Origin of the sequence: Paractinoplanes brasiliensis (assembly GCF_004362215.1) — a bacterium.
GTDB lineage: Bacteria > Actinomycetota > Actinomycetes > Mycobacteriales > Micromonosporaceae > Actinoplanes > Actinoplanes brasiliensis.
The window spans coordinates 863,471-921,141 of the sequence record NZ_SNWR01000001.1; the positions used below are offsets into that span (position 1 = coordinate 863,471).

Consider the following 57,671-nt stretch of genomic DNA (forward strand, 5'->3'; position numbering starts at 1 on the left):
TCGAACTGTCTGTTTTCTTCGACGTCCGCCTGGCTTCGGAGTCTGCGACCTTCATCCTCCCCGAGCTGTCCATCGGGCTGACCACCACCGTCGGCGCGCAACGGCTGGCCCACCTGATGGGCCCGGCCCGGGCCCTGGAGATGATGCTGGAGGCGCGTCAGTACTCCGCGCCCGAGGCCCGGGGACGCGGACTCATCAGTGATGTCGTCCCGGCCGACCGGCTGCCGGCGGAGGCTCACGCGAGGGCCGCCCGGTACGCCCGCCGGTCCGGCCGCGCCCTGGCTGCCCAGAAACGCATCATCAACAACGCGTACGACGTCGGGCTGCGCCAGGGCCTGACGGCTGAGGGGGTGGCCCAGATGACCGGCGTGCCGACGCCGGGCACCCGGGCTCTGCTGACCAGGTGGCTGGAGATGCAGGCGCCCGACGGCGAATCGGTGTTCCTGACGCACCCCGAGCCGTGGGCCGACGGCACCGCGCTCGAACCGCACGTCACCGGACCGGGCCGGTGACAGTCAGCGTCCTCCGCCGACCGGCGCCGAGGCGAGATCGAGCCGGCCGAGACGCTCCTTCAACTCGGTCACCTCGGGTAGGCGCAGGTGAGCCGTCAGATCGAGAGCCTCCTGCCACGCCTGCCGTGCCCCGGCCGCATCCCCCATGGCCAGAGCGGTATCACCCAGATGGAGCAGACAGGAGACGGTGTTCATCCGCCATTCGGAGCGGCGGAAGATATCGGCGGCCTCGTCCCAGGTTCGGCGGGCGGCGGGAAGGTCACCTTTGGCCTGCAGGCACTTCGCCAGTATCTCGCGACAGAAACCCTGGCCGTGGATGCTGTCCAGGGCGTCGGCGATCGGCAACGCGTTGTTGATCAGATCCATGCTGACGTCGTAGTGGCCAAGGGACGTGTGCGCGTCGGCCAGGCATCCCAGGGCGAGGACCTGGCCCAGCAGTTCACCCTGGGCCTCCATCAGCTGCACCGCCCGCTCGAAGTGGCCGATCGCCTCCTGGTGCTTGCCCTGCAGGTCGGTCACCTGTCCAAGGTTACGGTAGACCAGCGCCTGGCCCTCACAATGTCCGATCGCGGTGAACAGCTGCAAAGAACGATCGAGCAGCTCAAGGGCGGATTCGTGGTTGCCGAGCAGCATCTCGGCCCCGGACAGGCTGCGGGCCATGAAGGCGCACCCCAGGTCGTCCCCGGCCGCGGTGGCCGCCTGCAGACAGGCTCGCGACGTGGCGGCCCAGTCGTGACACCAGCCCTCACGTTGATTGAAGAAGTGCAGGTTGACCGTCAATCGCCAGGCCGTGGCCGCATCGCCCGCCTCGATCAGACGCTGAACCATCGCCTTGAGCACCTGTCGCTCCGCGTTGAGCCAGCTCCCGGCCTCGATGCCGTCGCCCAGCCGGGCGGTGACCACGTCGGCCGCCGGCTCCGGGGGGTCCAGCATGATGGAGGGACCGAGGAGCCGGTCGGCCTCGTAGGCGCTCTGCCAGTAGTGCGCCGTGAGCCGCGCGAACGCCTCGGCCCGGCTGGCTTCGTCGTCGTGGCGATGGACCAGTTCCTGGGCGTAGGCCCGGATCAGATCGTGCATGGAGAACCGGCCCACCTTACGTTCGGCCAGCAGACCGGCCCGCACCAGTTCGCCGACGAGCAGCCGGGCCTCGCTCAGCGTGACCCCGGCCAGGCTGGCCATGGCCGGCACCGCCGTGTCCGGCCCGGGATGCAGGGAAAGCAGCCGGAACATACGGGCGGCCTGCGCTCCGAGCGTTCGGTACGACCACGAGAAGATCGCCCGGATGTCGTTGTCGATGTCATCCGTCGAGAATCCGTCGAGGCTCCCCTGGGCATCACGCAGTTCCCGGGCGATGTCGTTCAACTTGTGGTTCGGGTGGATCAGAGCGCGGGACGCGACCACCGCCAGGGCCAGCGGGAGCCGGCCGCAGCGCTCGATCACCTCGTCCACCGCCGCGGGTTCGGCCGACGTCCGGACCGCCCCGATACGCGAGGCGAGAAAACCGCGAGCGTCCTCGACGGAGAGCACGTCGAGGGTCATCAGGTGCGCCCCGTGGGCCGTGGCCAGTCCGGTGAGCCGCTTACGACTGGTCACCAGGGCCAGGCAGCCGGGCGAGCCCGGCAACAGCGGACGCACCTGTTCGACACTGTGCGCGTTGTCGAGCACGACGAGGATCCGGCGGCCGGACAGCACACTACGGTAGAGCCCGGACCGGGCATGGTGGCTGACGGGGATGTCGGCGTCGGGCACGCCGAGCGCGTTGAGAAAGCCCTGCAGAGCCTCCGCCGGGTGCAGCACGGACTGCTCGGGATCGAAGCCTTGCAGGTCGACGTAGAGCTGGCCGTCGGGATAGGCGTCGGTCAGCTGGTGGGCCAGGTGGATGGCCAGGCTGGTCTTGCCGATGCCGGGAATGCCGTCGATGGCCAGGACCGGCATCGAGGCCTGGGTCAGGATGTGCCCGTTGACCAGGCCGAGCGTACGACTCTGAGCCTCGTCGCGCCCGGTGAAGTGGGCGAGGTCGGCCGGCAGCTGGGCCGGCAGCACCGTGGTGAGACGCGGAGCCGGGCTCGGGGATGGCGGGGCCGGGGTTCCGGTGCCGCCGGGCGCCACCGGCGTGCCGACCTCCTGCCGGATTACCTGCTGGTACGCCTCCCGGAGCTCCTCCCCGGGATCGACCCCCAACTCGTCGGCGAGCCGGCGCCGGACGTTCTGGTAGTGCGCGATGGCCTCGGCCTGCTGACCGTCGGCCGACACGGCCAGCACGAGCTGAGCCTGCAAAGCCTCGTCCAGCGGGCGGTGCTCGGCCATCCGGCGCAGGACGGGAAGGACCGCCCGGGTCTTGTCCAGCCGCAACGCGAGGGCGGTCGCCTCCCGGGCCAGGTCGGCGCACTCGTGATCGATCGCGCTGAAGGTCAGCTGGTCGTTGGCGGCGAGCTCGGCCGCTCCGCCGCACGGACCGCGCCACAGGGCGAGGGCCGACTCGTAGGACGCCATGGCCGCCGGCCATCGAGCATCCGACGCGTCCAAGCGGGCCTGATCGGCCAGCATCCGCCATCGCGACAGGTCGAGATGGAACGGGTCGACCTGCATCCGGTAGCCGGCCGCGTCCCCCAGCAGCCAGCGCCCGGGCGAGCGAGCGGGCAGATCGGGCTCGAACAGGCGCCGCAGCGTGCCCACATAACGGTGCACGACGTTGACCGCACTCGCCGGCGGGCGTTCACCCCACAGCACCTCGACGATGGTGCTGATCCCGACCGGTTGACCGGCATTGGCCAGCAACAGGGCCAGGATCAACCGTTGCTGCCGGGCGCCGAGGTCGACCTCGACACCCGCCCGGAGGACCTGCACCGGTCCGAGCACGGCGAAACAGAACGACAGCTTGTCACCGATGGCCGGAGACACGTGACCAATCCCCCCACGTGCGCTAGGAATCGTGTCAGTCATGCGCGCCCTGGTGAGCGCTCCTTCGCCGGCATACGGAGGCCACTTCGCGGCTGCCCATCCGCAGCTAGCACTTAATCACCTAAAGTAACCAATTTAGCGGTTCCATTGATAGCACGATCGGTCGTCCTAGCACGACTGTACAGGGACGAAGCCAGCGGCACACAAGTGCACAACGCCCCTTACCGCATCAAAGGGCAACAGTCACGACCGGCAGTTTGATCGTGACTGCTGGCGATTCTCGGTGACAAGAACACAGATAGTAAGCAATCACCAGCGGCTCAGCGGTCAGGCGTACAGCATCGTCCACTGCTCGACCACCCGGAAACCGAGCGACTCGTACAACCGGAACGCCTCCTCCGACGGCTGCAGGTAGGCGGTCCGCGCCCCGCAGGCAGCCCCGTCGGCCACGACCCGCTCGGTCAAGGCCCGGCCGTACCCACGGCGACGATGCGACGACACCGTGGTGATGTTGAAAACACCCACGTGATCTCCGGTGTGGATGCCCAGCCCGATCGCGACCGGGACACCGTCCGCCTCGGCGAGGTAGCAGGTCGCCCACGGCGCCTCGAAGATGGCCTTGGGCATGACCATCGCGCTGATGGACTCGGCGAAGCCGAAGCCGGCCGAGAGAATCTCGAGATAGGCCGTCCGGTCGGCCCGGCCCGCCGGGCGGATCACGACGTCCGTCCCCCCGGAGGGCGCCGGACGGAAGTCCCCCAGGGGCCGGATCATCATCGGCTGGCTGACCGATGCGGTCAGTCCGTACTGTGCCGCCACTGCCCGGACCCCGGCCGTCGCTTCGCCGCGGACCCCGATCGACCACGGCACGCCCCGACCGGCCACCGAGGCGGCGAGGCGTCGGATCTCGGGCTCGTCCTGGACCCGCTCCAGGGTCAGCACACCGTTGAAGGTAGGCAGGGGCACGTTGCTGACCAGTAGATACGAGCCGTGGGCGCCCTTCTCGACCTGGCTCATAGGGTTGAGCGAGGTCAGCAGGGTGCCGGACCGGATATAAGCCTCCGCCGCGGCGTCGGCCTCGAGTTCCACTGAAAGGGCCATACGGCTGCCTCCGGATCTCTGAACATCTGGCGTCAGCCCTGACGACGCTCGGCGCCGGCCGAAGTTCATCGATCGGCCACCCGCCGTGTCAGCCGTGCAGAAGAGTCCAGGTCTCGGCGACTACGAAGCCCAGCGACTCGTACAACCGGAGCGCCGGAGGCGTCGGCTGGAGGAAGGCGGCTTGCGCCCCCCGGGCGGCGCCGTCGGCGACGACCCGCTCGGTCATCGCCTGGCCCAGACCTCGGCGCCGGTGCGACGGCACGGTGGCGATGTTGTAGACCCCGATGTGGTGGCCGACGAAAATGCCCAACCCGGTGGCAACCGGGCGGCCGTCCAACTCGGCCAGATAGCACGTCGCCCAGGGAACCTCGAACAGGGCCGGGGCCAGAATCGACGCGCCGAAGGCCTCGGGCACGCCGAAGCTGGCCGAGAACGTCCGGAGGTACGTGGGGCGATCGGCCGGGCCCGCCGCGCGGATCGCCTCGGCCGGCCACCCCGCACCGGACCGGGGCGGGCCGACCGGCGCCCGGATCATGAAGGGTTGAACAAGCGACTGGCTCCGGCCGTACTCCGTCGCGACCGACCGGATCATTTCTGAGAGGCTGCCGGCAACCGGTGGCGGGACCGGTCAGGCCCAGTCGTTCTCGCCGGGGAGCGGGATCACCTTGTGCGGATCCTGTTCGGCCACGATCGACGCGATCTTCTCGGGCGTCCACGGCGGCGGCATCGCGCCTGACGGGTCAGGGTCGTCGCCGTAGTCGAGGAAGAATTGCTCGGGTCCGGCCGGGGTGTAGAACACCAGCAGCGTCGCCGTTTCGTCAGTCAGATTCTTGAAAGCGTGCCGGGTGCCTCGCGGAATGTAGATGAAATCACCCGGGCCGGCGTCGAAATTTCCCGCGCCGTTGATGAAACGGAATTCGCCGGAAGCGATGTAGAAGGCTTCGTCCTCATCGCCGTGCGCGTGGGCGATGTTGCCGAAACCGGGGGCCACATACATTTCCAGCAAGGACATCCGGCCGCCGGTGCGATCACCCGTGACCTTGACCCGACCTTGCTCCATGCCGCCATTGAGCACCTTGTAGGTGCCCTCGTCCTTACCCACCCGGAAGCCGCGGGCGGCCGTCCAGATGGGATCGTCGGGCGACGGAACGGGTACTTGAACGTCCATGCCAATTACCGCCTTCATCGTCGAAAGGTTCGGTCAGAAAATACGCCGCCCCGGATCCGGGATCAACGTGATCAGAGAAACGCAATTGCCGTTCCGAGAAATGAATTCAGGCCCCCCGGACACGTATCCCGACACCCTTTCGGCACGGTCAGCCAACCGCTGACAGGCCGCCGGACATCGAGGCTGGAGCGCCGACGGTCAGATCAGCCAGGGCCAGCGTCCGCGAGGCCGCGGTCCGGGTCAAGGCGTGCGAGAACAGGTGAGCGGCGCGCACCGTGGGCTCGGGCAGGTTCCCGGCCAGCTCGGCGATGGCCGCGCGGACCTCGTCGGGGACGATGTGGCCACGGCGTAGCAGATGCCGGACGGCGATCTCGCCGAGCTCGTCCGCGGAATAGGGCGGCACGGTCCACTGCTGGCCGAAGGCCTCGTCGATCCCGGGGATCTCGCGGCGCAACGATGCCAGGATCGCGGACTCGGCCACGAGGACCACGACAGGGGCGGCCGGGTCGGCGCGGAGCCGGTCGACGAGCTCGGCGACGACCTCGAGGCCCGGGTCGCCGGGGTTCACGTCCACGATCAGCAGGCCACCAGCGGCGTCCGTGAGCGCCGTTGCCACCAGATCCTGGACCTGGCCGGCCCAGTGCGGAGCCAGGTCTCCCCCGGTCGCGGCCCGCACCTGGTGGCCGATCGGCACAAGGCCGACCTCGGCCAGGACCATGCCGTAGAGCCGGGCGAACTCGGACCGGCCGCTGCCCCGGGGCCCGGCGATGACGGCGTTCGCCGTACGGCCGTAGACCCGGCGGCGGGCGTGCAGACCGGCCACCTCGAGAACTGTGCCACCCATGGCCTCCCGCACCGGGTCGGCGCCGACCAGCCCGGCCACGCGTTGCCAGGACCGGGAGGCGGCGACGGCCGCCCGCGGATCGGCGGTGATGTCCGGGGCGGCCGTCTGATCCGCCGGCGCGTCAACCAGCGCCGCCAGCTCCGGCTCGACGTCGGCCGCGGTGAGCCGGTTCATCAGCGTCTCGGTCGAGGCCGGCGAGGCCGCCAGGCGGGAGGCCTGGTTGTTGATCATTGCTTCGAACAGCTTGCGGGCCACGCGGCCGTTGCCGAACGTCGCGTTCTTCGGGATGCGGGTGAAGTACGTGGTCAGCGCGTCCACCGCGTCGTCGGTCAGCTCGTAGTAGTGCTTGGTGCACAGGTTCGAGGTGATCGTGACCAGCTCGTCGACCGAGTAGTTGGGGAACTCCACCGTGCGGGTGAAGCGGGAGGCCAGACCGGGGTTGGAGTCGAGGAACTGCTCCATCAGCTCGGAGTAGCCGGCCACGATGACCACGAGCTCGTCGCGGTGGTCCTCCATCATCTTCATCAGCGCATCGATGGCTTCCTGTCCGAAGTCCGGCCCGGAGCCGCCGGACCCGGCCGACAGGGTGTACGCCTCGTCGATGAACAGCACGCCGCCCAGCGCCTTGGTCACCAGTTCGGTGGTCTTGATCGCGGTCGAGCCGATGTACTGCCCGACCAGGTCGGCCCGCGCCGCCTCGACCATGTGCCCCTTGCTCAGGATCCCCAGCTCGGCCAGCACCGAGCCGTAGAGCCGGGCCACCGTGGTCTTACCCGTGCCGGGCGGCCCCGCGAAGACCAGGTGCCGGCTCATCGGCGGCATCGGCAGGCCCCGCTGCTGCCGCACCTGCGCCATTTTCATCAGGTTGATGAGCGCGGTGACCTCCTGCTTGACGCCGCGCAGACCGATGAGGCTGTTGAGCTCGCGCAACGGGGCGCTCAGCTCCTCGACCGACGGCTCCTCGGGCGTCTCCGCCGGGGCCGCAGCGGGCTCGACCGGCCGGTCCACGGCGGTCGACTCGACAGTCAACTGAGCGTTGTCCGCGCGGCGGACGTCTTCGCGGCCACTGCCCCGCACGACACAGCGAACCAACGTCACCGGCTGAGCCGTCTCGACCGCGCAACCGTTGCCAGCGCTGTCGAGGATCTCGCAGTCGGTGAAGGCGCCCCGGCCGCCCTCGGCCACCCGGATGCCGTCCGCACCGGACCGCCGGATCCGCAGCCGGCTCGCGGTGGCCGCTCCGCCGTCGAGGACCAGCAGACCGTCGTCGGCGGCGTCGACGATCTCGGCGTCCGACACCTCCAGCACGGCGTCCTGGATCCGCAGCCCGCCGCCGCTCAGCGCGATGGAGCGCAGGTCGAGCAGGGCTCCCGTGCTCGCGGTGACGGCGATCGGGCCGGCGCTGGTCACGCGGAGCTCCCGCAGCACCGCTCGGGCCGCCCCGGTGACGGTCAGGATCGGCTCCTCGCCCCCCTCCAGGTGGACTCCGGCGCCGTCGACCACCGCTCCGTCCCGTACGACGATGCCCGCCCGGCCGGCCTGCCGGGCTCGTACGTCGCGCAGTGAGACAGTGCTCTCGCCCGCGATGACGGCAATCTGATCCCCGGCGTCGCGCAGGGTCACCCCGGTCAGGTGCGGGGCGGCCCCGTCCACGTTGAGCCCGAGCGGGGCGTCGCCGATCGTGCAGTCGGTCAGCTCCGGCCGGGCCCCGCCGCCCACGTGGACGCCGGTGTGGCCGGCGCCGGTGAAGGTGCACCCGGTCAAGCGGGGCCGGGCGCCGTCGGTGATGTGCACGGACTGCACCGCGGCGCCGGTGAAGGTCGAGTCGGCGATCTCGACGTCGGCCTCACCGCGGCAGAACAGATCCACGTTCCCGCTGCCGGAGACGCTCAGGCGCCGAAGCCGGGCCACCGCCTGCTGCTCCAGAACGACCGCCGGCTTGGCCGCGTCGCGGATCTCGCAGTCCTCCATGACCAATCGGGCCTCGCCGTTGGCGCACACGCCGTTGGCCCGGGTGCCGCGCACCGCGACCCTCCGCAGGGTCAGCGAACCCTTCTCGCTCACCACGACGCCGGAGGTGCCGACGTCGTGCACCAGGGTGTCCTCGGCCGTGCTGGCGGTGGCCGAGAGCACCACGATCCCGGCCCCGGACGGCGCGGTCACCTCGCAGCCGCGCAGCGCCAGCGATCCGTTGAGCCGGGCCAGCAGGGCCGTCCAGGCGGCGCCGGTGACCCGGCAGTCGTCCAGCGCCACCTCGCCCGCATAGACGTCGAGCGCAGCCAGCTTCGGGTCCTCGCTGACCAGCGTGATGCCCTGCAGCTGGACGCCCTCGCCCCGCACTACCAGGACGCTGCCCTCCCGGCAGCGGACCTCGACCGGGCCGCCCGGTGCCGCGCTGATGGTCACCCGCTTGTCGAGTTCGAGACGTTCGGCGTACTGCCCGGGATGCACCACGATCGTCGCGCCGGACTCCGCGCGAGCCACGGCCGCGCCGATCGTCGGGTAGGCGCCCGGCTCCTGCCTGCTCACGGTCAGAACCTGCCGGTTCATCGACGTTCTCCTTCCTGGTCGAGCCCGGGCAGCGCACGGAACCGGCGCTGTTCGGCCGGGGCCGCGCGCTTGGCCGGCGACTGCGACCAGCGCTCCAGACTGCGGTGCATGCCGGTCACGGCGAGCTCGTCCAGCGAGGCGAAATGCCGGTCGACCCGTCCCTCTTCGTCGATCTCGTTGGCGCCGATCTCGCGCAGCAGGATGCCGCCGCGCTGGTCCTCACGCGGCCGCCAGGTCTCGAGCACCTTGAAGCTGGTCCCCGGCAGGAAGAGCACCCGGTCCTCGATGCCCTCGGTCCCGTCGGGTTCGAGCAGTGCCGTCCGGCGCGCGGTCATCGACCAGATGAGCAGGTCGGTGTCGCCGTCCTGCCCCTCGTGGGGCTGGGTCAGCGTGTTGACCAGCGACCAGTCGGTGAGCAGCTTGCGCTCGCCGTACAACGCCCACTCCCGCTCGTCCGGGGTGACCCGGAAAATCGTGCTGCCGCGGAAAGACGGCAGGCGGGACAGGCCGGCCACCACGCACCGTGCGAACGGGACGTGTGGTCCGCCCGCGCCGGTGCGCAGGGCCGAGTCGACCCGCTCGCCGCGGCGGGTGAGATAGAGCCGTACGGCGACCGAGTCGGCCAGCAGGTTGGCGGCGGGGGTGCCGCCGGACTGCAGGCCGGGCTGCTCCGACATGATGCGCGAGACCGAGGACGCCATCCGGTCGAAGTCCTCGCTCAAGGTCCGGCGCAGCCAGTCCCGCTCCTGGTCCAGAGACCGCTTCGGCAGTACGGCGGTGGCCGCGGCCGCGGGCACCGGCTGCACCGAAACGACCTTGGCGGCGGGCGCCGGCGGCGGCTCCGCGGGGGCGTCCGGCGTTGGCGCCGGCTCGCTCCCGGCCGGGGCCGGCACGTCGATGTCGACCGGCACGACCATGCCGACCGGCATCACGACGGCCGGCGAAGCCGTCGTCACGTCCGGTAGCACCACGGGCTCGACCGACGGCGGCACGACATGCGGCGCCACGACGGGCTCCACCGACGGCGGCTCGACAGGCGGCACGGACGGCGACGCGACAGACGGCGCAACAGGTTCCACGGGTGGCAGCGCGACGGGCGGCACGGACGGTGGCGCGACGGACGGTGGCGCGACGGGCTCCATGGACCGCAGCACGGCTGGTGGCGCCGTGGGCGCACCGGCCGCGGCTGAGACCGGCCGGTGCGCCCGGGCCGCCGGCGCCGGTGCCGGGGCTGCCGGTGCCGGTGCCGGTGCCGGCTCGATCGTGGCGCGAGCCGAACGCGGCGCGACGACCGGCAGCGAGGCGGTGGGCCCGGTGAGGGCCTGCGTGGGGCCCGGTTCGCGGCGTTTCGGGGGCGCCTCGACCACCGACGTGACGGCCACGGCGGGCGGGGCCACCGGGGGCGACGCCACGGCCGGTAGCTTGAGATCGGCCAGGATCAGTGCGGTCGTCCGCTCGGAATCGCCGGCCGGCCCGGCGGCGTGGTCGATGGTCGCGTCGGCCCGGCCGCCGGTCCGCACCCCCAGGCTCACCATCGAGGCGGCCAGCAGGGTGCGGGGCGTCGGCCCCGGCAGCCGGTCGCCCAGGTCCAGGGCCAGCTCACGCATGCGCTCGGCGCGCTTGGCGTCCGAGTCGTCGAAGATCAGCGCGGCTCCCCGCGGGTCGAGCGCCGTCGCCCGGACCCGCTCCGCGCCGGCCGGCTCGTCGGTCGACCGCATCCAGAGGCCCGCCTCGACCACCTCGACCACCGCATCCGGCGCGTACCAGTAGACGCGCGGGCCTACCTCCTCCGTCCAGCGCAGCGGCGGCCGGTGGCTGAGCACCTCGGGCCGGCGGGCCCGGGTGTTCTCGTGGGCGCGCGGGGTGTAGCGGAGTTCGGTGGCGAACGGTGACCAGCCCAGCGTGCCGTCCGGCCGCACCGCGCGGACCTGCCACCGGCGCGGGGTGCCCGAAGGCACGCCGGTGTAGCAGGTCACCGGAGCCGCCAGCAGATCGGCCAGGGCCTGGCCCAACGTCTCGCCCTCGGGCCGCCGGACCTGACCGTACTCGACGAAGCGGGTCCGGGCCTGGAGGTCCGGATCGAGATCGCGCCAGAACCGGACGACGTCGTCGAGGGACAGCGGCGGCGTCCCGGGGCAGCCCAGCAGCACCGGCATCGTCTCGGGGTGGCAGGGCAGGTCCTCGACCAGCCGCCGGCGGTGCTCGGCCACCTGGCCCGGATAGCGCGTGTCGTGGACCCAGACCGCCCCGGGCAGAGGTTCGACCTCCCCGTTGGCGCTGGTCGGCCGGTTGTCGGTGACCGCCCGGTCCCAGGCCGGCACCGGGAACCGCTTAGCGTCCCAGCTCGGCGGCCGACCGGGCCGGAAACGAACCCAGCCGCTGTGCGCGATGGAGTGCACCAGCAGCGCCCCGCCGGCGCCGCGCACCAGGTCGCCGTCGGGCGCGATGACCGTACGGTTGAGCCGCTCCGACAGCCATTGCCCGGCCATCGCGGCCGAGGCCCGGTTGCGTCCGCAAGCCATCAGCCGGATGCCCCGGCGGTGCCGGGGCAGCGCACCCGCCATCGACTCCCAGGAGTCGATGGCCAGTCCGTCGCCGAGGTCGAGCACAACCACGTCGTTGTCCTCGTCCGCGTTCACCGACAGCGCGAGCGACTGCGCCTCGACGCTGATGGCGTCGGGAGCGTGCAACACAATCGCGTTGCCGACCGTGTGCTGGACGATCAGCGACTCGTCGTCGTCCCGGCGGCGTCGCGGCGGCCAGAGGGCGGGGGCCATGTCGTCCTATCCTTCTGCGATGACGGAAACGGCCTCGCGGCTGAGCGAGGGTCCTTTCCGCAGCGCGGCTAACAGTTCCCGCGGGAACGGGACCGGTTTCACTCCGTTGATCTTCAGGGCGGCCGCGGCCGCCGCATCCTTCACCAGGTACGCGACCCCGGCCGACGAGACGAAATAGAGCGGAACAGGTCCGGATTCCGGTGCGGGCACCCCGAATACGACCATCGCCGAGCCGACCGGGCCGTGCACGGTTCCACGGTCCGAGCCGCCGGCCGGGTCGGGGGCCGGTGGGACGTCGACGACCGCGCTGCGCACGGTGGTGGCCGAATCAGGCGCCTGGCGCAGGCACAGGGTCTGGCCCTGCAGGTCACGGACCCGAGCGTCGGCCAGGTCGGGCAGCCGGTCCAGCAGAGACCGGTCAGCTGACATCGGGGCGGCCAGCACGTCCGCGCTTTCCAGGACGACCGGCTCGGACCGGCTCCGCGCGGCGGCGAACAAGAACTCGGTACGGCTCATGACGGCCAGGCCGTCGGAGCGGAGAACGAAGTACTGCTCGGCCGGGCCGGGGCTGTGCCGGAACAGCGAGCCGATCGGATACGACCGGCCGCCGACCCGCGGGCCGGCGGCGCCGCGCCGCGGGATCTCGGCCGGAGCGAGTTCCGGGCCTGCCGGCAGGTGACTGAGCCAGCTGCCGGAGACGGGATAGGCGCCCGCCTGCGGTACGCCCAGGGCGACCAGGACGGCGTTGTCCGTCACCTGGAAACGGCGGCCCTGGGTCAGCAGATAGAACCGGTCACGCGGCCCGCGAACCACAGTGATCTCGTCCTCCGGGACTGGGCGGTGCGGAGCACGCGGGTCGAGGTCGATCCGGAAGCCCGGGGCGACCGGGGCGGTACCGCGTCCGGCGCCGGCGGTCGCCGGCGCGCAGACCAGCCACGGCCCGGCCTTGAAGGACTCCGGATCGGGGATGTCACGCGGTCCGTCGGCGATGCCGAGGGCCTCACCCCGGGGCACCCCGGCCAGCGATTTGCGCGACACCAGCTTCACCTTGGCCGAGGCGCCCTGCCACAGCAGCGCCGAGGGCAGATCGGTCGGGTGCAGCGTACCGTTGACATAGACGTAGCGGTTGCCGGACTCCTTCTCCACCAGCACCAGGCCCGGCTCGCGGAACGACTTGCTGCCGCCCGGGACGATCCAGCCGTAGACGCCGAAGCCGGCCACCACCAGTACCGCCAGCAGGATGCCGATCGTCAGCCCGGTCAGGGTCCGGCGGCCCGGCACCTCCCCTCCGGAAGGGTCGCCCAGCACGAGGGCCGAGTGCAGCCGGGTCATCATGAACTGGTGGGCGTGGACGTGATCGCGTTGAGTCTGCACGCCGGCTACCCGAACAGTCCGCGCGCCCAGCCGTAGAGGCCGAGCACCTGGGCCAGCACCGGCAGCACGGCCAGCGCGGTGACGATGTCGAAGAAGGTGGCGGTGTACTCCCAGAACGGGAGCATGCGGCGCGGCCACGGGCGCATCGCCGCCATCACCAGCGGCACCAGCAGCACGATCAGGCCTATCAGCAGCAGCGCGGGCCCGCCGTTCGAGGCCGTGGCGGCCCACCGGTCGAGGACCATCAGGCTGCCCGCTACGCCGGCCACCACCAGGGCCAGCCGTTGCCACAGACCGAGGAAAGTGCGCGCCCGTAGCAGCAGCGCCGTCGCGACGGCGGCGACCAGCGTCCAGCCCGACCAGTCAGGCGTCCGCAGGACGAAGAAGAACAGGAACGGAAGCAGCACGGCCGACGCGCCCAGCACTGCCACCAGATAGGTGTCGGCATCGTCGGTGCGGGACCGCAACTGGTCCGAGTTCTCGGGCTCGATGTCGTACTGCATCTCCGCGCCGGTCTTGGGCAGCTGCGGCCCCCGGAGCCCGGAGACCTTGACCGCAACCCGCGGCGCCAGCACGATGACCGCCAGCAAGGCGGCCGCGCCGACCGCGGCGGCCCGAGGCCCGGACACGGCCAGGCCCAGGTGGCTGCCGACCACGGCCGTCACGGCCAGGGCCAGCACGCCCAGCAGGAGCAGGGGCAGCAGCGGCAGATGACGCGCGACGGTGCGCTGCCCGACGACGAGGACGGTGACCACCAGGATCACCGCCACCGCGCCCGTCAGCACCTGGTAGGCCGTTCCGCGTACGGGGGTGATCGCGGCCACCACGGCGAACAACGCCGACCCGCCCGCGAAGAGCAGTCCGTACGCGCCGTCGTCGAGCTTGCGCCCGGCGACCACGGCCGCGGCGAGCAGGGCTACGGCGAGCGCGCAAGCCGGCCCGGCCTGGGCGATCGCCGGTCGGAGTTCGAGGACGACTCGGACGATCGCCGCCATCGCCACCAGGGACAACACCAGGAACAGGACCCGCCGGTACTCAGGCTGCCACCGGTCGGTGCGGCGGTTGATCACCGTCGCCACCCCGTCGGCCACGTCGTCGAAGTCCAGCTCGGGCAACGGGTCCTCGGCCCGGCGCAGGTGCAGTTCCTCGCCGTCGAGCCAGTCCAGCGTCTCGGGCGTGCCGCCGAGCTCGAAGGGCGCCTGACCCAGCCGCTGCAGCACCCAGCCACTGCCGGCCGCCATGTCGTCGGGGCTCGTGGTCACGACGTGGCCGGCCAGGACCGGCAGCAGTGACGCCACCGACGAGGTCACAGGCACGGCCAGGTCGGCTCGGCGCTCCGGTCCCACGACGGTGATGCGGCACTTGCCGGCGTGCACGACGGCACTCATTCTCGTGTTCCTCTCATCGGCCTGCGTCCGCGGACGCGTATCCCGTCTGCATCAGGCGCACACCACGGCGGGTCACCAGCTGGGCTCGCCCGGGCGGCAGGCGGCGCGGGGCGGCCTCGCCGAGGAACTTGCCCTCCTCCTTGGGATAGGAGAACAACGTCGCGGGCGTGCCGAGCTCCCACATCCGGCGGATGACGGAGTCCATCATGGCCCTGGCCGCGCCGGACGTGCTGCGGGCCAGGATCAGGTGGAATCCCACGTAGACACCCTGCGCCAGCAGCGGCAGCAGCGGTTCCAACGTCGACCCCATCCCGCTGCTGCGGGTCAGCAGGTCGTAGTCGTCGACCACGACGAACAGCTCCGGCCCCTCCCACCAGTCGCGGCGGCGCATCCGCTCGGACGAGATGTCCGCCCCCGGCAGCCGGCGGTTCAACGACACCGCGGCCTGACCGGCCAGCTCATGCAGCTTGTCCCCAGTGAAGGTCGCACCGACCTGGTAATCCTGGCCGATCGCGGTGTCCAGGTCGCGCCGGGAGTCGCCCAGCACGACCTTGGCCTGCTCGGGCGTGTACCGCTGCTGGATCCCCCGGAGCACCGCCCTCAGCATGGTGGTCTTGCCGGTCTCGTTGTCGCCGAACACCAGCAGGTGCGGGGTAACCATGAAGTCGTGCCAGACCGGGGCCAGGCGCTGCTCGTCCAGGCCGAGGCACAACCGCAGGTCGGGCTGCGGGTCCGGCAGCTCGGTCACGGGCAGCAGGGGTGGCAGCAGCCGCACCGGCGGCGCCGGCGGACCGGTCCAGAACGTGGCGACCTCCTCGGCCACCGCCTTGGTCGCCTCGGCGAGGTCGTCGACCGTGGCGAAGCCGTCGATCCGGGGCAGCGCGCTGAGGAAGTGCGACCCGTCGGCGGTCAGACCGCGGCCGGGCTGGTTGGGCACCGTGGCCGCCTTGCGCGAGCCGTACTCCGAGTCCATCGAGTCGCCCAGCCGCAGCTCCAGCTTGGTGCCGAGCAGGTCGCGCAGCCACGTGCGCATCTCCGACCAGCGGGTGGCGGTCACGACCAGGTGCACGCCGAACGACAGGCCGCGCGAGGCGATCTCCTGCACGCGGCTTTCAAGGTCGGCGAAGTCCTGCTTCAGGGTGTACCAGCCGTCGACCACGAGAAAGACGTGTCCGTGCCGGTCCTCGATCTCACCACGGGCCCGGGCGGCCAGGTAGGTGGTCATCGAGTCGATGCCGCGCGCCGAGAACTCGGCCTCACGGGCCTCCATGATCTGGCTGATCTCCTCCAGCGTGCGCACCACCCGGTCGCGTTCGAGCCGGGTGGCGACCGAGCCGACGTGCGGCAAGCCGGCGATCGAAGCCAGACCGCCACCACCGAAGTCGAGGCCGTAGAACTGCACCTCGGCCGGCGTGTTGGAAAGCGCGAGGGCCAGCACCAGCGAACGCACGAGGGTCGACTTGCCACTCTGCGGCGCGCCGGCCACGCCGACGTGACCGTCCGCGGCTGACAGATCCACCATCAGCAGCTCACGCAACTGGTCCTGCGGCTTGTCGACCACGCCGACCGGAACCCGCAGCCGGCCCCGCATCGCGGGGTCCTCGACCGACATACCACGCAGCGGATCGGGCACGACGCTGGGAAGCAGGGTGTCCAGGGTCGGGGCGACCGACAGGGGGGCCAGCCAGACCTGACGCGCGGGCGGCCCGGCGCCGGCCAGCCGGTCGAGCAGCACCTCGACCAGGCTCGGGGTCCCGGTGTCGGCCGGCTTCTCGTCGGCCGGCGCCACCTCGGCCGCGGCCACCGGCTCGACCGGTTCCGGCAACGGCAGGTGCCGGGTCGTGAAGGGGACCACGTCGGTCGCCACCACGTCGACGTCCTCGGCGGCCGGGGCGCTCGCACCGCGACCGGCGTAAGGCCCGGAGACGTACGCACCCTTGAACCGGACCAGGTTGGTGGTGTCCACCTTCAGATAGCCGTTGCCCGGCTCGGAGGGGAGCTCGTAGGCGGCGCCGACCCCGATGACGGCCCGCGACTCCATCGACGAGAAGGTGCGCAGGGCCAACCGGTACGACAGGTGGCCCTCGACGCGGTTGATCCGGCCCTCGTCGAGGCGCTGCGAGGCCAGCAGCAAATGAACGCCGAGCGAGCGGCCCAACCGTCCGATGGAGACGAACAGGTCCATGAACTCGGCCTTGCTCGACAGCAGCTCGGAGAACTCGTCCACGACGATGAGCAGCACCGGGAAGGGGACCAACGGGGCACCCGCGCCGCGGGCCTTCTCGTAGTCGAACAGCGACGCGTATCCGGCCGCCCGCAGCAGTTCCTGGCGCCGGGTCATCTCGCCGTTGAGCGCGTCCTGCATGCGGTCAACCAGGGGCAGCTCGTCGGCCAGGTTGGTGATGACGGCTGAGGTGTGCGGCAACCGGTCCATGCCCAGGAACGTGGCGCCGCCCTTGAAGTCGACCAGCACCAGGTTGAGGATGTCCGAGGAGTGGGTTGCGGCCAGCGCAACGACGAGCGTACGCAGCAATTCGCTCTTGCCCGAACCTGTGGCCCCGATCAGCAGGCCGTGGGGGCCCATGCCGCCTTGGGCCGACTCCTTCAGGTCGAGCTCGATCACCTCACCGTCCTCGGTCACCCCGATCGGCACCTGCAGGCGGTTGCGCTGAGGATGCCGGGACCGCCACAGGCCGGCCACGTCGAAGGTGTAGGCGTCGCGGATGCCGAGCAGCGTGGCCAGATCGAAATCGCTCTCGAGCGGCTCGTCGACGATGTCGAGGGTGCCGCTGGTCCGTTTGGGCGCAATGATCCGGGCCAGCGCGTCGGCCTGGGCCTCGGACAGGGCGTCGCGCACCGCCGTGCCGGTGGCATCGCCGGCTGGATAGCGCACGTCGGCGCCGTCGACCGTGAGCCGGAGCACCCGGGGACCGCCCGGCATGGCGCCAGTGATGTCGAGCAGCACGACGTTGCGGATGCCCGAGCCGAGCAGCCGGGAGCTGTCCGGCACGTCGGCCAGGTGGGCCACGATCACCAGGAACGGCTCGGTCGAGCTGGGCCGCGCGGTCCGGTCGTGGTCGCCGCGGTCGGCCAGCTCGGGCCCGAGCAGGTCGAGCAGGGCGTCATGGTCGCCGGCGAAGAGCCGGACCGGGCCGGCCGAGTCGACGTCCGCAGGGTGGGCGTTGTGCGGCAGCCACTTGACCCACTCCCAGGGTCCTCGATGGACCTCGGGGGCCAGGACCGCCACGCGCAGCTCGTCCGGCGCGTGGAGGGTAACCAACTGAGCCACCATGGCCCGGGCCAGCTCGACGGCCGACCCGGCCTCGCCCTCGAACTCGATGCTGGTGAAGCTGCGCAGGTTGACCGAGATCGGGATGCCGGACACCGCCCGGTAGGCCTCGGCGAACCGGCGCAGCGCGATCGAGGACAGCGGTTCGAGGTCCTCGACGGGCTTGGTCTCGGGCGGCACGAAGGTCCGCATGGCGTTCTGCCGGCCCAGACCGATCCGGACACGGGCGAAGTCGTCATGGGTGGGACGGCGTTCCCACAGCCGGCTGGTCATCGCGACCGACCACAACCAGTCCGGCTGCGGGTTGTCCCACAGCACGTGACGTCGCTGCTCGTCGGCCGCCGCGCGGGCCTGCTTGCGCAGCTGCGCGATGTAGCGCAAAAAGTCCCGGCGCTCGCCGAGCATTTTGCGTTTGCGCTCGGCGGCGCCCCGCCCGATCTGCACGACGCCCATCAGCACCATGCCGCCGGCCATCGCGCCGGCCATCACATACATGATGGGCGAGCGGCTGTAGAGCCCGAACATCGCCATCATGCCGCCCATGCCGAGGCCCATCGGCACGGTCATCGCGAACGAGCGGAAGTCGAGCGGCGCTTCCTCGGCCATCACCGGCGGCTCCTGCAGACCGACCTCGCCCGAGGGCGCCGGCGGAGCAGAGGCGCGCGGCGGCCGTTTGACGGTGACCGTGCTCATCCCAGGGTCCCCGAGTACTGCGGACCGTGACCCCAGGCGCCGTTGTCCTGCCTGAGCAGGCCGACCGCGTACCGGTCCTTGCGGAACCGCTCCAGCTCGGCGTCGTCGTCCTCGTCGTCCTTCTTGACGTCCGGCTTCTTCTCGGCGTCCTCGTGGGCCCGCTCCTCGTCCCAGAGACGCTTGCGCTCGCGCATCTCCTCGAAGACCTCGTCCACGGTTCGGTCCGGGCCGCCGCAGCAGAGCCGTTCGGGCTCGTCCACGACGGCCGGGCGCGCGGCGGACCGCCGCCAGACCGGCCGCGGAGCCGGTCCGCCGGTGTTCAGCCCCGTCATCGCTCAGCTCCTGTTCGTCGGTTCCTCGTGCGGCAGCGGGTCCTCGCCCAGCAGCCAGCTTCCGTCGGTGTCGTCCCACGCCGCGAGGTCCTCCTCGACCTGCTCGAGGTCGAGGAGGGGCACCAGGTCGTCGGGCGGGCTCGCCGCGGCTTCCTCGGTCCAGGCGCCAGTCGCTTCGACGAGCAACTCCGCGGCGTCAGGGCGAACGGGCTCCGGTTCTTCCGCCACCTCGTCGGCCGGGACGAGTGGTACGGGAACCGCCGGATCGGCGGCCACCCGCATCCCCTCGGCCGACTCGGCGCGCACCGGTTCGGCCGCGACGTCCGTCACCGGCTCCACCGCAACGACCGGTACCGCTTCAGCCGCGACAACCGGTGCTGCATCCGCTGTACCAACCGGCACCTCATCAGCCGCCGCGACCGGCGACTCTTCCGCCGTGACGTCGAGCACAGGTTCGGCCGGTTCCGCCGGGCCGGCCTTGCCGTCACGCGACGGGCCGTCGCCTCCCTTGTCGGGGATGGCGGGGCGGTCACCCGCGCCCGCCGGCCCCGGCGGCGGACCACCAAAAACGGCGAAAAGGGGCGACTGGGGTACGGAGATGTCCTCGGCGAACGCCGATCCGGGCCCCCACTCGACGCCGTCGGCCGTGACCAGACCGGCCGCCTCGGGACGCTTTGCCTCGCTCGTCGCTCCGCCCGGCGAACCGGGTACGCCACTGCTCGGCGGCCCGGCCATCACCGGGCCCGCCCCGACCGGGACCTCCGGCGCGACCGCGGCGGGACCCGCCGTCCGGCCGGCGGCCGTGCCCCCGGTCGGCACGTCCGGGCCGTCCACCTCGTCGAACTGCCAGTCCTCGGCGTCGCCTTCGACCAGCCCGGCCGCGTCCGGCCGGTCCGGCACCCCGCTGCCGCTGCCACCCTGCGGCCCGGAGGCCGGGGCTCCCGGAGCCATCGGCCCGCTGCCGGCGCCCGTACCCGCAGTCGAGGCAGGCGAACCGGCCGTCGTGAGGGTGCGGCCGACCGGCAGGCCGGTGCCGCCACCCGTCGATGGGCCGACGCTGCTGGGCGTTTGCAGGCCGACGCCGCCGGGCGGGGTGAACCCGCCGACCTCCGGCGGCTCCAGTACCGGGCCGCCGCCCGGCGACCACGCCGCGTCGTCGCCTTCGAGCAGGCCACTGGCGTCCGGGCGATCGGGTACGCCGGAGCCACCACCGCTGCCGCCGGGTGCTCCCGGCGGTACTCCGGGCGGCATGGCGCCGGCGCCACCCGGGTTGAGACCACCCTGGCCGCCGGGAAGATTGGGGGCACCGGGCAGATTCGGGACGTTGACCCCCGGGCCGGCCGCGCCCGCGCCGAGCCCGGCCGGCAGCGCCGACGGGCGGGGCAGCGGAGCCGGAACGCCACCCGGACGGTCGGAACCGGCCGGCGGGTTGATCCCGCCGCCGGCCCCGCCTGGGTTGCGGGCGTCCAGCGACGGCGGAGCGACCGGTGGCCGAGGCCCGTTGCCCAGTCCCCCGGTGTTGCCGCCATCAAGACTGCCACCGGGACGAACCGGCGGAGGCGCGGCCGGCGGCCGGGGGTTGCCCGGGTTCACCGGAGCGGCCGGCGGCTGGGCGTTGTTCAGATTCAACGGAGCGGGCGGTGGAACACTGACCGGGTTCGGCCCGCCGGCGCCACCCGAGCCACCGAGGTCGCTCGGCCCGAGCGGTGACGGCACGTTGCCGGAACCGCCTGAGCCGCCGAGGTTGGGCGGTGGAACCGGCGAGGCTACGCTCCCCAGATCCCCGGTGTTCCGGCCCGTCGCGTTGTCGAAGTTCGGCGGACCCGCCGGGGGCGGCACTTCACCCGGACCGCCCACGCCCCCACCCGCACCCCCGCCGCCGCCAGGCAGGCCCGACGGAGGCGGCGCGCCCGGGGCCGGCAGGCCGCCGGGCGGAGGCGCCCCAGGCGGGGGTGGCTGCGCACCGGGCGGCGGAACGTTGGAGCCCGGGCTCAGGTCGGCCGGCGGTGTGAACGAGTCGACCCGCACCTGCTGGTAGACGCCGGCCAGCCGGTCGATCTCGGCCGCCATCGCCTGGGCCATCGGCTTCTCGTACAGACTTCCGGTGATCGCCACCAGGCCGCCTTCCCCGACCGGGCTGCCGGAGGCACGCGCCAGCGAGGCATATTCGTGTTCCCAGTGGCTGACGGCGTACTGGGTATAGGCAAGCATCTGCCCGGCGTTGGCCAGCTGGTTCGGAACGTGGTAGGTGTTCCCGGTGGCCGAGTTGCCGACGATGCGCTCGGCGTACGCCCGGATGTAGCGGGCTGAACTGTCCACCTTCTCGAGGAACGCATCCGCGGCCGACCCCTGCCAGGCTCGGCCCTCACCGGCGATCGCCTCGGCCTGCAACCGCAGCATGGACTCGACCCAGATCAAAGACGCGTGCACCTTCAGGAATGTCATACCCGCCTCGAGCAACGAGTTAGGGTCAACCCGGCCGGCCGCTTCCAGCCGCGCTGCTTCGTTGGACAGCGCGGCGCCGCCCAGCACAGCAGCACGCAGGAGCCGCCAGCCACCGGTCTGGCTGGCCCACCCCTCGTAGTCCTTCAGGTTGTCCGTGGGGACACTCCTGGGCGCGAAGGTGGCCGACTTGTCGGCGTCGTCCGTCCAACTTGCTCGTTCTTTCTCATCAGCCGCGTCCGGCATGACCTAACCTCGGGGAAGAAGCGAAACGGGAACAGGAAATGAGCGGTCGGATCAGCGATCGGCTATGGAGTCGCTCTTCACATCGGCCTCGGTGACGGCACCCCACGCGCCATCCGAGTCGACGGTCAAGCTCTTGAATTTGTCCGCGGTCAGGGCATTCAATTCTTCGGTGTCCTCGAAGTCCTTGGCGATCTTTCCGAGATCCATAGCGAAGTCAAAAAGGAATGCCTGAATTTTGTTCAGCACCGTTGCCGTTTCGCCGGCCAACCCGCTGAGGCCGTTGTCGCCGACAAAGACCTCGCGAGTGAGAGTGCCCACGGCGAAGGCGCCCGGCCGCGGGTTGACGTTGACCAGATCATCCCTGGCCTCCATCAGAAAGCCCGACCCGCCGGCCGGAGCGAGCTGCCGCAGAAACTCCACAAAATGATTGAGCGCGGCCGTGCTGACCGCCATTGTTCCGGCACCGGCGGCATCACCGTTGAAGGTCTTGAACTCGGGCGGGTTGATGTGCAGCTGCGGCGGGGCGGCATAGTCTTTGTTCTCGACGAAGGTGTCGGGAGACTTCACCCCCTCCGCGTTGTGGTCGGCTACGTTCCTGGCCCAGGAATCGCCGGAGGTCTCTTTTCGATACCACTTCCAGGCCGCATATTCCTCCGGGGTGTAATCGTTCTGATCGATTCTGTCGAAAGCGAGGTTTCCGCCGCTCCTGAGGTTGTCGTTCTCCATCTTGTTAAGAACTGCCTGAAGCCAGCCCTCGGGGTGACCCTGCGCCGGCGCGTAATCATCGAGCAGGCCGATGGAATCGGCCGCGGCAACGCTCGGAGGCGGGTTAGCAACACTCATGAATTGAATCCCGTCATACAGAGATGGATGGTGACCGGCCAGCAGTACCGTCGTCGATCAGTGCGCCGGAAAATTCCGACCGCCGGGCCGCCCGGCAGATTCCAGGCGGCCCAGAAGCGTCTTCGTCAATGGCTCACTGCCATTTACCAGCGGCCCGCTGATTGCTGACGTTGTAGTTCTCGATGACGTTGGTCAGGGTCGACCGCGCCTGCTCCAGAATCTGATTCATCTGCACCGCAGCCTGGTCCCAGCGCTGCTTGGCCGCATCGTAGGCGGCCCGGGCATCGTCGCTCTCCCACATCGCCAGGGCATTCATGATCTTGGGATCGAGGGCGGCGAGATCGTTGGAGATCTGCCGATTGGCCGCCGCGACCTGGTCGACGACACTGTTCGCGGCGGGGAAGTTGACCTTGAAATCAGACATGAGAATTTCCTTCCTGTACCGAGGTTGTCTCAGATTCCCGGAATGCCCTGCGGCACGGCGCTGCCGAAGCTGCTCACGGCGTCCAAGGCCGAGTCACCGCCCTCGGTGTAGTCCCTCTTGGAGGCGAGCATGCTGTCCCGCATCACGTCCAGCTCGCGCATCACCCCGGTGAACAGCTGCTCCCACTGCGCCATGGCATTCTGGAACTTCATCGCCGCCTCGCCCGTCCACGAGACACCCAATTCCGCGATGGCGCTGTTGACCGTCGAGTTGATGGCCCGGAAACCACCGTTCGTCGACTCGAACTCGTCGGCCGCCCGTTGCATGCCTTCGGTCGCGGTGGCCAGATTCTGCGTTGCCACTGTTCCATCCCTTCAAACGGTACGAATGTGCGCCGAATCGCCGCCGGTCGGCGATTGCAGCGCTAGTTTGTTTGGTCCCGGCATTCCCGCCAACGCCGGATGCCGGTCCTGCACGAGCGTCCCGCCGGATTGCACGACGAGTCGGCCCGATCGGATCGGAGGCCGTGCGACCGTGACGAACAAGCCGCACAACCATGACGTTCGGTGAACCGCCGGGCCCACGTTCGTGGTCGGACCCATGCACGCCCGGACGGAACCGGGTCGCGCCGCGACGGCTGCAGGTTGTCCACAGCGGCGGACATCGCCATCGCCGTCACCGTCCCTCCCCCGCCGTCCGACGTCCTTCCTTCCCTACCGACGCAATGGCAACGGTCGAGTTCAAACCGTGAACTTGTTGCTTGCCGGCCCGTCGTCCGGGGTGTGGTGGTAGGTCGGCGCGCCCCCGAGCGACGGCCGGGCCACCACCGGGCGGTCCCGGTCGTCGATCGGGACCGCCCGGCTCGATCAGGGTCGGTATGCAGGCGGCCGGGCCGGAGCCGCCCGCACGAGCACGCCGCCGCGGACAACCGCTCGAACGTCGAGCAACGCGGCCGGATCAGCGAGCGGATCACCGCCAACGACCAGCAGATCAGCGTCCAGCCCGCGGCGGACCGACCCCTTATGACCGGCCAGTCCGCACGCCTCCGCCGCGCGGGCCGTGAGGGCGGTCAGAGCCTCCGCCGGAGTGAACCCGAGCTGACCGACCAGCTGACCGGCCGCGTACGGCAGAACGCCGTGAGGTTTGAACGGCGCGATGCCGGCGTCGCTACCCACCACAAAGCGAGCGCCCCGCCTAGCGAGCTCGCCGTTGAGTTCGTACCAGTGCTCGACCATGGCCCGGTCCGCTGCCGGCACCTGAGCCCACAGGTCGGGGCGCAGGCCGAGGGAGGCGCTGACCATGACGCCACTCCCCGCCACCTCGTCGAGCAAGTCGTCCGGCGGTTCCGAGCCGTCCGGCGTCATGAAGGTCACGTGCTCGATGCTGAAGACCCCGGCCCGGACGGCGTCGGCTATCGCGGCAACCCCGTGAGTGTGCGCGGCGACCTTCAGACCGAGCCGCCGCGCCTCCTCGACGACGACCTCGAGCTCGGCCCGGGTGAACTGCGACCGGGCCGGATCCGAGCCGGGCGTCATGTTACCGCCGCTCGCCATGACCTTGACGACGTCACAGCCGCGCGCCGCTCGTTCGCGGACCGCCGCCCTCAGCCCCTCGACCCCGGTCACCGCGCCCCCCAGGAAGTGACAGTGCCCGCCCGGGGTGGTGATCGGCGGCCCGCAGGCCACGATGTGGGGTCCGGCTGCCATGTCCGACCGGGTCTGCTCGGCCAGCCGAGCCGCCAGGAAGCCCCGGTCGCCCAGGTCCCGCACACTCGTGACGCCGGCGTCCAGGTGGGCCGCGGCCGCCTCGCGCATCCGCGCCAGAGCCTCGTCGTCGTCCCGGGCAGCGAGGGCGGCCACGGGATCCGCGCTGCCGTCGAACACCAGATGGACGTGGGCGTCGATCAGGCCGGGCAGCAACCACGAGCCGGGGCCGAAATCGTGGACGGGAAGGTCGCCGGTCACCACCGTGTCAGCCACCTCCGTGATGATCCCGTAGCGCGCGACGACCGAGACGGCGCCGTGGCGGCCCGTGCGGCCGTCGAAGAGCCCACCGGCGCGGAGGACGATCCCCTCGTCCTCGTCCTCGGCCATCGGCGATCGGCTCATCCGGCGACCGCCAGCGCCTGGACCCCACGGTGGGACAGGCTCCGGATCCAGCGCGGTTTCTCGGTGACCAGGGTGAGCCGGGGCCGGCGGTGCAGCAGAGCGCTGATCGCGGTCCGGGTCTCCAGGCGGGCCAGGTGGGCGCCGAGGCACATGTGCAGGCCGTGGCCGAGACCGAGGTGCCGGTTGTCCGTACGCCGGATATCGAGGCGGCCCGGATTCTCGAACACCGCCGGGTCGTGGTTCGCGGCGTGGGTCAGGCCGAAAGCCAGCTGCCCGGGCGGGATCCGGCCTCCGCTGAACTCGATCGGCTCGGTCGCGATCCGGCCGATGCCGCCACCCGATCCGTCGTACCGCAGGAACTCCTCGACCGCCGAATCGATCAGCGCCGGATCGTCGCGCAGCAACGCGAGCTGATCCGGATGCCGCAGCAACGCGAGCAGACCCGTACCGATCAGGTTGGCACTGGTCTCGTGTCCGGCGACCAGCAGCATGGCGCACGTCGAGACGATCTCCTGATCGGTCATCGCCTGGTCGCCGGCACCCGCCTGGATGAGGTGGGTCAGCAGGTCGTCCGCGGGACGGCGACGGCGCTCCTGGATCAGCCCGCGGAAGAACGCCTCCAGGCCAACGACGCCGTCGTGGGCCGCGACGACGTTACCGTCGGGGTCTCCGGTCCAGGTCAGCGGCTTGATCGCCGCGTCCGCCAGAGCCTTGAACGACCCGATGTCGGAATCCGGAATACCGATCATGCGGGCGATGAGCCGGAGGGTGACCGGGACGCCGAACTCGTTGACGACGTCGAAGGCGTCGTGGTCGGCCAGATCGTCCAGAGTCTCGTCGACAATCTCGTTCAGGCCCGGGGCCAGACGGGCCACTGCCGCCGGCGAGAAGGCCTTCATCAGCAGGCGACGCAGCCGGGTGTGCTGGGGCGGGTCGAGAAAGACCAGCCAGTCGAAGAAGAACCGCCGGACAACCGCGACCTGACCGGCCAGCTGCGGCGAAACCCCGGTGAAGAACGCCTCGACCCGGTTCACCGAGGTGCCCGGATGGCGAGCCAGCGCCATCACATCGGCGTGGCGGGTGACGTACCACAGGCCCTTGGTCTCGTCGAAGAAGACCGGATCGTGCACGCGCATCCGGTCGTAGGTCGGATACGGATCGCTGAAGTAGTCGTCGGAATTCAGGTCGTACTTCGATTCCACCGGCATGCGTGGTTCCCACTTTCTGAGCACTCAGGTTCTACCGCCTAGGACGCGAGTGACGGCCGACGGTTCACCACAGTGGACACAAATGCCGATCGATCTTTCCGGGCTCACGTGATGTGACTGTGTTCACCTGCGATGTTCCGGTGCTGTGGACACTCGTGAAGAGCTGCTGCACGACCGTTCCTTCGCTGGTTTCGACCCTTCCAGGCCGGGCCGTTCCGACATTCACTTGGCGGTTCAAGGAACAGGGAAGGGAGGCGCGGGATGGATCTCAGCGCGCGCGTGGAAGGGCTGTTCGCCGAATTCGAGCGTCAGCGCAGCAATTTGAACGACGCCCAGGAAAAGATGCGGGAGGTCTCGGAGACAGCGACCTCACCACGGCGTGAAGTCGCTGTCACGGTCGGGCAGAACGGGGTGCTGACCGGTGTCCAGTTCCCGACCAGCGCGTTCCGCCGGATGACCCCCGGCGAGCTGAGCACCGTGCTGATGACCACCTACGCCGAGGCCAAGGACAAAGCCTTGACCCGCTCGGCGCAGATCCTGCAACCGTTGATGCCCGAAGGCGCCGACGCGGCCACGCTGATGCGCGGGGCCACCGCCGCGGACACCTACATGCCCGACCCGGCGTCACTACCGGCCGAACTGCGCGACATGTTCGGGATCACACCACCCCCACGCTGACCGGACACACCCCAGCACCCCCCTTTTTTCGCGGCTGAACGGCAGGCATCCCCATGGTCAACATCCACATCGAGGACCCCGACTACCAATGGGTCTACGACGCGGTCCTCTACACCGTGGGCGAACAACTCCCCAAAGCCGACATCGCCGCCGTCCGAGCCATGGCCACCGACCTGATCAACACCGTGACCATGGTCAACCAGCAAACCGGCCACACCGCCACCCTCGCCCGCAACGTCCCGCAACACCTCACCGGCGACGCCGCCGACGCCTTCGACACCTACGCCGCCACCATCACCCGCGACCTACCCGCCGTCAGCGAGATCGCCGCCTCACTCGCCGGCGCCGCCGACGGATTCGCCCTGGACACCGAAGCCGCCCAATACGTCGTCCTCATCGTCGCGTTCTGGACCGTCCTGGAAATCTTCAAAGCCATGCTCACCGGCTTCGGCGCCGCCGCCGCCCCCGCCATCATCGCCGCAGGCCGCAAAGCCATCAAAGAAACCCTCGACGAACTGCGCACCTCACTCACCAAACGCCTGCACACCGTCAACGACAACATCGCCAAATCACTGTTCGGAGTCACCGTCACCCGCGGCCTCCCCCAAGCCGGCGAGAAAGCCGCCCGCAAAAAATTCGCCGACATGACCACCGGGGAAAAAGCCAGACATCTGGCCAAAGGCGCCACCGTCCAAGCCATCGACGAATTCCTCGAAGAAGCCGGCCAGGAAGGCGCCGCCCAAACCATCCAGATCGTCGAGAACAAACGCGGCGGCCTCGACATCACCAAAATCGCCGTCTCCGGCGCATTCGGCGCCGCCACCTCCGGCTTCATCACCGCCTACACCCACGCCGGCCGCACCACCCTGAAAATCACCGTCGGCGACAAAACCGCCACCTACATCGCCAGCACCAAAAACATGAAGGACATCAAAAAAGTCCTCATCGCCAACATCCTGCCCGCCATCGCCGAAACACTCGCCGAAGGCACCATCAACACCATCGCCGGCGGCGGCAGCTTCCACCCCGGCGCCACCCTCTCCTCCTCCTACCTCATCGGCGTCGCCACCACCGCCCCCCTCACCCTCATCCCCACACCCGAAAAAACCCCCAACAACAACAACACCGAACCCGGCTCAGGCCCCAACAACAACACCAATACAGGCACAAGAGCCGACGCAGAACCCGGCGCAGAACCCGGCGCCGACGCCGCAACCGGCACGGAGGGCCAGCCCACCACCGGCGGCACCTCCACCACCGGCGATCGCGGGACCACGGGCAGCACCCCCACCGACGGCGCCCCCCAGCCGACCGGCACCACCACCAACACGAACCCAGCAACCGTCATCGACGCCCCCGCAATGGCCACCCCCACAACCAACCACGGATCCGGCGACAGCACCTCCACTCCGAACAGCGCAACGGCAACAGGCACAGCCCCGGCTACGAGCAACACCGCAAACCCCGCCACCGACGACTTCCCCGCCACCAGCGCCGCTCCAGCAACCATCAACAACCCCAGCGCCAACCCCACCACAACGGCAAATCCTCCGATCGGTATCGGATCCACCGGTGGCACCTCCACCACCAGCGGTTATCCGACCGGCGGCACGGACGCACCCGGCAGTTCCCCCACCACCAGTGGCAACGCCGCCGCGGACGGCAGTGCGGCCAACGGGCCCGGCCCATCCACCACCGGTGATTCCGTAACGGCCGGCACGTCAGCTACCAGCGACAACAACAGTGAAGGCTCAGGTAGCACCACGACCACGGCATCGCCCGCCAACACCCCCGCGGGTGGCACAGCATCACCAGCCGACGCGCCCTCGTCACCGAACCAGCCACCAGGACTATCCGGACTCGACGTCGCGACCAGCACCCCACTGCCCGCCACGGCCGCCACCTCATCCGCCGCCGCGATCGCGGCCAGCGCGCCCCCCTCGGCCACCACCACCGGTAGTTCCCACCCCGCCACCACGAACACCTCAGCCAAACAACCGGCCGACCTCACCCAGCCGAACACCACACCGGCCCAGACCGGACTGGCTGGGCTGGACTCCGTCCTCGTTCCCGCCCCGACAGCCGAGACCATCAACACAGCCACCAATACGCCCGTCACACCGCTGACCACCCCCGAACCCGTCGCCCACGAAGACCAGCCCGCTCAGCACGGCCAAGCCGACTCGACACAGCAACCCGCGCGGCTGCAGGCTGACCCGTCCACGGAGCCGATGCCCCCGGCGGCCGAAAACCATCGCGGAAATGACCGTCTCGCGCCCGGCCCCGGCCGGGCCTTCACCGGCGACATCGCGGCGGACTTCCAACACGAACTCACACGAGCAGCCCAAGCCATGGACAAGCTGCCCGACCGTGTCGAAAGCACGCCGGCCGCCCAGCGCACCCCCTTCGAGCGCAGGATCCACGAGGCCCAAAAGATCCTTGCAGAACAACGCGTCCTCGTCGGCCCACACACCCAACCGAACAACCGGTTCGACGGCAGCGACATCGGCTGGACCATGATCGCCATCGTCGCTGCTCACTTGGCCGATGCACCCAACGACATTCCCGGCGCCACAGCCCTCGCAGCCGACTTGACCAACAGATACGAGGTCGAACGCGACCGACGACCAGCGCTACTCGGAGGTGGCACGAAGGAAGATTTCGGACCGAGGGAACGCGGTAAAAGTTCAAGCACACGCCACGGGGCCTCGCGCCGGAACCCGGAGCTGAACACGTCCGGCCATAAACAAGCCGCCCACCCGGCACTCGCCGCACCGCGACCCCTGCCGACACCGGCAAACCAAGCGGCCAGCACGAGCGCCACCACCCCGTTGGACAACTCCAGCCACCCACAACCCGCCCACCCGGCACCCCCCGCACCACGACCCCTGCCGACACCAGCGCAGCCCGTAGTAGTAGCGCCACTGCAGCCGCGGCGCCGGGCGGCGCAGGCACGGTCAGCCAGCACACCCGAAAACGCAGCCAAGGAAGCAGACACCGCCGTCAGCGGCGCGAACGACTCGGCTACGGCAGGGAGCAACTCTTCAGCCGCTCGGGTGCTGCCGCCGCGCGCAGCTACGGACGGGTCGGTCGCCGGCTCAGATCGACCCGGGCCGACTGGTGCGCGGCCTCGGGACACCGGACGCCGGCGTCCGCAGCTGCCGCCGTTCCCGGCGATGACTGCGGAGCTGGAGCGTTCCAGCCGACGCGATTTCCTCCGCCGTCAGGCCGCTGAGCACCTCGGGAAGCCTCCAGCTGACTGGCCGGCCCGGCAACTCTACATAGAGGACAGAGACACGGTCGCTTACGCGATCATGACCGGCTACAGCGATGACCAGCTCGACCACCTTCTCGCGGAACGCCAAGGGCAAGCATGGGTACGTCAGGTACTGCAAGATCAAGAAGTTGAGAGGTTCTTCGAGAACTACCTGCCCGGCGACAGCGACTCGAGCGCGCGTTTCTCGAATGTCATGGATCCAGGCGTAAGCCGGGAGGTCCGGTCGATCTTCGACCCAGGATCGCAGAAGTACGCGGGCCGCGGACCTGAGCACCGGCTCACCGCCCTGGTGGCAGCACTGAAAAAACAGCAGGCTGTGTTGACGTCGGGGAATCTGCAGAGTGCGCCCTCCGCAGCCATGACCGGCGACAGTCTTGTCGACCCGAAGAACGTCTTTTCAACATACTTGGACGGGGTCGTCACATTCTTGGAGGATGGCGGCCGGAGAAGAGGGGCCCAGCGCCATCTCGACCCATTGCACAAATCATCAGCAGTGCAGGAATTGCACGAGCGGCTCGGCAGGGACAGCATGGTCGTTCCAGACTGGTTGGCCGACAAGGACGCCGCGCGGTCGTTGATCGAAAAGGCCCACTCCGACCTGACCTGGCTTGAATCTGCCGTCGACGGCCCGGAAGTGGGCGAGAGGAACCGCGCCCAGCTGCGCAGCCACCTAGCTGGCCTCAGTGAGCAACTGACCAACGCCAGGATCGTAGTACCGGAACAGATCAAACTCAGGGACCCGGGATCAGAGATTCCTAGGGGAATAGATCCGAGCACACTTCCGGCGGAAAGCGCCCACCGTACCGGACAATTGGCGAGAGACAGGCGACTACGAGCCCGGCAAACGTATTTGGACCAGCTCCATCGATCCGTGCAGTCCGTGCTCGACCTCATCCCGCCGGGATCAGTAGAAGCCGCATTTTCTAGAAGCCAGAACGTGGCTGAAAATAGCATCCCTGATCAATCCCGCCCGCAAGATACTCACGTTGCCGCAATGCCGCCGGCTCAACCCGGTCTCAGCGGAGCGCGCCTACGACGAGTCCCCGCCGACGGATACTGCCAGCTCTACAGCGCTATCGGCTCCAACCCCTCGCTGGTGCACCAGAAACTCGCGGTGGGCACTTGGGCCGACTCCGAGGTACTGAATTGGCTGCAAGACACGGCGCGCGTGCGCGCCGATCTGGAAAACAGCGCCGCCCGAGGCTCCGAGGGAAATCGGCCCGCCGACGACCTGCCCTTACGGGCAGCCGAAGCCCTCCACCGCTACATCATCAATACCATTGAAAGATACCGCAACAACTCGACCGCACTGCCGGAAGAAATCGTAAAGATCTACCGGCATAACTTCGGAATCGATCTGGCGATGGGGGACCGAATCCAACCGCTGATCGAGAAAGTGCGCGAGATCGGCCTCGACGTCACACCGAACGGTCGCGATAATGATCAAGACTGGCATGATGAATTGCGGAGCATGGTGTTCGACTATTATACAAATAAGGCCGGAGGGGTGGATGAGGCCGAGTTCGAAGAGATCAGTGATGGCGTAAAAAATTGGAAGGAAAGGTACCACACCAGCATCGGGGAAACATTTCTTCCCATCCTTTCCTTCGCTTTGGAAGTACCGATCTCCATCGAACGCGAGTTCAATGTTACATCTTTCTCTTTCGGCCTACAGTTCGAGGACCTGTCAGTCGGAAGAGACAGTTTCGGCAACCTGCCCGACGAGCCCGCCAACGCCCTCCGGCTGCATCAATTCCAAGAACACTATCAGTACTGGAGTTTCTCCGACGAAATCGACAACGAAGCTGCTCGGCTTGCCCCCGCGCCCCAGCCTTTACCTCGCACGATTTACGACTCTGCCCTCACCGACGAGCCTGACGGCAGCCCCCACCAACCCCTGCGCACCGAGTACACCCCCGACGGTGTGATCGCCGTCCCCGACAGTCTGAAGGTCAGCAGGCCGAAGGTCTACGAACACCGTTCTCCGTCCAAGAACTCTCCTCTGGCGACCAGTGGAGAAAACGTCTCGATGAGGCGGCTGCCCGCACCACCCGGGAACGGTAATATCGGGCAAGAACAGCAACCGAGCCTGCCGCGCCCGCCTCGGCAGAATGCAGCTCCGTCAATCAACCGACCGAGGCGCCCACTGCCTCTACGTCCGGCGAATCAACCAATCAGCCCAGAGACGGATCGCTCAGCGCCCAGATCCACGAGTCTGCCGCTCAGAAGCCCTGCTACAACAAGATCATCTCAGCCGCCCAGGGCTAACTCCGACCACCACACGACCCCGCCGGCGCCGTTCGGGGGCCTCCGCGGCGTGCGGCCGAAGCTTCCTCCACTACCGTCAGCACTCGGTGCAGCCGTGGCGAAACTCGAGGCCTGGGATCAACGGAGCCCGGACTGCGTGGCCCGGGTCGGTCGGGCCATGAGTGCGGCCAAGGTTCAGCAGCTCGCCGCAGTCGACGACCGAGAGCCCACTCCCGCCGACGTCGCCGGCCGGATCGGTGGCGTGTTCGGGCCGTCCGGGCTCTCTGCCTTCGACGCCCTCGAACGGGGCCAGGCGACACCGGTCTGGCTCGATGGATCGCAGGACCCCCAGCACCTCGTGCTCGTGCAACGACGGTCCGACAACTCTCTGGAACTGCTCGACACCCAGGCCGACCCGGCGCACCGCCAGGTCACCTTCACCACCACCGGTGAACTTCCGGAACCGGCTCGGCGCCTGGCCCGGAACCTGCGGGTGCCGATGCTTGGCGGCAAGCTGCGCCAGTTCGATGTGAACAGCGGGCAGCCCTCGTCCAGCGTGCAACCGATCGCCCGCACTGACCTCAGCGCCGCCCTGGTCGACCCTGCCGGAAGCCGTACCGCCGGCATGATGAGGCGGTTCGGCCTGCCGCGAACCCGGACCGAGGCGTCTCCGGCCCCGTCCGATGCACGCGGTAGCCAACGCGATCCCGCTGGCATCCAGGCCTCGGACCCGGCTGTCATTCCTTGGGAAGAGGACGTCCGGGACGCGGACGCCGCGGCGATCTTGTCGGCGCGGCTAGCTCCCTTGAAGGACCTGTCCGCGGTGGGCACGGACGACGAAGCCACCATCGATCTAGTGCTGATGGCCTCCCCGGCGAAGGATCGCGTGTGGTTGGCGGTCCGCCTCCCTGGCCGGCCCGAGCCCGTGAACCTCGGTTCGTCCCATCTGGACAAGCCGATTCTTCAGGAGTCCTCGACAGTTCTCGCCGTCACCTCCGTGAATGCCCAAGGGCTGGCTCGCGCGGTCGCGTTCAGCGAGAAGAACGACGAGAACGACAACATCCCCGAGGTCTGGGCCCGCTCGCTTCGTGACGGCGACGCCGAGTTCGCACGAAGGTTCCTCAGAGCCGCCGGCGGGGCGCCGATCACCGACATCAACAAGAAGGCCACCGTTCCGGAGTTCGTCGACGCGATGCGGGCCCATTCGAACCGGACGTGGTCGCACGGCGCCCGGCCGGACACCACTCTCGAGGGTGAGCACCAGCTGGCTCTCGAACCAGCCGAACTGGCCTTGGCCGACCGGGCCGCGGCCGAGCGAGATTCGGCTCTGGTCTGGGCTCGTCACCAGATCGCGGTGGACCATCAGCGCCCCGAGATCATCGGCCCACCGACGACGGCTCAGAGCAACCAGCTGCGGTTCCTGGAAGATCTGACCACCCTGGTCGCCGCCGAAAGTCTCGAACAATCACGGAAGGCGGCCCGGGTCCTCTCCCAGAACCTCGGCCGGTCCCACGGAACCCTTCGGGACTTCACCCCCTACGCCGCGCCGGAGGAGCTGGAAAGGATCGACGCCCAGGACTGGGAGAAGACCTACGACAAGATCACCGAGCCACTGCGCAGAGTCGTCGATCAGGCGCGAAGCGGCCGGCTGCAGCACGTCGATCTCGTCCTGCTGGCCGCGCCGCTCCGGGCCGTCTCGGGCGACTTCAGCCCGGGACACGCGGTGGTTGCTTTCCGGCTGCCCGGCGGCGAGCAGGTCGCGCTCGGGTTCTACCCGCACCGAGGCTTGTTCGGCGCCCAGGGCGCCATCAAGGACGACAACACCTATGTGACGGCCCCCAAGACGCGAGTCCTCAAGCAGTACAACATCAGTGGTCAGCAGCTGGCCCGAGCCGTCGAGTACATCGAGGGGCGCAAGGGTTCCGATTACCATTTGCTGCAACAGAATTGCGTTGTATTCGCCACTCAACTGGTATCGGCGGCCGTCGGTGGCAATGTCGTGGGCGAGAACGTCACCACCCCTAACGAGCTCATCACCACGCTGTACGAGAAGGGAGACTGGGCCGACGACGAAACCGGTGGACGGCTTGAACTGACCGGCCCGGCCCGCCAACGGCTGGCCGAGGCGAACCACCACCTCGATCTGGTCGGGCGCCGAACCAGAACACACGACGAGGTGCGATCCTGGGCCGCGTTCCAGATCGCCATGGACCATCAGCGACCGCTGATTGTCGGGAAGGCCACCGCCCGGCAGACCGCTCAGCGCGACCTGCTCGAAGCGTTCACGACCATTGTGGCCGCGGAATACGACGTCAACGGGCCCCGAGCGGCCGCTGCGCTGTCGAGACAACTAGGTTCCACCCACGGGACACTCCGTCCGGTCGACACGTCCTCTCAGCCCCCGCAGTTGTCCGTCGACGAGTCCGCCGCCGACCCGACCGCCGAGAATGCGATCGGAACCGTCAAGGTAGTGCCCTTCGGGACGGTGTTCGACGCTGGCGACGCCTTCGAGACAACCGCTTCGTCGACCGCTACACCAGTCGTGTCGGTGGCCGGTTCCGGTGACTCAACGCGTTCACCTGCGGACCGGGCCCGCGAAGCCTGGGGGGAGTCACCCGGCCAGATCGCACCCAGCCAACTCGATGACACGTCGCTACGCGGTGTCGTGCAGCAGGTGGTGGGGGCGGTGCGTGGGGACGACCCCGCCGACCGGCAATCGTCGGACGGGCTCCCCATGACCGACTGTGTGGCTTTGGCCAACACCTACGTCAGCCTGGTGCATCCGAGGCGCAGGCCCCTCGAAAGCGCCGACGACGTCGCCGTGGATCGTGGCGGTGTCGTCGGCGTGCGGAGCCGCCTGGTCGCCGGGCGCGGCTGGGCGCTGGTCGATGACCACGAAGCCCTCCACCGCCTGGTCGACGACCTCGGCCCGGGCGCCACCGTCGTCCTCCTGGACAGCCGTCAGGACGGCCGCGTGGGGCACGTCCGCGCCTGGCAGAACACCCGCGACGGAGTCCGCGGCGTCGACCCGCAGAACAGCCGGAACCCGGTGTACCCGGTGACGGCTCCCGATCGCCGTGCCGGAACCGTACAGACGTGGGCTCTCGTCATCGATGGTCACAGCAGGGTCGTCGACCCCACGACCCGGTCCGAGAACTACCTCTGGACCGCCTCGCCATCGGCCTCGACCACCGCCGCGCTCCTCGATGCCCCCGTCAACTACCAGTTCGGCGGCTTGGCCGAGGAGATCGAGGACCACCGAGTCGCGCTTTTGGGGCCGGACAACGTCGACTTGCCGGCGAAAACGGTACTGGTCACCTCGCAGGACGGCCTCGTCAAACTCGTCACTGACAAAAAACAGATCTTCGTCGGCGCCAACAGCAAGTTCTACGACACCAGGGAAGCACGTCATGCCGACGGTACGTCCCCTCATCCAACAATAGAGAGTATGTACCTCAGTGTCCCCGAGGTCGTCACGCAGCCCGGTCAAGTACTCCAAGGCGAGGACGACCTGGAAGCAGTCGACACGATCCAGAAAACGCGAAACGACTTTCTGAGGAGGCTGTCCCAGGCGACACCGGTCCGCGGCCTGGAGGACAGTAACCGAACACCTCTCACAGATTTGTTCCCGCCGACCGAATTCGACATCGCACCGGGACAGAACGGCGTCACCGCCGTCAGTTTCCCCTCCTTTCACCAACAAGCACACCTGTACGTTCAATTCACCGAAGATGTTCCGCTGGCAGGGCTCCATGCCTTCCTCGAAGAGGTAGCTCGACACGCCCGTCCGCTTGAGCCGGCCAACAAATTCCTGCAGGGATCCCTGGAGTTCGGTCAAGAGGTGGGTTCCCTTTTCGTACAGCGAAAGACCGGAGAACTTCGGCCCGCATCCGGTGACATGTCGGCCCTGAGCGCTTCAGAATCCGTCTCTTCACTGGTTGGCCTCATGACGCTGACCTATATTGTCACCGCCGGAGCAGCCTTTTATCAAGCACAGCCGCACGGAACGATAAAAAGCAAGATGATGGCCGTTCCGCGTCATTCCCTGCGCACCCTGAGAGAATCCTTGGATGCCGATGTCAAAAACTTTCTCCGGCGGGAGTGGCAAAACGTCTGGCGCATGTACCGCGATCGCTTCCTCGGTCAGACTCCGAATTTCGCGGCCGACTACAACCACGTCACCGACTATCCGGCCGATGCACCCGTCGAGCTGTTCGATGTCTCCGTGCTCAACGATGACGAAGAAGTCATCGGCACTGTCGGCCAGCTCCTCCTCGAAGCCGTCAACCCTCGACCCGACCAACCAGCAATCCGTCCTGAGGCATTCCATATCGGAGAAGCAAATCACGGCGACGGCCTGAACCGCCGCGAGGACTCCGGTGGGCCGCTCCCCCCTACTGCCGCCATCGAGGTCCGCTATTTCGGGCGGCCCAAAGTCCTCAATCCACCGCTTCAGATCAATTACAGCGATGAGAAGATGTTGGAGGACAATGCGGCAGCGCTCGTGGCGGCGGCTCGAAGCGCCGACGGCGTGGCCATTACAGCGCACCGGCTGGCCCTTGAACCCGCAGGGCGTGCCGTAACCACCGAATTGATGATCGCCATATCCCGACGAGTATCCGGACTGCCCGTCCCCGCCGGGAAGTTGCGCACCGCGATCGCCACTTATCTGGCCGACCGGCCGGAGATGTATCCCTACCTCGAGGTGGCCCTCCAACCGGCCGAAACTCTCCTGGGCCAGCCCGTGCTTCCGCCCCCCGTCGCAGCTTCCACCGAGCAGGGGGGCCTCGGCGCGTGGCGCGAGTCCGCCGACGACGACGTCTCGGGCCTGCAATGGTGGCAGCCGAGCGACTCGCAGCTGCTGGACCCCGTCGACGAGTTCCGTCGCCGCTATCCTCGGCTGCCCGATGTCAACGACAGCAACCGGGACTCCACCAGCACATTCGCTAACTGTCTCTACTCTGCTATCGCACTGCACGAGTCATGGTCCGGCACCGACGACTGGCCGGCCGCAGATCCGGACGAGCGCACCCCCTGGATCTACGCCGTCAACTATGCCAACTCCACCGCCGGCCCGGACGACAATGCTCGCACCCTGACCCGGGTCGACGACTACCAAGTCGTCGCGGACGCGTACACGACAAGACACAGCCATGGCACCCCTGAGGCTCACGGTTTCCTCGTCGTCAAGCTGGATCGCCGGCCGGCACACGTCTTCAACATCGTGGCCACCCCCGACGGTCCCGTCGTGATCGACAGCACCACTGGTCAACCGGCTTCCCTCCCCCGCCGCCCGCAGGCCGTCTACCACCTACCTGTCGGATCCGGAATCGTCGAGGTGGCCGGGGTTCCCGTCGACGCCGAAGCTCTGGACGTCGAGGACTCGAGCGTCCGCCCCGAGTCGATGAATCGCAAACGCCCACCAGCCGGCGATCGGAGCCGGTCGTCGGCTCCGGAGCTCGACGACCAGAACGACTTGATCGCCGGGAAATTCGACGCCGTGCCACTCCCACCGGTCAGTTCGGGGTCCGGCAGCGGAGCGAAGGCCGGCCGACCACGCCTCGACCGGGAACGACTGCGACAGCGGCGGATAGACCGTGCGGTGGCATATGCAAAGACCACCCAGCGCCGGAACAATGCCGTGCCGGCAGCGCCGGCGGTCACGGCCAGGCTCGACGTCCGCCGGTCGCGGCGCCGGCCGTCGTGGCCCGAGTGGCTCAGATGGTCCCGCATCAGACTCATCGTCCTACCTCGCCCCGTCGCCGCGCCGCGGCCTTCTGTCCGAGTCGTCGATCTCGTCGCCCGCCCACAGCATCGACGGCGATGGGTCAGCCGGCTTCTCGGCCAAGCGAAAGCCGCCAGAGTGGACACCAGAGTTTCGAGGAAAACCACCAGAGTAGACATCAGCGTCACGACGGAAACCACCGTTGACAGGGGAGAACTACCCTCGACCGTGAGTCACGGCGACTTCGCCCAGCTTGTCGCGCGCGCAAGTGAAGGTTCTCATCGTCTCGATCCTCAGGACGGCAAAGACCAGCATCGCGCGGAGAAGGACTTCGCTACCGTTGTGTTGTCCGACGTCCGCCAAGGCATCTACTACCACAGCGTCTCCGCGACCGATTCCGCGACCGACCCCTACGACGACCAGGGACTCGAATGGCCGACGCAGTCTCTGTGGGACATCGAGAGTCAGCTCCTTTCAGCCGGGGCGGGAGCGACCGCGTTCGTCCGCCGTGAAGCCCTGGGCTTCGAGCCCCATGCCTATCTGCTCTACGTCGGCGCTGACAGCCAGATCTCTTACTACGACCTGCACGATGGCGGCCGAGGAGACATCCGGGCCGACGCCGGCCGGGAGTTGACCGACGGGCTGAAAGTGCAGGTGATCAACAAGGGCGGGCGAATCCTCACGCCGCCCGCACAAGAACATGGACAGCCGACCACAACCTCGACCGGGCCGCTGCAGTGGACAGGAAGTTGGGGCCCCGTTCTGCCTCCACAGACACACATGGCGGCGGAACTGCGCGCGATGGAAGTCGATGACCCCGCGCGGCACCGAGCGCTACTGCAGGGCGCCGCTGGACGAGACCCGCGCACACCCGAGGACGCCACTGCCATCGCGTACGCTCTGCACCGGTACGGAGATACCGCGGCCACCGACGTGGCAGCCTGGTTCAACAATGGCGCTCTGCCGGCCTCGGACGGGCCCGTACGGATACCGCACGACGCCTATCAACACCTGTACAGCATCATCGGCGCAGGGCCGGAGCATCTGCTCCCCTACATCGAGAAAACGCCCGAAGAACTCCAGGCTCTCCGCCAGATCGCGAACCCCCCGGCCGTAAGACCCGGGGAACCCGAGAAGTCCGAGGAGCGCCGTAGGAGTCAGCAACGCGAGGCCGAGGCAGCACAGAAAGAACTCAGGGAGTACGCCGCCCTCAACGAGTGGCTGGCGGACCCGGCCAGGGTGCGGGCCGACCTCGACTACTACGCCACCACGCGAGTACGCGACGGGCGTGGGCTCCTACCGGCGGACACTTTCCCGCGCAAGGTCGCCATCGCTCTGCACGAAAAGGCCCTCGCCTACCTGGACAGCCACCCCGACCCCAGCACCCTTCCCCCAGAAATCCTCGCGCCGTACCGGGCCCACCCCTCACTGACCGGAAATACCCCGTCGGACGACGAAGACGCGCGCCGAGCACCGGTAACCGCGGAAGAATTCGACCTGCTCAAGACAGCCACAGCGAACTGGCACAACGACCAGACCGGCACCATACGCGAAGCTTTCCTGCCGCTGCTGGCCGCCGCACTCAACCTCAGCATCCGAGTCAGGCCCACAGACAGAAATACCTCCGCCGGCTCAGGGTACGCAGAACCGGAGTCCTTCGGCGGCCCGGGCAATCCCCGCGTCGAGGTGGCACGCCACGCCGACAACTTGGTGCTTCTGCCTACCCGTTCACCCGCCACACTTTCCGAGACGGACCGCCCGACGGAGGCGATACGGACCGTCCCGGCAATCAGCACTCCCTCGCCCGATCACGGGCTGAGCACCCCATCACAGGAACTACCCGGGCCGGCACCTGTTCGCGGTCCGGCCCAGCTGGACGATCAGACTCTGAGCACGGTCGTCGGGCAGGTCGTGGCGACCGTACGGGGCGGCGGCGCCGTGGGCGAACGGTCGCTGCGCGAGCTGCCGATGACCGATTGTGTGGAGCTGGCCGGCGCCTACATCAGGCTGGTGCACCCCGACATCCGACCGCTCGTTCCCCTCGACGATCTCGCTCTCGCCCGGGGCGGGGTGGCCGGCTTGCAGAACAGCCTCGTCTCCGGCCCGGGATGGGCTGTGGTGGACGACCACAACGCGCTGCACCGTCTCGTCGAAGGCCTAGGGCCGGGTGCCACTGTCGTCCTGCTCGAAAGCCGTGGAAACGGGCACATGGGCCATGTGCGGGCCTGGCAGAACACCTCTCAGGGCCTGCGCGGTGTCGATCCCCAGAGCAGGAACCCGATCTATGCGATCGAGCCGGCTGATCCGATGTCCGACCGGCCGGGAGGACCGGACGGCCGATTCGGCGTCACCGAGACGCGGGCCATGGTCATCGATGGGCAGAGCCGAGTGGTCGCGCCGCACGGTCAGCCGGCGGGACGTACCTGGGCTGCCTCGACCACCACCTCGACCACCACCTCGGCCGCCCTCGTCGATCCCTCCGCCCACGAGTTCGGTGGCTCGGCCGAGGAGCTGGAGCTGCACAATGTCCACCTGGTTCTCAATCAGATGAGGCTCCCGGCGAAGACAGTGCTGCTGGAGTCGAATGACCGCACGATCAAGATCGTGACCGACAACAAGAGGATTTGGCTCGACACCGACAACCTGCCCTACGAAAGCCCCGAGGCCCGAGTAGCAGCCAACGCGGCGCCACACCCGACCTACGACTCCATCAACATCTCCATCCCGGAGATCGTCAGCTCACCGGGCCAAGCGTTGAGTGGCGAGTTCCTCCCGGCGGTGTCACAGATTCAGATGTGGCGGGACGACGCCGTCAGGCGGTTGACGAACCCCACTGCCGGCGCCAACGGACAGACCCTGGACGAAGCTTTCCCCAGCAACTATTACTCGATCCGCCCCGGGTACGAGAAGGTGGTTTTCTTCAAGTATCCCAAGTTGCACATCGACGCGCCCTTCTACATCCAGGTGACCGAAGACGTCGCGCTGGGCGGCTTGTTCGGCTTCCTCGAGACAGTCGCGGTCGACGTCCGGCCGATCACTCCCGTGGACGGCTTGATCCGGGCGGCTGTGAGGTTCGGACAGGACGTCGGTGCTCTTTACGTCGAGCAGCTCGGACTCCCTCGGCCCGAGGCCTGGATGATATCGGCGCTCAGCCCGATCAAGAACGTCAACTCCTTGGCCGGGGTCATGGCCATCACGTTCGTCACGACCGCCGGGGCGGCGGAATGGCAGGTCGAACGACGAGGCGCCCTGAAGAGCCGGATGGCCGTGGTGTCCCGGCAGCCGCTTCGAACGCTCAGAAATGCACTGGCCGCAGACGTTCATGGCTTCCTGAGCAACAATGCCACTACGATCCGCCAGCTCTTCGTCAACCGGTTCCATGAGGAACACCCGCATTACCTCGACGTCTACCGGCAAAGTCAAAGTTTATGGAACGCGCAGATCGATTTCTTCTCGATAACCCTCACGAATGAGTCGGGTACCGTCATCGGAACCGTCAGGCAGCTCCTGGACGAGGTTCTCGCCCCCTCGCACCAGGATCCTCCTATTCTTCCCCACAAGTTCGACATCGGGCCGGCCGCCTCCGGCGACTCCCTCGGACAGCGCGTCTACAACAACACCGCCCTTCCTCCCACCGTCGCCGTTGAGGTGCGCTACTTCGGGCAGCCGAAGATCACCTATCCGGAGGTCATGCGGAACTTCAGCGACCACGACATGGTCAGCCGGGACCGCAACGCATTGATCTCGGCGGCACAGACAGCGGATCAAACGGCCATGGCGGCCGACCTGATCGACAGTGCCGGCCATTACGGGAGCGCAGTCCAGAACGACCTCGTGTCCGCCCTGACCGCTTCAGATCAGGAGAGGCCGGCACGGATTCGCCAACTGCAAACATCGCTCAGCACACTCCTGAGGTTCTATCCGTATCACTACGTGCAGGTGAAGACCGCCTTCTCCCCAGCCGAGGTGATGCTCGGCCAGAACCTTTTCGCCTTCTTCCCCCCACCTCAGACCGGACCAGCCGGTTGGGCCCAGCATCGCCCGTTGGGTTCCGGGCGCGAGCCCGCACCTGGCGACATCTCCGGCCTGACCTGGTGGCGCCCGGCCGCCACGGGAACCGACAAAGCCGAAGCTCTCCACGATCAGCACCCCTGGCTGGCCGACGTGAACGAGAGCGGCCCTCTGGCCGGCAACCACTTCGTCAACTGCCTCTATACCGCCATCGCCCTGCACCAGTCCTGGACCGGTGATCGCGTCTGGCAGGCGCCCCGGACCGAGACAACCGCCCCCTTCGCGTTCGCTCTCAACTACGCGAACACCTCCTCCGGCCAGCCTCACGAGCTGATCCTGGTGGCCGACTACCAATCCCTCGTCGATGCCTACATCCCTCGCAGCGACGGCGAACCCGACGCCCACGGTTTCCTGATCATCGAGGAAGGCACCCTCGCCGCCCACGTCGTCAACATCATCGCGACCCGGGAAGGCCCCCTCGTCCTCGACGGCCAGACCGGACAACCGGCTGCCCTGCCCGCCGATCCCCAGGCCATCTACCACCTCCCCGTCGGCCCGACGCCCATCACCGTTCCCGGCACCCGCATCGACACGAGCACCTGGGACACCGAATTCGCGAGCCGGCAAAGCTCAACGCAAACCAGCAAGTCGACATCCGAGCTCACCGCCGACGACAACTCGGAGGACACCTCGAACCGGTCGGACCGCCGGCGGCGGTACCCCACCGACCGGACGGCAACGCACGCTGACGCCACCATCTTGACGGAGGGCCTTCCTCGTATCGGCACGCGCCCGGGCGGCACACGGGACACCAGCGACAACGACGGATCGGCTCCTCCGGCCGGCAGTTCCGCCGTCCTTGGAACTCGCGCCGGTGACCGGTCGCGGGAGAATCGCGAGACACCTCCGAACCGTGAGCCGGACGCTCTCCTCACCGAAGAGCCTCAGCCGGATCCGGAGCGCGTCCGTCCCGGCCGCCGCCGAGTACGGGTGCCGGGCGACGGATACTGTCAGCTTTACAGTGTCGTGGGCGCGAATCCTAGCCATGTGCGCAGGCTGCTCGTGCAGAACAACGTAGGTAGCCCAGAACTGCACACGTGGCTCCAGGACCCCGACCGTGTACGCCGTGATCTGGACGATTTTGCTGTCTCCGATCTGGCCCGTGACACCGATCATTTGCTGCCGGTCTTCACGCTTCCGCGTCAAGCTGCCGAAGCCGTCCGAATCTTGGCGTTGCGGTATCTCGATGCGCACCGACAGAACCCGGCCGGGCTTCCTCATCACATCGCATATCAGCTCCGGATGCACACGCTGGCGGGAGACACGACCAGGCCGGACCTCGTCACGCAACTGGAGCTGATGGGAGTCTCCGAGGTCCACGACTCCGATGGCAACCCTCATTCACTCTTCGATGCACCTTCCGACGTGCTCCGCGCAACATTGAGCGCGCTTTCCTCGACGCCGACCGCTCCGGGCGAGATGAGTCTGATCCACGACGCTGTCGAGGACTGGCATCGGAATTGGTCGGCGAACGTCGGCGAGACCTTTATTCCGGTCTTGGCCGCCGCCTTGGGACTGAGGATCACTCTTCTGTCCCACGGGCAAGAGACACCTCACCACTTCGGGACGGAGACCGACCCTGAGATCGAGATCGTCAGGGACTCTGATCACTTCGAGATCACGGTCGCCGAACCGGCTGAACTCGACGAGGACGCGAGGCGACGAGGGACTGCTGGAGGTGCCCGGCCTCAGCCCGTACGCGATGCGACACTGCCTTCGCGAAGCAACTCCCAGGGCGTACGGCCGAGTCTGCCACGCTTGGTGGTGCCGCCCGCTTCAGTCCGTTCCCGTAGCACCCTGCCCGCCGTGAGCGGCAATGCCGCAGTGCTTCTGGCCGACCTCAGCCAACGCGCAGCTTCACGGCCTCACACCTCCGCCCCGACAGATGACCTGCTCGGCCCCGACCTCTTCGGCATGCTCAGTGCGGCGCCCCGCCCAGCGTTCATGGCACCCGATCTCACCTACGACCGGATGGCCACAAATCAGTTTGATGAGTTCTTCGCCTGGCTCAACATGACCGATCCCGAGTTCGCGACCGGGTGGACCGAGAAGCCGCTGACCGTCGCCACCCTCGCAGAAGAGGCGAACGACTACTCGACGTGGTCCTGCCAGCTGGAAGAAGAACGGTCGTGGACGAACTCGCAGGACGTGGCGGAGGAACTTCGTGTACTTCCACAAACACTCGAGGTGCCACTGATCCTGCACGCGATCTGGCTCGGCACCCCGCTGGGCGGAACAGAGGCGACCGACGACTTCCGGCGGAACCTGGCGACCATGGCCAAGGCGGTCGAAGAGGCCGGCTTCACGACGAACCTCTATACCGACATCACCCGGGCCGAGTTCATCCGGGCCCGGAGTATGGCGGGGCGCGACGATCTCGTTCCTGATCAAGCGGCACGCTTCGAGGCTCTGCGAGACATGATGGACTGGGCCCGCGCCCACGGGATCCGGCTCGTAAATGTCCATGAAGTGTTCCACGAAGATATCAATGAGCCGGCCTTCCGCTTCGCATTGTCCGAACTGGCCAAACAGAATGGCCGCGGCTATGCGGCCGCTTCGGACATCATCAGAGTCCTGCTGATGGTTCATATCGGAGGCTGGTACACCGACGGGGACAACCCGTTCCGGTCCACGCCGATGACACACGACTTCGGATTGGGCGAAGGGTTAGAGGAAACCGCGAGCTGGGTCGTCGAGCTGTACAATCATTTCGCTAAGGGCGCCGGTCCCGGCGGAGCCCCGTCCGGTTACGGTGTACACAGAGCACCCGGCGGACAGGGCTGGGGTAACTCTTCTTTCTTCGGCGCTCGCAATCACCCGTTCTTCCGGCTGTATCTCGACCAGATCCAGCAGAACTATGCGAAGACGCAGAGAGAATTAATACGGCTCGCCAACGATACCGATCGCAGAACCGCCAGCCAGCTTGTCACCTTCCAGATGTTGGCCTCTCGCCGACACTCCGTCATGACCCGAACCGGTCCGGACGTCCTGCACACATTAAGACGTCAGCTCGGAATCAAGGCCTTCCCCGCCCTGACTCACCCGGGAATGGGGACGGCGAACAGTTGGATGTCACCGGATCCTTTCCAAGCCCGTCGAAGTTACGCACCGCACGAGATCTCCGAGGTCCTCGCGCGAGCTGCCACCTCATTGGTTCGTGGTCTGCACAATCGCGAGGGAGATCTGCACCTCACCAGCATCGCGCCAATCATCAATGGCCTCCCGGAGCCCGATGCCGCATGGGAAGCACTGGTCGAGTTTCTCCTGCGGACCCCGGGTCTCCCGGCGATCCGAACGGTCACCGATCGCACCTTGGTGAACAGCGATGAAGGCGCCGTCGTCGTGGTTCTGCCACTTCCCGCCGTGGTGCGTCGCCGGCTCGGTCTCGAGCCCCTGGATCCGGGCGCGGAACCGGATCAGGGATGGCGTCTTGCGGAATTCCCTCGGCCGGCGCAAGTTGCCGCGCGACCTTCTGGCCTCACTCCATTGAGCACCATCACCTCAACGATGACACCTTCGCACTTCGAGAGCCCACCCTCAGCCGCAATTCAGTCCCGGCCGAGCCGTCTTTCCCTGCGACCGCCGCACTCTGCTCGGACTCCCCGATCCGCGCGCAGATCGGCGGCTGCCCAGTCGCCACGGTCCCGCCACTTCGTGTGGCCCCCCGGCGCTCCCGCCTCGGGATCGTCGTCCTCGCACCGGTCGCCGGCCTTGCCGGAGGTCTACTCCGAAGGCCGGTTCATCCTCGAGCTTCTCAACGTGCTCAACCACCAAGCGAACTCGACCTCGCCGGGTCTGACCGACTACGCGCGCGATGTCTATGACTCTGCCATCTGGTGGCAGCCCGAGAGCTCGAAGTGGCCTCTCCACACGCTTCTGACCACCTTGAGCCGGATCGAGACAAACCAGGAGAACGCAAGTCCTGGCGCTCGGACGCTACTGTCCTGGCAAGCTGCCACCGACATCCTCATCGGCGCTCACGCCGCAGACAGCGGAGTGGGAAGGGCGTCGAACCCGGACAGTCGGAGAAGCGTCGAGACGGCGACCCGGACACTGAGCGAACTGGACCAGGATCTCCTTGCCTTGTCGGCGCGACCGGAGTTCGAGAACGACGCGAGGATCGCCAGGGAATACGTCGCCGCCATGCTGCGCCGACTTGAGAACCGAACTGCCCAGCCCGACGCCCGAGCAGCACCCATTCCGGAGCAGAGCGCTGATCAGGTCGCGGTCGAGTTCGTCCCGATCGAGCCGCTGCGGATCGAATTCGCCGAGCGAAGCCATGAACTGGATGACAGCGACGCCACTGAGATCCGAACTTTCGTGCAGAACCTGCGGGAAATCGCCTCGGTGCGCCCGATCGAGATTCAGGTCGAGGTCGGCGGCAACAGGATCCGTGGCTTCCTCGACCGGGCGAGGGTAGCTGGGCAGGCGCGATCCTCGGCCGTCGTCCACCACCTGGAGGCCGCTCGAGACGAATTGGTCACATCGGGCGTCCCGGCCGACCGGATCACGTGGCGGGTGCGAAACCGAGGCCGTGGCCCGTCTACCGTGCCCGGCACAGTGGTGTCCAGCGACGGCGACCGTCGAGCTGCGTTCTTATGGCTCCAGCCCCCACACGGCACCGGTTCGCCGATTGATCACGACCAAGGTGATGCACTGCCGACACCAGCCGCCACCCGGGGCGGGCTCATGGGTTCTCTCCGCCTTCGTTACACCAGCAGTGGCCGATTCAACCTCATCTCCCGTCATCGCTCGCGCCCGGCCCCGCAGCCTCCGCGCTCGGATGGTCGTGCGGCAGGATCCGCTCAGGTCACCGTGGTGGACGTCAACCCGGCCGCCGTTGGCCTGAGCTGGCTGTCGGGGGTCAACAAGTGGCGAGACGAGGGCGGTGAATTCACCACCAACTGTGTTCTGGCCGCGATGGGCACCGACATGTCCCTGCAATCCAGGGGCGAAATTCACCACCAGGTGCCACCGAGTGAACCCCTCACTCTCATCGACCTCATCAATTACGCCAACGATCCGGAACGTGGAGTGCCGAGACCCGCCGACGGCTTCCGGCCGGTACACACCACGACCGACGCCGTACGCCAAGCTCTGGCGGAAAGCGAGCCCGGCGAACGCGGCGTCGTGATCATCCCGGACGGTTCGGGCCACGTCGTGAACGCAGTGCGCCTGGAAGACGGACCCGCCCTGCTCGACGGACAAATCGGCCGGATCGTCGACCTGCCCGGCGACCTCCCGGTCTACTTCCTGCCGTTCACGAGCGGCGTCACCATCACCGGAGCACCGGTCAGCGAATCGTTGCTCACCGATCAACGGGCCGGGACCGCCGGGCTGGGAAGCGAAACCCAGGTTGTGGTCGGCCAGGTCCCCACGGCAGTCGGCGAGATGCGACACCTCGAGCCGCCGGCCGCCATCGGACGGGGAGTGTCCCGAACGGAAAGCACCGACGCTCCTGTCACCACGGTCATCGAGCCCGACCCCATCAGGTCCGAAAGAGGGACCGCCTTGCGGGCGAAGTATGCCGACGACGGCCGCCTTGTCGTGACGCCCCGACGCATCCGGGGAACGGTGGCCTTCGACGGTCGACGGCCAGACGACGAAGGCCGCGTGCCGGTTCGAGCTCGAGAAGCTGATGACTCCGCCCTCACCAGGCCAAGGCTCGAGGCCGAAGTGAGAACGGTCGTCGAGTCCAGCGCCGGCGACGACCTCAACGCTTGCGTCAACCGGCTGAACGTCCTCAGCCGCCGGCTGTTCCCTGCCATCCGCGCGACCGAGTCTCACGACGACCTCACTATCGGCACTCGTCACCCGCACAATCCCTTCGGCGCCACGACGACCTGGACCCTGACCGACAGCTGGCAGTCCCTGCTTCCGACGATGCGGACCCTGCCGCCGGGCTCGACAGCCTTCCTCCTGCTTCGCCCCGGGGACAGGGCCGATGCGCGTACGGGCGAGGCCCGGATCGGCCATGCCGTCGCTCTCTACAACTTGGCCCCGTCGACGCCGGGACAGGCGCCCACCACCGTTCTGGTGGACCTGAACCCGGCGCGTCCTGGCTCGCACATCTCGGAGGTCGACGACCACGCGGACCCACTCGGAGGTTCTCCGTTCGCGCGGCCGGCGGTGGAGACCCGAGCCTTGATCCTCGACGACACCGGCACGGTCCGCGACGTTGTTCCCTCTCTCACCCCGTCTACGTCTCAGGCTCAGGCGCTTCTCGACCAGCCGACGAGCCGGGGGTACGGCGCCGAAGGCGTCGAGCCCGATTCTCCGGACGCCGCGGTGACTCGGAAGGTGGACCAGCTCATCGAGCAGATCGATCGCGATCGGCTTGGCCGGAACCCCGGCCGGAAGTCCCGCACCGAGGAATTGTCCGGGCCGGATCCGTTCAACCTGCGCCGCCTACCACCGGCGCCGCCGAACGGCATCGAGTTCCGGAATGTCCCCACGGGAGCCTGGCCGGGCGTGCTCCGCGGTCTCGATCTCCGCCGCCCAGCGACTCCGCGCACTGATCTCGTCGACGCGACCGCCACGGAGTCCTGGACGGTGGCCAGGGAGGGGAGCCGGTGGGCCAAGCGGGAGCCGGAAGTCCCATCGGACGATACCGTCCTTCCGCACCGGGACATGCCCCAGCTCGTCCACACGATCTGGTTCGGCGGATCACCGCCCGACTACTTCATCCGCAACATCCGGGACATGGTTGGATCCCTTGGCGGCAAGATGACTGTGGTTTTGTGGACAGACCTGACCAGGGACAATATTCACCAGGTCCCGGCACTCTCCCGCCGGGAGATCGGTGGCGCCTTCTCGGTGGTCAATGTCTTCGACGTCTTCCACGACGGCCATCGCATGGACAATTTCGACGCGTTCCTTCTCGAGTGGGCCAAGGGCGTTCCGGCCGGTTATGCCGCCGCCAGCGACATCTTGCGCTACGAGCTCATGGAGATCGGTGGCATCTACACGGACGGCGACAACACCTTTCACACCGAGCGCGGACTAGACACCAAGCTCGCGCATCATGGCTTCGCTGTACACGCCCACGTGGAGATCGCCTCCACCGATGAGGAAACGATCATCAACAACTCCGCTCTGGCGTCGACCCGGGGTAACCCCGCCTTCGCCGTCATCCGTCAGATTGTCGCGGAGAAATACACGATGCGTCAGGCGGAACTCAACCCTGAGTTCCACTTCGTAGCCGACGACCGGCAGAGCCAGGCGGCCGTCTACACCCTGCCCACCGGCAAGATCAGGACGGGCTCGGTCGTCGAACGGACCGGACCGGACCTCCTCGAGGAGTTCGCCCAGCGATCCGGTTACGGAAATCGCCACGGGCTTCCGAACTTCAATCAGGCCAATATCCGGATGGGTGCCGTCAACAGCTGGCGAGTCGACGCGTCCGCCCCGAAGAGGACCCTGTCCGAGGCCGAGGAGTTGATGCTCGTTCGACGCGCCGTCACGTATCTGGCCCGTGACCTCATCAATCGCGACGGCGATCTGAACCTCTTCGCGGTGCGGCCGATGATCGACCGGATGGCCGATCCCGCCGCTGGGTGGACCATCGTGGCAAAGGTCTTCAGCCGTTGGCCCGAGATGTGGGAACGCATTACGACGGTTACCTTCCAACGCCTCGAAGGTGACTATCCAGACGATGCTGACAGCGACCAGAGCTCCGACAGCGACGATCTGTACGTGGTTCGCCGCCAGCCGTACGAGGGCGATCTCGTCGCCATCGCGCTTCCTCGACCCGTTCTCGATCTTCTTGGTCTGCCGATCGACACGGAATCCACGAGACTCGGCCGGTGGCGGCGGGGCGCCTTCTCCAGCTATGTCGACCGAGCGATCGATCGCAAAGTTCAAGGTTCGAGTGGCGCTCGACCACGCGTCCGCGACAATCCACTGCACATCGCGTTCGGCAAGCGACAGACGGGCCTCACCAGGCAACAAGAAGATCAGATCTCCGCCGCGGCGCTCGGCATCGTGCAAGACGCGCTGCGGGTGCACGCCCAAGGCCGGCCCAGGGTGGAAGTATCCATCGAGGGCGGCGGCAACCGACCAGGTTCAAACGCCGGCCAGCAACGCGTCGACGCCGTCACGAGATACTTGAACCAGGCCATGACCGGTGCCCTGAAGAAATCCGGACCGGAGATCTGGGGGGTCTTGATCAGTCTCGGCACATTTCTCGACGGCACCAATCTCCCCGTCCTGGCCGACCTGGTCAAGATCAGGAAGGTGGATCGAGGTACCGCCACGGAATCGGACAGCCCCTCGATGATCGAAGTGCGCCTGACCAACGACCAGCGGAGGTTGGTCATCGTGTGGTTGGACTGATCGGCCCAGTGAGGATCAGGCAGGACGGCCGGGAGACCCTGACGCGGTACGAGCCGGATCTGGCTGCGCTGGGCCCGGGGTGGGAGTGGCTCTGCGCTCGCTGCCGAGTCGACAGCCGTGCCGAGGTGGTGCACGAACGTTCCGTCGTACGGCTCAATCCTTCCGGCCGGCCCGGCGGCGACATTCACTTGGGCGCGCGAGGAAGGGAGCCACGTCATGAGTTTCCAATGTGAAGCGCACTGTGGGGGACGTCGATGAGCCCGCCCGAAGGCCACGTCTGGGTCGATCCGGACGGGCTCAAAAGGGCCGGTGAGGAGTACGAGAGGCACGCCGTCTACTACGACCACCAGCTCAGGAACGTGCAAGGTCTCCGGCTGATGTACGACGGCTGCTGGGGCGACGACGACATGGGCCGGGAATTCGCCAGGTCGTTCCTCGCCGGTCTGGACGGCGCCGAGGCCGTGCTGAAAGGCAGTCATGCCCATGTGCGGTACGCCGCTGACTCCCTCAAGGAGAGCAGCGGCGACTTCGCCGACACGGAGGACGACGCGGTCGACGCCGGAGGCCGGCTGATCACCATGGCCGAGCCCGGAACTCCGCCCCCGGCCACCCCCGGGCCGCAGCCCGCGACCACACCCGGAGCTCCTCCGCCGCCCTCCGGCGCTACCGAGAACGCGATTCCCAGCGAATACTTCGGGACGCCGCAAACCCCGGCCTCACCCGTGCAGGGCGGACCGGCCAACCTCAGCCTCAACGCTGATCCGACCAGCAACACCACCCCCCTCACCATGCACGACGGCGAAAAGGTCACCCCCGGACCCGACGGCAGCATCCCCAGCGAACACTTCGGCGAACCCCAAACCCCCGCCACACCCGCACAAGGCGGACCGAACCACCTCAGCCTCAACGCTGAGCCGCCGCAACGGTCGCCCTACGAGGGCGAGGTGCAGGCCCCCGTCTACGACCCGGCGCCGCTGGAACCCGGACAGATGCCCAGCACCAGCGACGTCCGGACGCCGGTCGGCGGAGCCACGCCGGAGGTTCCCGATCCCTACCTCAACGGGCATCCGGTGGACGAGGGCTTCCGGCTGGTGGCGCTCACCCCGGAGCCCGACGGGTCGGTGGTGTACGACGCCAACCGCTACGACTCCGTCACTCCTGTACCGCGATCAGCGGTGTCTGATTCAGCGGGACAGCCGATCCCCGGTGACGGTCTGCGGTTCTTCCTCGTACAGGACAACCCGCTCGGCGACCCGGAGGCACCGGGCTACCGGAGCCTCCCCATCTCTGTCCAGCCCCCAGCCGGCTGACGCCGCTGGTTCGGAAGTGAAAGCCGGAGGCCGTCGTTCGACGAACTGCCTCCGGCTTTCCCGTGTCGGTCAGCGGCAGGCGGACGAGGCGATGAACTGCCAGGTTGCTCGCGCGTCATCTCCAGCGTGGTGACAGAGATTCAGACACGACCGTGGACAGACGAAGATCTCAGACGACTCCGTGACGCCGAACCGTCGTTCTCGGCCGAGACGCTCAGCAGCCGGTTCCTGACCGGCAGCATCCGGTGGCCGGCGTCCTATCTGGCCTCGCTCGGTTCACCGGAGTCCTGGGGGACGACGCGGCTGGGCCAGGTCGCCCTGGCCGACGGCGACCTTGTCGGCGTGGCCGAGTGCACCTGGCTGACGGATTCGCCGCGTCCGGCCGAACTCTCGATTCTGGTGGCGGACACCTGGCAGCGTCGCGGCATCGGTCGGTTGCTCGCAACGAGCCTGCTGAGCCAGTGCGAGGCGGCCGGAATCACGCACATCGAAGCGGTGGCGCAGACAGCCAACACCGGTTGTCTCGCGCTGGTCCGCTCGATCATCAGTGACACGGACGCACCGACCGGCTGGAACGTGCGTTCCCGGCTGTCGGACGGGCTCCGTCAGTTCCAGCTCGTCCGACAGGAAAGCGTGGCCGCCGGCGACATCCTGACCCCCTTCCACGTACCCGTGAACCTGAGAGCAGCGGCAGCATCGACCAGTACCTGAGCAAACGAAGGCGGACGCAGGCATGGCGCAATAGCCCCCTCCGTCGATGAACAACAGGGCTCGTACGACGTCTGCGCATGTGCTGGGTCATGGAACAGCACATCGGAAGGACATCGTGCCAGACACTTCTGACGAACCGCTTCGCCAAGCCGGCGGGGCGCCGGACGAGCTCAGGGTCTGGAGAGCGATGTCGGGCGACACGATCCGCGTTGCTGACTGACGGCTGCAGGGCTCGTATCTTGAATCGATCGGCCAGGTCATGCCTAACCCGGTCGCGATGAACTTCGGGCCCCGGCACCCGTCGACGTGTTCGTGATCCTGCGAAGGTTTCTGCGGGCCGGTGCCGCCCTCGTCCTGATCGTTCTGCTCGCGGTGGGTGTGATCTACGCCTGGCCGCTGGGTCTCGACGAGGGCACCGCCTATCCGGTGTCGTTCAGCGAGGCCCAGGCTCGGATCGGACGGCTGGTCGACGCGGACGAGTCCGACCCCGAGGTAACTGCCGAGTGCCGGTCGCAAGCGTTGATCCACTCCGGGCGGACCGCCAAGTCGGTGCTGATGCTGCACGGCTACACCGGGTGCCCCGCTCAGATGTCGTCGCTGGCACGCCGCTTCTACGACCAGGGGTACAACGTGTGGGTCCCCCGGGCGCCCCGCCAGGGTGTCACCGACCCGAAGGCGCACGCCGGGCTGACGACCGACGAGCTTCTGGCGTACGCCTCGGACTCTTTCGATCTGACCGCGGGCCTCGGCGACGAGGCCGGGGTGGTCGGCATCTCGGGCGGCGCCGTGCTGGCGACCTGGCTGGCCCGGCACCGCCCGGCAGCCCGCCTGCTGACCCTGTCGCCGTTCTACGCTCCCTCAGCCAAGCAGGCGCCGGCCTGGCAGGTGAAGCCGATGATCGTGCTCTACGGCAACCGGCTGCTGCCCGATCGTTACGCCGCCGGCACCGGGTTCTCGTTCTTCGCGTTGTCGCAGTACCTGCGAATCGCCCGCAACCTCGACGGCGGCCGGAGCACCACCTTGAAATCGATCGGCCTGGTCACCTCGGAGGCCGACACCTACATCGACCTTCGCCGAGCGACCGAGGTGGCGGAGTCGCTGGGCCCGATCACCCGGTTCACCCTTCCCGCCTCCTGGGGCATCGGCCACAACATCGTCGCCCCGGCCGTGCTCGGCCCCCGCACCGCTTCTCTCGAGAAGACCTACTTCGAGCTGTACGAAGGCCGAACCGTGTCAGCCGTCGGGTGAGACGCCCGTTGTCTCCCAGCGACACCCTTCCGACCGTCTGTTCGCCGACGAGGTCCTCTGTGAGTTTCCCCTTTCGCCTGCGCTGGTCCTGCGAGTCCACTGTCCTGGAACGATACGTCGCCCACTCGTTCGAGCTCCACCGGTCCTTCGAAATCATCGCGCTCGAAGCGCAGTACACCGAGGCCGTCTACGAGGTCGACCTGTTCCCGCTGAACCCATATCCGTTCGAGCCGGAGAAAGTCCAGGTCCTCGTCGGCCACCCGAGCGCTGCCCGCATCACCGTCCACCAGGACGGCCGTGCGTACGTCGTGCGGGTGCGCGACTTCGCCGGGGTCCCGGAGAAGTCCCTCACGGTACGACGGAGCGGGGCGGCGCCGGAGAACCCCGGGATGTTGATGGTGCCGGCCGAATCGGTCTTCGGACTCGTCAGGTCGATCTGCGTCCACAACGTGCTGCCGGGCTGGGCCGATCTCATCGAGCGGGCCGGCGGGTGAACCCCGGTCCCGCCCGCTGAGGCGGCGCCGCGCTCAACCTGCCACGTTTTCCCCTCGGGCCTCATCACTGAAGCGTCACCGGAAAGCGAACTGATCGAGCGCCGCGGCCCCGCTGACCACGAACTGCAGCGGGGGCTTGTCGGCCATGATGATCTCGGTGCGCAGCGGTGTGACCGGTCGCCGAATTGGTCGGGCCGGATGAACCGGCCGGCCCCCACCACGTCCTCACTACCGTGACAGGAGAATTCGAATACGTCGAGGCACAGTCGTTCCTGGCCGTGAACAACGCCGCTGGTCCGACCTTGGAACGCAAGTACGACGCGGGCGCCGTCAGCATCGGTGGGGTGACCGTGCTGAGCCGGCCCGGGCCGGACATGCTGTTCTGGTGTCAGGCGATGGGTTTCACCGAGCCGCCCAGCGCCGAGCTCATCGACGAGATCGTCGCCCACTACCGGGCCCGTGGGGTGAAACAGGCCCGGATCGTGCTGCCGGTGCCGGCCGAGCCGGCCGAGTGGCCGTCGATCGTGGCCCGGCACGGGCTCACCGCGGCCGACCGCAGCGTCAAGTTGGCCATGCGGTCCCCGTTCCCCTCGTTCGAGCCCGGCACCGACCTGCGCACGGCCCGGATCACCCCGGAGGAGCAGGAGCGCTGGGTGACCCTGATGTGGCGCACCTTCGGCTTCGACGACGAGGCGAACTTCGACGTGACCCGGGGTGCTCTGCGCGACCCGCGGTTCGAGGCCTACGCCTGCTACGACGGTGACCAGATGGTGGCCACCGGCATGATCTGGCTCGGCCCGGGTTACGCCCATCTGTCGTCCGGGGCGACCATCCCCTCGCATCGGGGCCGCGGCGCCCAAACGGCCCTGCTCGCCGCGCGGGTCGAGGCCGGCCGCCGGGCCGGGTGCTCGCTGCTGGTCAACGAGGCCGAGGTGACCGACGAGGGCTACTCCGTGTCGGCCCGCAACCAGGTCCGGGTCGGCTTCGTCCCGCAGTACGAACGTCGCGCCTGGCTCTGGACGGCCTAGCGTGCCGGGCCGCCGGCTTCTCGTTTCGCCGGCGGCTCCACCTTTCGATCGCGGTTCAGCGGCCCGGTTTCCGCAGCGGGCCGTACGCTGCCCGGTAGGAACGCGGCCCGAGGACCGGTAGCAACAGGTCACGCAGCCAGATGGGCGCACCGGCAGCCCGGGAGAACTTGTCGGTGTGGGCCTGCACGTGATCCACCCGGTCCCGGCGGCGCCGTTCGTACCGCTGACCGGCGGTGTCCCAGTCGCCCGCGGCCAGCTCGTCCGCCAGCACCAGGGCATCCTCCACCGCCAGGGCCGCGCCCTCAGCCCAGATCGGCGCGGTGGCGTGGGCGGCGTCACCGATCAACGCGCAGCGGCCGGCCGTCCAGGACGGGAGCCGGATCTCCTCGACCGGTGAGTGGTAGAGCGTCTCGGGCCGATCGAGCGCATGCCGCAACACCGCTTGGACCGGCGCCGGGTAGTCCTGGAAGGTCGTGCCGAGCCAGGACGGGTCGGCACCGACCGGGCCGCCGCGGGTGGCGGACGCGTAGACGTACACCTGCTCGTCGTCGACCGGCAGGAGCAGCACCGACCCCGCGCCTCCGGACCAGGCGACCCAGCAGTCGACGCCCGGGTTGGGCGCCATGAACCGCCAGCTCGCCGCGCTCAGCACGGCCTCCTTGGCCCCAGCCGTGCCGAAGAGGGCGCCGCGCACGGCTGACCGGACGCCGTCGGCCCCGACCACGAATCCGTAGCGGCCGGTGTCACCGTCGGTGAACTCGACCTCGGCCCCGCCGTCGGCCACCTTCACCGACTGCACCGTGGCCGCTCGGGGTTCGACACCGAGCCCAGCGGCCAGCACCGTGTGCAACTCCGAGCGCATGACGCAGCGGGACCGCGCAGACGGGCCCCAGAAGGCCTCCTCGTCGATGCCGAACAGCAGCCGCCCGGTGGCACTGCGGTACTCCCGGCGGCCGACCGGCCGCCCGATCTGCTTCAGCTGGTCGCCGACCCCGAGCGCAATCAGGGCCGACACCGCGTTGCCCGGCAGGTTGACCGCCAGGCCGCCATCGGCACCCGGAGCCCGCTCCACCAGATCGACCGCCACTTCGCGCTGTCGCAGCGCCAGGGTCAGGGCCAGCCCCGCGATTCCGGCGCCGACCACCAGCACTCCGTCGTTGTTCATGTCACCACACCTTTCCCCAGTCACAACGCGGGCAGCGGCTCGCGGTTCATCGCGTTGAAGCGGCACATCCAGGTTCACAGTGACGGTTGTCCCATCGGTGAGCACGGGGAAGCCCGCGCCGTCGTAGAAAGTGCCGGCGAACGCCATCGCCCGGCCCGGACGAAATGGAGACCTCTCTGATGCATCGATGGGCATTCCTCCTGCTGAACGCGTTCGCCGCGATGGCAGACAACGAGTACACCCACCCGCATGCCCGCCCCTGCGAGCCGGCGCCGGACCTCGACGACCACGCCTTGGTCCGGGCCGAGTTCCGGTCGATCGTCGAGCGGGAGTGGGGCCCGCGCGCTCTCAGGGGGGACCTCCGGTAGGGCGCGTATGGTGGCCGTCGTGGCAAAGCTGTTCGGGCGCGAGGCGGAGCTGGCGCGTATCCGCGGCTTGCTCGACTCGATGCGCCGCGGCGGTGACGTGCTGATGGTCCGGGGCGAGCCTGGTGTCGGCAAGTCGGCGTTGCTGGCCGCCGCGGCCGAACTGGGCGCGGCCGAGGGCGTCCGAGTGCTCAGCTCGAACGGCTTCGAGTTCGAGGCCGACGTCAGCTATTCGCTGCTCAATCAGCTCCTGTTGCCGCTGCACACCGACATCCGACGGCTGCCGCCGGCGCTGCGTGATGCTCTCACCGTCGCCCTGGGCTTCGGCCCCGGACCGGCGCCGGCCACCCTGCTGGTGTGCAACGCCACGCTACTGCTGCTCACCACCGCGGCCCGGGCGAGGCCGCTCCTGCTCGTCGTCGACGACGTGCAGTGGATCGACCGGCCCAGCGCCGTCGTCCTCGGGTTCGTCGCCCGGCGCGTCCAGGGTGCACCCGTCGGCGTCATCGCCGCCTCCCGCACCGGTACGGAAAGCTTCCTCGACCGCCGCGGGCTGGCCGAGGTCACGGTCGAACCCCTGACCGACGAGGCATCCGGGCAGCTCGTCGACACCCGCTTCCCGGCCCTGAGCGGGCGCAGGCGGCAACGGCTGCTCGACCTCGCCCAAGGCAACCCGCTGGCCCTGGTCGAACTGCCGGGCAGCCTGACCGACTCCGCCCATCCGGTGGACGTGGTGCCGCTCAGCGACCGGCTGCAGACCATCTTCGCCACCCGGCTGGCCGACCTGCCCGAGGCCACCCGCCTACTCCTGCTACTTG

At 68.4% G+C, this 57,671-nt stretch carries 27 protein-coding genes (2 of these 27 running past the window's edge); 10 read left to right on the plus strand and 17 right to left on the minus strand.

Going from position 1 to position 57,671, the window contains the following annotated elements:
• Positions 1-512 carry the 3' portion of an enoyl-CoA hydratase/isomerase family protein gene (locus C8E87_RS03525; protein WP_133871748.1) on the plus strand. It extends 457 nt beyond the left edge of the window, so the window shows 512 of its 969 coding nt (coding positions 458-969); its start codon lies off the left edge, out of view; the stop codon is at positions 510-512.
• 3 nt (positions 513-515) lie between these two features.
• Here the strand turns inward: C8E87_RS03525 and C8E87_RS03530 are convergent, their stop codons facing one another.
• From C8E87_RS03530 to C8E87_RS03605, 16 genes are all read right to left on the minus strand, one after another.
• On the minus strand, positions 516-3,413 hold the full coding sequence (locus C8E87_RS03530) for an AfsR/SARP family transcriptional regulator (protein ID WP_166661057.1): 2,898 nt from the start codon (positions 3,411-3,413) through the stop codon (positions 516-518).
• A gap of 327 nt (positions 3,414-3,740) precedes the next feature.
• On the minus strand, positions 3,741-4,514 hold the full coding sequence (locus C8E87_RS03535) for a GNAT family N-acetyltransferase (protein ID WP_166661058.1): 774 nt from the start codon (positions 4,512-4,514) through the stop codon (positions 3,741-3,743).
• 88 nt (positions 4,515-4,602) lie between these two features.
• Positions 4,603-5,106, minus strand: coding sequence for a GNAT family N-acetyltransferase (locus C8E87_RS03540; RefSeq protein WP_133871751.1), 504 nt, complete (start codon positions 5,104-5,106; stop codon positions 4,603-4,605).
• Between the two features lie 36 nt (positions 5,107-5,142).
• Positions 5,143-5,700 carry a cupin domain-containing protein gene (locus tag C8E87_RS03545; protein WP_239080613.1) on the minus strand — a complete coding sequence of 186 codons (558 nt, stop codon included), beginning with the start codon at positions 5,698-5,700 and terminating at the stop codon, positions 5,143-5,145.
• Positions 5,701-5,830: 130 nt separating this feature from the next.
• Positions 5,831-9,076 carry a right-handed parallel beta-helix repeat-containing protein gene (locus C8E87_RS03550; RefSeq protein WP_133871752.1) on the minus strand — a complete coding sequence of 1,082 codons (3,246 nt, stop codon included), beginning with the start codon at positions 9,074-9,076 and terminating at the stop codon, positions 5,831-5,833.
• A complete protein-coding gene (locus C8E87_RS03555; protein ID WP_133871753.1) occupies positions 9,073-11,853 on the minus strand; it encodes a hypothetical protein in 2,781 nt (926 codons plus the stop codon). Before C8E87_RS03555 ends, C8E87_RS03550 begins: the two co-directional genes overlap by 4 nt.
• A 6-nt stretch (positions 11,854-11,859) precedes the next feature.
• On the minus strand, positions 11,860-13,227 hold the full coding sequence (eccB, locus tag C8E87_RS03560) for a type VII secretion protein EccB (protein ID WP_133871754.1): 1,368 nt from the start codon (positions 13,225-13,227) through the stop codon (positions 11,860-11,862).
• A gap of 5 nt (positions 13,228-13,232) precedes the next feature.
• Entirely contained in the window at positions 13,233-14,615 is a 1,383-nt protein-coding gene (gene eccD, locus C8E87_RS03565; RefSeq protein ID WP_133871755.1) for a type VII secretion integral membrane protein EccD, read from the minus strand.
• A 13-nt stretch (positions 14,616-14,628) separates the two neighbouring features.
• Positions 14,629-18,597 carry a type VII secretion protein EccCa gene (gene eccCa / locus C8E87_RS03570; protein WP_133871756.1) on the minus strand — a complete coding sequence of 1,323 codons (3,969 nt, stop codon included), beginning with the start codon at positions 18,595-18,597 and terminating at the stop codon, positions 14,629-14,631.
• Entirely contained in the window at positions 18,594-18,929 is a 336-nt protein-coding gene (locus C8E87_RS03575; RefSeq protein WP_133871757.1) for a hypothetical protein, read from the minus strand. Before C8E87_RS03575 ends, eccCa begins: the two co-directional genes overlap by 4 nt.
• A gap of 3 nt (positions 18,930-18,932) precedes the next feature.
• On the minus strand, positions 18,933-21,617 hold the full coding sequence (locus tag C8E87_RS03580) for a hypothetical protein (RefSeq protein WP_133871758.1): 2,685 nt from the start codon (positions 21,615-21,617) through the stop codon (positions 18,933-18,935).
• 51 nt (positions 21,618-21,668) lie between these two features.
• Positions 21,669-22,460 carry a hypothetical protein gene (locus C8E87_RS03585; protein ID WP_133871759.1) on the minus strand — a complete coding sequence of 264 codons (792 nt, stop codon included), beginning with the start codon at positions 22,458-22,460 and terminating at the stop codon, positions 21,669-21,671.
• Positions 22,461-22,593: 133 nt separating this feature from the next.
• Positions 22,594-22,884 carry a WXG100 family type VII secretion target gene (locus C8E87_RS03590; RefSeq protein WP_133871760.1) on the minus strand — a complete coding sequence of 97 codons (291 nt, stop codon included), beginning with the start codon at positions 22,882-22,884 and terminating at the stop codon, positions 22,594-22,596.
• A gap of 29 nt (positions 22,885-22,913) precedes the next feature.
• The gene (locus C8E87_RS03595) at positions 22,914-23,246 is read right to left on the minus strand and encodes a WXG100 family type VII secretion target (RefSeq protein WP_133871761.1); all 333 of its coding nucleotides are present in this window, start codon (positions 23,244-23,246) and stop codon (positions 22,914-22,916) included.
• 504 nt (positions 23,247-23,750) lie between these two features.
• Positions 23,751-24,992, minus strand: a complete 1,242-nt coding sequence (locus C8E87_RS03600) for an amidohydrolase family protein (protein ID WP_133871762.1) — start codon at positions 24,990-24,992, stop codon at positions 23,751-23,753.
• Positions 24,989-26,200, minus strand: a complete 1,212-nt coding sequence (locus tag C8E87_RS03605; RefSeq protein ID WP_133871763.1) for a cytochrome P450 — start codon at positions 26,198-26,200, stop codon at positions 24,989-24,991. The genes C8E87_RS03600 and C8E87_RS03605 overlap by 4 nt, the downstream gene beginning before the upstream one ends.
• 261 nt (positions 26,201-26,461) lie before the next feature.
• On the opposite strand from C8E87_RS03605, the gene C8E87_RS03610 reads away from it, so the two are divergent.
• The 7 genes from C8E87_RS03610 to C8E87_RS03640 all read left to right on the plus strand — a co-directional run bounded on the left by C8E87_RS03610 (position 26,462) and on the right by C8E87_RS03640 (position 55,323).
• Complete coding sequence (locus tag C8E87_RS03610; RefSeq protein WP_133871764.1) at positions 26,462-26,878, plus strand: YbaB/EbfC family nucleoid-associated protein; 417 nt, start codon at positions 26,462-26,464, stop codon at positions 26,876-26,878.
• 53 nt (positions 26,879-26,931) lie between these two features.
• The gene (locus C8E87_RS03615) at positions 26,932-50,532 is read left to right on the plus strand and encodes a hypothetical protein (RefSeq protein ID WP_133871765.1); all 23,601 of its coding nucleotides are present in this window, start codon (positions 26,932-26,934) and stop codon (positions 50,530-50,532) included.
• Positions 50,533-50,786: 254 nt separating this feature from the next.
• Positions 50,787-51,842, plus strand: coding sequence for a hypothetical protein (locus tag C8E87_RS03620; RefSeq protein WP_133871766.1), 1,056 nt, complete (start codon positions 50,787-50,789; stop codon positions 51,840-51,842).
• A 129-nt stretch (positions 51,843-51,971) separates the two neighbouring features.
• Positions 51,972-52,553: a GNAT family N-acetyltransferase gene (locus C8E87_RS46260; protein WP_275409146.1), complete on the plus strand. Its 582-nt coding sequence runs from the start codon at positions 51,972-51,974 to the stop codon at positions 52,551-52,553.
• 312 nt (positions 52,554-52,865) lie between these two features.
• Positions 52,866-53,801, plus strand: a complete 936-nt coding sequence (locus tag C8E87_RS03630; RefSeq protein WP_133871768.1) for an alpha/beta hydrolase — start codon at positions 52,866-52,868, stop codon at positions 53,799-53,801.
• A 59-nt stretch (positions 53,802-53,860) separates the two neighbouring features.
• Complete coding sequence (locus C8E87_RS03635; RefSeq protein WP_133871769.1) at positions 53,861-54,295, plus strand: hypothetical protein; 435 nt, start codon at positions 53,861-53,863, stop codon at positions 54,293-54,295.
• Positions 54,296-54,528: 233 nt separating this feature from the next.
• Positions 54,529-55,323 carry a GNAT family N-acetyltransferase gene (locus C8E87_RS03640; protein ID WP_133871770.1) on the plus strand — a complete coding sequence of 265 codons (795 nt, stop codon included), beginning with the start codon at positions 54,529-54,531 and terminating at the stop codon, positions 55,321-55,323.
• A gap of 55 nt (positions 55,324-55,378) precedes the next feature.
• On the opposite strand, the gene C8E87_RS03645 is transcribed toward C8E87_RS03640, so the two are convergent.
• Positions 55,379-56,488 carry an FAD-dependent monooxygenase gene (locus C8E87_RS03645; RefSeq protein WP_133871771.1) on the minus strand — a complete coding sequence of 370 codons (1,110 nt, stop codon included), beginning with the start codon at positions 56,486-56,488 and terminating at the stop codon, positions 55,379-55,381.
• 179 nt (positions 56,489-56,667) lie between these two features.
• Here C8E87_RS03645 and C8E87_RS03650 point away from each other — a divergent pair, with 179 nt between their 5' ends.
• On the plus strand, positions 56,668-56,856 hold the full coding sequence (locus tag C8E87_RS03650) for a hypothetical protein (RefSeq protein ID WP_133871772.1): 189 nt from the start codon (positions 56,668-56,670) through the stop codon (positions 56,854-56,856).
• A gap of 19 nt (positions 56,857-56,875) precedes the next feature.
• A protein-coding gene (locus tag C8E87_RS03655) for a helix-turn-helix transcriptional regulator (protein WP_203720936.1) crosses the window boundary here: on the plus strand, positions 56,876-57,671 show its 5' end (the start). Its footprint extends 1,910 nt past the window's final position; the window shows 796 of its 2,706 coding nt (coding positions 1-796); its start codon is at positions 56,876-56,878; its stop codon lies beyond the right edge, outside the window.

Bases quoted from the DNA above. Each gene is read 5' to 3' on its own strand.
- C8E87_RS03535 (WP_166661058.1), bottom strand. From the start codon at position 4,514: ATGGCCCTTTCAGTGGAACTCGAGGCCGACGCCGCGGCGGAGGCTTAT.
- C8E87_RS03540 (WP_133871751.1), bottom strand. From the start codon at position 5,106: ATGATCCGGTCGGTCGCGACGGAGTACGGCCGGAGCCAGTCGCTTGTT.
- C8E87_RS03545 (WP_239080613.1), bottom strand. From the start codon at position 5,700: ATGAAGGCGGTAATTGGCATGGACGTTCAAGTACCCGTTCCGTCGCCC.
- C8E87_RS03550 (WP_133871752.1), bottom strand. From the start codon at position 9,076: ATGAACCGGCAGGTTCTGACCGTGAGCAGGCAGGAGCCGGGCGCCTAC.
- C8E87_RS03555 (WP_133871753.1), bottom strand. From the start codon at position 11,853: ATGGCCCCCGCCCTCTGGCCGCCGCGACGCCGCCGGGACGACGACGAG.
- eccD (WP_133871755.1), bottom strand. From the start codon at position 14,615: ATGAGTGCCGTCGTGCACGCCGGCAAGTGCCGCATCACCGTCGTGGGA.
- eccCa (WP_133871756.1), bottom strand. From the start codon at position 18,597: ATGAGCACGGTCACCGTCAAACGGCCGCCGCGCGCCTCTGCTCCGCCG.
- C8E87_RS03575 (WP_133871757.1), bottom strand. From the start codon at position 18,929: ATGACGGGGCTGAACACCGGCGGACCGGCTCCGCGGCCGGTCTGGCGG.
- C8E87_RS03580 (WP_133871758.1), bottom strand. From the start codon at position 21,617: ATGCCGGACGCGGCTGATGAGAAAGAACGAGCAAGTTGGACGGACGAC.
- C8E87_RS03585 (WP_133871759.1), bottom strand. From the start codon at position 22,460: ATGAGTGTTGCTAACCCGCCTCCGAGCGTTGCCGCGGCCGATTCCATC.
- C8E87_RS03590 (WP_133871760.1), bottom strand. From the start codon at position 22,884: ATGTCTGATTTCAAGGTCAACTTCCCCGCCGCGAACAGTGTCGTCGAC.
- C8E87_RS03600 (WP_133871762.1), bottom strand. From the start codon at position 24,992: ATGAGCCGATCGCCGATGGCCGAGGACGAGGACGAGGGGATCGTCCTC.
- C8E87_RS03605 (WP_133871763.1), bottom strand. From the start codon at position 26,200: ATGCCGGTGGAATCGAAGTACGACCTGAATTCCGACGACTACTTCAGC.
- C8E87_RS03610 (WP_133871764.1), top strand. From the start codon at position 26,462: ATGGATCTCAGCGCGCGCGTGGAAGGGCTGTTCGCCGAATTCGAGCGT.
- C8E87_RS03615 (WP_133871765.1), top strand. From the start codon at position 26,932: ATGGTCAACATCCACATCGAGGACCCCGACTACCAATGGGTCTACGAC.
- C8E87_RS03620 (WP_133871766.1), top strand. From the start codon at position 50,787: ATGAGCCCGCCCGAAGGCCACGTCTGGGTCGATCCGGACGGGCTCAAA.
- C8E87_RS03645 (WP_133871771.1), bottom strand. From the start codon at position 56,488: ATGAACAACGACGGAGTGCTGGTGGTCGGCGCCGGAATCGCGGGGCTG.
- C8E87_RS03650 (WP_133871772.1), top strand. From the start codon at position 56,668: ATGCATCGATGGGCATTCCTCCTGCTGAACGCGTTCGCCGCGATGGCA.